Annotated in this window: 52 protein-coding genes and 1 tRNA gene (2 of these 53 only partly in view); 17 read left to right on the top strand and 36 right to left on the bottom strand. The window is 74.9% G+C overall.

The window, feature by feature from the left end:
- The 19 genes from trpB to ACFU9A_RS11945 all read right to left on the bottom strand — a co-directional run.
- Positions 1-7, bottom strand: partial view of a tryptophan synthase subunit beta gene (gene trpB, locus ACFU9A_RS12035; RefSeq protein ID WP_430575520.1) — the start only. The gene continues 1301 nt to the left of window position 1, outside the view; only the first 7 of its 1308 coding nucleotides appear in the window; the start codon lies at positions 5-7; its stop codon lies beyond the left edge, outside the window.
- Positions 8-156: 149 nt separating this feature from the next.
- A complete protein-coding gene (trpC, locus tag ACFU9A_RS12030) occupies positions 157-981 on the bottom strand; it encodes an indole-3-glycerol phosphate synthase TrpC (RefSeq protein WP_430575519.1) in 825 nt (274 codons plus the stop codon).
- Between the two features lie 157 nt (positions 982-1138).
- The gene (locus tag ACFU9A_RS12025; protein ID WP_430575518.1) at positions 1139-1417 is read right to left on the bottom strand and encodes an HGxxPAAW family protein; all 279 of its coding nucleotides are present in this window, start codon (positions 1415-1417) and stop codon (positions 1139-1141) included.
- 41 nt (positions 1418-1458) lie between these two features.
- The gene (locus ACFU9A_RS12020) at positions 1459-2169 is read right to left on the bottom strand and encodes a Trp biosynthesis-associated membrane protein (RefSeq protein WP_430575517.1); all 711 of its coding nucleotides are present in this window, start codon (positions 2167-2169) and stop codon (positions 1459-1461) included.
- A gap of 93 nt (positions 2170-2262) precedes the next feature.
- Positions 2263-3792 carry an anthranilate synthase component I gene (locus tag ACFU9A_RS12015; protein ID WP_430576457.1) on the bottom strand — a complete coding sequence of 510 codons (1530 nt, stop codon included), beginning with the start codon at positions 3790-3792 and terminating at the stop codon, positions 2263-2265.
- 89 nt (positions 3793-3881) lie between these two features.
- Positions 3882-4361: a phosphoribosyl-AMP cyclohydrolase gene (gene hisI, locus ACFU9A_RS12010; RefSeq protein ID WP_430575516.1), complete on the bottom strand. Its 480-nt coding sequence runs from the start codon at positions 4359-4361 to the stop codon at positions 3882-3884.
- 104 nt (positions 4362-4465) lie between these two features.
- A complete protein-coding gene (locus ACFU9A_RS12005) occupies positions 4466-6289 on the bottom strand; it encodes an ABC transporter ATP-binding protein (RefSeq protein WP_430575515.1) in 1824 nt (607 codons plus the stop codon).
- Positions 6286-8226, bottom strand: coding sequence for an ABC transporter ATP-binding protein (locus ACFU9A_RS12000; RefSeq protein ID WP_430575514.1), 1941 nt, complete (start codon positions 8224-8226; stop codon positions 6286-6288). The genes ACFU9A_RS12005 and ACFU9A_RS12000 overlap by 4 nt, the downstream gene beginning before the upstream one ends.
- Positions 8227-8236: 10 nt before the next feature.
- Positions 8237-9010, bottom strand: coding sequence for an imidazole glycerol phosphate synthase subunit HisF (gene hisF / locus ACFU9A_RS11995; RefSeq protein ID WP_430575513.1), 774 nt, complete (start codon positions 9008-9010; stop codon positions 8237-8239).
- Positions 9011-9017: 7 nt separating this feature from the next.
- On the bottom strand, positions 9018-10028 hold the full coding sequence (locus tag ACFU9A_RS11990; RefSeq protein ID WP_430575512.1) for an FKBP-type peptidyl-prolyl cis-trans isomerase: 1011 nt from the start codon (positions 10026-10028) through the stop codon (positions 9018-9020).
- A 74-nt stretch (positions 10029-10102) separates the two neighbouring features.
- On the bottom strand, positions 10103-11464 hold the full coding sequence (pafA, locus tag ACFU9A_RS11985) for a Pup--protein ligase (RefSeq protein WP_380316913.1): 1362 nt from the start codon (positions 11462-11464) through the stop codon (positions 10103-10105).
- Between the two features lie 34 nt (positions 11465-11498).
- On the bottom strand, positions 11499-12221 hold the full coding sequence (prcA, locus tag ACFU9A_RS11980; protein ID WP_430575511.1) for a proteasome subunit alpha: 723 nt from the start codon (positions 12219-12221) through the stop codon (positions 11499-11501).
- Complete coding sequence (gene prcB, locus ACFU9A_RS11975; RefSeq protein WP_430575510.1) at positions 12218-13123, bottom strand: proteasome subunit beta; 906 nt, start codon at positions 13121-13123, stop codon at positions 12218-12220. The genes prcA and prcB overlap by 4 nt, the downstream gene beginning before the upstream one ends.
- 6 nt (positions 13124-13129) lie before the next feature.
- On the bottom strand, positions 13130-13327 hold the full coding sequence (locus tag ACFU9A_RS11970; RefSeq protein WP_430575509.1) for a ubiquitin-like protein Pup: 198 nt from the start codon (positions 13325-13327) through the stop codon (positions 13130-13132).
- A 162-nt stretch (positions 13328-13489) separates the two neighbouring features.
- The gene (locus ACFU9A_RS11965; protein WP_430575508.1) at positions 13490-14176 is read right to left on the bottom strand and encodes a DUF3558 family protein; all 687 of its coding nucleotides are present in this window, start codon (positions 14174-14176) and stop codon (positions 13490-13492) included.
- A 65-nt stretch (positions 14177-14241) separates the two neighbouring features.
- Positions 14242-15957 (bottom strand): depupylase/deamidase Dop, encoded by a 1716-nt coding sequence (gene dop, locus ACFU9A_RS11960; protein ID WP_430576456.1) that lies wholly within the window; start codon positions 15955-15957, stop codon positions 14242-14244.
- Positions 15958-16090: 133 nt separating this feature from the next.
- Positions 16091-17746, bottom strand: coding sequence for a proteasome ATPase (gene arc / locus ACFU9A_RS11955; RefSeq protein WP_430575507.1), 1656 nt, complete (start codon positions 17744-17746; stop codon positions 16091-16093).
- A gap of 209 nt (positions 17747-17955) precedes the next feature.
- On the bottom strand, positions 17956-19053 hold the full coding sequence (locus ACFU9A_RS11950) for a tRNA (adenine-N1)-methyltransferase (RefSeq protein ID WP_430575506.1): 1098 nt from the start codon (positions 19051-19053) through the stop codon (positions 17956-17958).
- Between the two features lie 43 nt (positions 19054-19096).
- On the bottom strand, positions 19097-20221 hold the full coding sequence (locus ACFU9A_RS11945) for a site-2 protease family protein (RefSeq protein WP_430575505.1): 1125 nt from the start codon (positions 20219-20221) through the stop codon (positions 19097-19099).
- A 130-nt stretch (positions 20222-20351) separates the two neighbouring features.
- Here ACFU9A_RS11945 and ACFU9A_RS11940 point away from each other — a divergent pair, with 130 nt between their 5' ends.
- The gene (locus tag ACFU9A_RS11940; RefSeq protein WP_430575504.1) at positions 20352-21275 is read left to right on the top strand and encodes a RecB family exonuclease; all 924 of its coding nucleotides are present in this window, start codon (positions 20352-20354) and stop codon (positions 21273-21275) included.
- Here the strand turns inward: ACFU9A_RS11940 and ACFU9A_RS11935 are convergent.
- Positions 21265-21978 (bottom strand): HAD family hydrolase, encoded by a 714-nt coding sequence (locus tag ACFU9A_RS11935; protein WP_430575503.1) that lies wholly within the window; start codon positions 21976-21978, stop codon positions 21265-21267. The two genes, ACFU9A_RS11940 and ACFU9A_RS11935, sit on opposite strands and share 11 nt — an antisense overlap.
- 117 nt (positions 21979-22095) lie before the next feature.
- Here ACFU9A_RS11935 and ACFU9A_RS11930 point away from each other — a divergent pair, with 117 nt between their 5' ends.
- Positions 22096-22986 carry a PAC2 family protein gene (locus tag ACFU9A_RS11930; RefSeq protein ID WP_430575502.1) on the top strand — a complete coding sequence of 297 codons (891 nt, stop codon included), beginning with the start codon at positions 22096-22098 and terminating at the stop codon, positions 22984-22986.
- A 28-nt stretch (positions 22987-23014) separates the two neighbouring features.
- Here the strand turns inward: ACFU9A_RS11930 and mshC are convergent, their stop codons facing one another.
- Both mshC and ACFU9A_RS11920 read right to left on the bottom strand, forming a co-directional pair.
- Positions 23015-24298, bottom strand: coding sequence for a cysteine--1-D-myo-inosityl 2-amino-2-deoxy-alpha-D-glucopyranoside ligase (mshC, locus tag ACFU9A_RS11925; RefSeq protein WP_430575501.1), 1284 nt, complete (start codon positions 24296-24298; stop codon positions 23015-23017).
- A gap of 58 nt (positions 24299-24356) precedes the next feature.
- Positions 24357-25229: an undecaprenyl-diphosphate phosphatase gene (locus ACFU9A_RS11920; protein ID WP_430575500.1), complete on the bottom strand. Its 873-nt coding sequence runs from the start codon at positions 25227-25229 to the stop codon at positions 24357-24359.
- Positions 25230-25280: 51 nt separating this feature from the next.
- Here ACFU9A_RS11920 and ACFU9A_RS11915 point away from each other — a divergent pair, with 51 nt between their 5' ends.
- On the top strand, positions 25281-26246 hold the full coding sequence (locus ACFU9A_RS11915) for an aldo/keto reductase (RefSeq protein ID WP_430575499.1): 966 nt from the start codon (positions 25281-25283) through the stop codon (positions 26244-26246).
- Here the strand turns inward: ACFU9A_RS11915 and ACFU9A_RS11910 are convergent.
- Positions 26228-26599, bottom strand: a complete 372-nt coding sequence (locus ACFU9A_RS11910) for a primosomal protein (protein WP_430575498.1) — start codon at positions 26597-26599, stop codon at positions 26228-26230. The two genes, ACFU9A_RS11915 and ACFU9A_RS11910, sit on opposite strands and share 19 nt — an antisense overlap.
- Before the next feature lie 74 nt (positions 26600-26673).
- Here ACFU9A_RS11910 and ACFU9A_RS11905 point away from each other — a divergent pair, with 74 nt between their 5' ends.
- Positions 26674-26925: a DUF5703 family protein gene (locus ACFU9A_RS11905; protein ID WP_430575497.1), complete on the top strand. Its 252-nt coding sequence runs from the start codon at positions 26674-26676 to the stop codon at positions 26923-26925.
- 30 nt (positions 26926-26955) lie between these two features.
- A complete protein-coding gene (locus ACFU9A_RS11900; RefSeq protein ID WP_430575496.1) occupies positions 26956-27741 on the top strand; it encodes a fructosamine kinase family protein in 786 nt (261 codons plus the stop codon).
- Positions 27742-27774: 33 nt separating this feature from the next.
- Here the strand turns inward: ACFU9A_RS11900 and ACFU9A_RS11895 are convergent, their stop codons facing one another.
- From ACFU9A_RS11895 to ACFU9A_RS11885, 3 genes are read right to left on the bottom strand one after another with little or no spacing between them, the layout of a single operon-like run.
- Positions 27775-29112, bottom strand: coding sequence for a M20/M25/M40 family metallo-hydrolase (locus ACFU9A_RS11895; protein WP_430575495.1), 1338 nt, complete (start codon positions 29110-29112; stop codon positions 27775-27777).
- Between the two features lie 35 nt (positions 29113-29147).
- On the bottom strand, positions 29148-31229 hold the full coding sequence (locus tag ACFU9A_RS11890; protein ID WP_430575494.1) for a M3 family metallopeptidase: 2082 nt from the start codon (positions 31227-31229) through the stop codon (positions 29148-29150).
- Between the two features lie 30 nt (positions 31230-31259).
- A complete protein-coding gene (locus tag ACFU9A_RS11885; protein ID WP_430575493.1) occupies positions 31260-32951 on the bottom strand; it encodes an ABC-F family ATP-binding cassette domain-containing protein in 1692 nt (563 codons plus the stop codon).
- A gap of 262 nt (positions 32952-33213) precedes the next feature.
- Between ACFU9A_RS11885 and ACFU9A_RS11880 the strand changes: the two genes are divergently transcribed.
- The gene (locus tag ACFU9A_RS11880) at positions 33214-33861 is read left to right on the top strand and encodes a hypothetical protein (protein WP_430575492.1); all 648 of its coding nucleotides are present in this window, start codon (positions 33214-33216) and stop codon (positions 33859-33861) included.
- Between the two features lie 15 nt (positions 33862-33876).
- Here the strand turns inward: ACFU9A_RS11880 and ACFU9A_RS11875 are convergent, their stop codons facing one another.
- On the bottom strand, positions 33877-34479 hold the full coding sequence (locus tag ACFU9A_RS11875; RefSeq protein WP_430575491.1) for a GNAT family N-acetyltransferase: 603 nt from the start codon (positions 34477-34479) through the stop codon (positions 33877-33879).
- A gap of 36 nt (positions 34480-34515) precedes the next feature.
- A complete protein-coding gene (locus tag ACFU9A_RS11870) occupies positions 34516-35709 on the bottom strand; it encodes an AI-2E family transporter (protein ID WP_430575490.1) in 1194 nt (397 codons plus the stop codon).
- A gap of 216 nt (positions 35710-35925) precedes the next feature.
- Here ACFU9A_RS11870 and ACFU9A_RS11865 point away from each other — a divergent pair, with 216 nt between their 5' ends.
- Together ACFU9A_RS11865 and ACFU9A_RS11860 are read left to right on the top strand one after the other, a co-directional pair.
- Positions 35926-36726 carry a hypothetical protein gene (locus ACFU9A_RS11865; protein WP_430575489.1) on the top strand — a complete coding sequence of 267 codons (801 nt, stop codon included), beginning with the start codon at positions 35926-35928 and terminating at the stop codon, positions 36724-36726.
- 204 nt (positions 36727-36930) lie between these two features.
- The gene (locus ACFU9A_RS11860; RefSeq protein WP_430575488.1) at positions 36931-38361 is read left to right on the top strand and encodes a DNA polymerase IV; all 1431 of its coding nucleotides are present in this window, start codon (positions 36931-36933) and stop codon (positions 38359-38361) included.
- Positions 38362-39254: 893 nt separating this feature from the next.
- On the opposite strand, the gene ACFU9A_RS11855 is transcribed toward ACFU9A_RS11860, so the two are convergent.
- On the bottom strand, positions 39255-39803 hold the full coding sequence (locus tag ACFU9A_RS11855; protein WP_430575487.1) for a TetR/AcrR family transcriptional regulator: 549 nt from the start codon (positions 39801-39803) through the stop codon (positions 39255-39257).
- 122 nt (positions 39804-39925) lie between these two features.
- On the opposite strand from ACFU9A_RS11855, the gene ACFU9A_RS11850 reads away from it, so the two are divergent.
- The gene (locus tag ACFU9A_RS11850; protein WP_430575486.1) at positions 39926-40660 is read left to right on the top strand and encodes an SDR family oxidoreductase; all 735 of its coding nucleotides are present in this window, start codon (positions 39926-39928) and stop codon (positions 40658-40660) included.
- 213 nt (positions 40661-40873) lie between these two features.
- Here ACFU9A_RS11850 and ACFU9A_RS11845 read toward each other — a convergent pair whose 3' ends face one another.
- A complete protein-coding gene (locus tag ACFU9A_RS11845) occupies positions 40874-41581 on the bottom strand; it encodes a sigma factor (RefSeq protein ID WP_430575485.1) in 708 nt (235 codons plus the stop codon).
- Between the two features lie 136 nt (positions 41582-41717).
- Positions 41718-44510 (bottom strand): AAA family ATPase, encoded by a 2793-nt coding sequence (locus tag ACFU9A_RS11840; RefSeq protein WP_430575484.1) that lies wholly within the window; start codon positions 44508-44510, stop codon positions 41718-41720.
- Positions 44511-44635: 125 nt separating this feature from the next.
- Between ACFU9A_RS11840 and ACFU9A_RS11835 the strand changes: the two genes are divergently transcribed.
- The 3 genes from ACFU9A_RS11835 to ACFU9A_RS11825 all read left to right on the top strand — a co-directional run bounded on the left by ACFU9A_RS11835 (position 44636) and on the right by ACFU9A_RS11825 (position 48225).
- Positions 44636-46366, top strand: coding sequence for an L-aspartate oxidase (locus ACFU9A_RS11835; RefSeq protein WP_430575483.1), 1731 nt, complete (start codon positions 44636-44638; stop codon positions 46364-46366).
- Positions 46367-46509: 143 nt separating this feature from the next.
- Positions 46510-47460 carry an alpha/beta hydrolase gene (locus tag ACFU9A_RS11830; RefSeq protein ID WP_430575482.1) on the top strand — a complete coding sequence of 317 codons (951 nt, stop codon included), beginning with the start codon at positions 46510-46512 and terminating at the stop codon, positions 47458-47460.
- Between the two features lie 30 nt (positions 47461-47490).
- The gene (locus ACFU9A_RS11825) at positions 47491-48225 is read left to right on the top strand and encodes an alpha/beta fold hydrolase (protein WP_430575481.1); all 735 of its coding nucleotides are present in this window, start codon (positions 47491-47493) and stop codon (positions 48223-48225) included.
- Between the two features lie 298 nt (positions 48226-48523).
- On the opposite strand, the gene ACFU9A_RS11820 is transcribed toward ACFU9A_RS11825, so the two are convergent.
- A tRNA-Leu gene (locus ACFU9A_RS11820) sits at positions 48524-48608 on the bottom strand.
- Positions 48609-48913: 305 nt separating this feature from the next.
- Between ACFU9A_RS11820 and ACFU9A_RS11815 the strand changes: the two genes are divergently transcribed.
- Positions 48914-49762 (top strand): metal-dependent hydrolase, encoded by an 849-nt coding sequence (locus tag ACFU9A_RS11815; RefSeq protein ID WP_430575480.1) that lies wholly within the window; start codon positions 48914-48916, stop codon positions 49760-49762.
- Between the two features lie 18 nt (positions 49763-49780).
- Here the strand turns inward: ACFU9A_RS11815 and ACFU9A_RS11810 are convergent, their stop codons facing one another.
- Entirely contained in the window at positions 49781-50644 is an 864-nt protein-coding gene (locus tag ACFU9A_RS11810; protein WP_430575479.1) for an MBL fold metallo-hydrolase, read from the bottom strand.
- 306 nt (positions 50645-50950) lie between these two features.
- Between ACFU9A_RS11810 and ACFU9A_RS11805 the strand changes: the two genes are divergently transcribed.
- Positions 50951-51802 (top strand): serine protein kinase RIO, encoded by an 852-nt coding sequence (locus tag ACFU9A_RS11805; RefSeq protein ID WP_430576455.1) that lies wholly within the window; start codon positions 50951-50953, stop codon positions 51800-51802.
- A gap of 34 nt (positions 51803-51836) precedes the next feature.
- Here the strand turns inward: ACFU9A_RS11805 and ACFU9A_RS11800 are convergent, their stop codons facing one another.
- Positions 51837-52478 carry a hypothetical protein gene (locus tag ACFU9A_RS11800; RefSeq protein WP_430575478.1) on the bottom strand — a complete coding sequence of 214 codons (642 nt, stop codon included), beginning with the start codon at positions 52476-52478 and terminating at the stop codon, positions 51837-51839.
- 35 nt (positions 52479-52513) lie between these two features.
- Here ACFU9A_RS11800 and ACFU9A_RS11795 point away from each other — a divergent pair, with 35 nt between their 5' ends.
- The 3 genes from ACFU9A_RS11795 (at position 52514) to ACFU9A_RS11785 (ending at position 54084) form a co-directional block, all read left to right on the top strand.
- Positions 52514-52909, top strand: coding sequence for a hypothetical protein (locus ACFU9A_RS11795; RefSeq protein WP_430575477.1), 396 nt, complete (start codon positions 52514-52516; stop codon positions 52907-52909).
- An 81-nt stretch (positions 52910-52990) separates the two neighbouring features.
- Entirely contained in the window at positions 52991-53638 is a 648-nt protein-coding gene (locus ACFU9A_RS11790) for an SRPBCC family protein (protein WP_430575476.1), read from the top strand.
- On the top strand, positions 53638-54084 hold the full coding sequence (locus tag ACFU9A_RS11785; RefSeq protein ID WP_430575475.1) for an ArsR/SmtB family transcription factor: 447 nt from the start codon (positions 53638-53640) through the stop codon (positions 54082-54084). The genes ACFU9A_RS11790 and ACFU9A_RS11785 overlap by 1 nt, the downstream gene beginning before the upstream one ends.
- A gap of 1 nt (position 54085) precedes the next feature.
- On the opposite strand, the gene ACFU9A_RS11780 is transcribed toward ACFU9A_RS11785, so the two are convergent.
- Both ACFU9A_RS11780 and ACFU9A_RS11775 read right to left on the bottom strand, forming a co-directional pair.
- Positions 54086-54697 (bottom strand): GNAT family N-acetyltransferase, encoded by a 612-nt coding sequence (locus tag ACFU9A_RS11780; protein WP_430575474.1) that lies wholly within the window; start codon positions 54695-54697, stop codon positions 54086-54088.
- 50 nt (positions 54698-54747) lie between these two features.
- A protein-coding gene (locus ACFU9A_RS11775; protein WP_430575473.1) for a PHP domain-containing protein crosses the window boundary here: on the bottom strand, positions 54748-56479 show its final stretch. 2021 nt of this gene lie beyond the right edge of the window; 1732 of the gene's 3753 nt are visible here — the last part of the coding sequence; its start codon lies beyond the right edge, outside the window; it ends in the stop codon at positions 54748-54750.

Raw genomic sequence — 56479 nt, 5'->3', positions numbered from 1 at the left:
CGGGCACGGGTCCTCCGTCTCTCGTCGTCACCGCTCGGCGGTGCGGCCTGCGGGTCTGCATGAAGGGTCGTCCGAGGGTACCGGTCGTCCGGCCCTCGGCGGTGCGGCGTCCTGCGGCCACCGGCCCGGCCCGCCGCGGGGCCGTCCGGTCGGACGTTACGGCTGGGCCGCCGGGCGGACCGACCACAGGGCCGGGTGCTGCCCGGCCGCGACCAGGTCGGCGACGGAGCGGCGCGGCGCGCCGTCGGTCACGAGCGCCTCCCCGACGAGCACCGCGTGCGCGCCCGAGCGGGCGTAGTCGAGCACGTCGTGCGGGCCGCGCACGCCGGACTCGGCGACGCGCACGACGTCGTCCGGGATGAGGGGGGCGAGCCGCGCGAAGGTCGTGCGGTCCACCTCGAGGGTCTTCAGGTCGCGGGCGTTGACGCCGACGACGCGGGCGCCGGCGTCCAGCGCGCGCCGCACCTCGTCGGCCGTGTGGGCCTCGACCAGCGCCGTCATGCCGAGCGAGTGCACCCGTTCGATGAGGGAGGTCAGCACGGTCTGCTCGAGGGCCGCGACGATGAGCAGGACCAGGTCCGCCCCGTGCGCGCGAGCCTCCCAGACCTGGTACGGCGTGACGACGAAGTCCTTGCGCAGCACCGGCACGTCGACCCTGGCGCGCACGGCGTCCAGGTCCGCGAGGCTGCCGCCGAACCGCCGCTGCTCCGTGAGCACCGAGATCGCGCTCGCGCCTCCGCGGGCGTACTCCTCGGCGAGGGCCGCCGGGTCGGAGATGGGTGCCAGGTCGCCCTTGCTGGGGCTGGAGCGCTTCACCTCGGCGATCACGGCGACGCGATCCTCCGAGAGCAGGCGCCCGCAGCACTCGAGCGCGCCCGGCACGCGGGCCGCACGCTCCTTGAGCTCGTCGAGCGACGTGCGCGCCTGGCGCAGCGCGAGGTCCTCGCGGACCCCCGCGACGATGTCCTCCAGGACCGTCATGGTCTGCCTCCCCCGTGCCCGTGACGCCGCACCGACGCCCTGCCAGCCATCGTAGGCCTGTCCGCGGGACGCCCTTGACACGTCTCCGACCGTGAGACGACGACGGCGCGCCCCTCCCGCAGGAGGGACGCGCCGTCGTGAGGTCGGTGCGCGGGCGTCAGTGGCCCGACGGCGCCTTGCGCGGCGTCACGCCCGGCTTCGCCTGGCCGAAGCCCATGCCGCGCAGCACGGCGCCGAGGACGAGCGAGCCGGCGACGATCACGGCGCCCACCCAGACCACCGCGTCCGGGACGTCGGGGAGCATCCCGACGGCGCCGACGGCCACGCCCAGCATGATGCCGATCATCGCCGTCCACGCGGCGGTCGTGTGGCCGTGGTTCGTGGGCGGGACGGCCGGGGGCAGGTAGGCGACCTCGGCGTTGCGGTTGTCGGTCATTGGAATGTGATGCCCTTTCGTGACGTGGTGCGCGGCCCAGCCTAGCGGTCCGCGGACGGGTCCGTACCCCGGGAGAGCGCGTCCCAGGCGTCGTGCGGGTCGTGCTGACCAGCGTCGTCGGCCTGGGCCGCCGCCGCGGGACGGTCGCCGCCGGCCGGGGCCGGGGAGGCCTCGTCGCCCGTCGACAGGTCGGCGGACGCGCGCTCGTGCCGCCCGGAGGTCGTGCCCCAGCCCGGCGAGCCCGCCGCGGCGAGCACCGCGACGGCCACGGCCAGGACGCCCAGCACCACCGTGAGCCACGGCCACACCGCCACCGCGACCGGCGAGGTGAGGTCCGTCACCCCCGCGGTGTCCGACGCGCCGGACGTCGCCGCCGGCACCGGGTCGAGCAGCACGGCCAGCGCCGACGCGGCCGCCAGCGCGCCCGCGAGCGCCACCACGACCAGCGCGACCCATCGCGCCACCCGGCCCGCGATGGCCAGCGCGACGCCGCCGGCGACCACGACGAGCGCCGCGGCGGCGACCGCGGGCGCGGCGGTGGTGCCCGGCACCGCGACGTCCACCGTCGGCTCGAGCGCCGTCGAGACCGTCGTGCTCACCCAGGTGGGCGACGCCGTCGCGAGCGTGAGCCCGCCCACCGCGACCACCGACCACACGGCGCGCGAGCGCGCGCGCAGGGGCCCGCGGCCCGGCCCGCGGTCCGGCGCCCGCCCGGCGTCGCCGTCGTGCGTGATCCCCGCTGCCTCGTCCATCAGTCCTGCCCGTCCGTCCTGCCCGTCGGTGCCCGCGGCACCGGTCGTCCCCACGGCCCTGCTCGAACCCGCTGCCCTGCTCGAACCCACTGCTCAGAGCGCCCGGAACCGCGCGGCCAGCTGCACCGCGCGCACCGCCGCGGCCGCCTTGTTGCGCGACTCCTCGTACTCGAGCGCGGGCACGGAGTCGGCGACGATCCCGCCGCCGGCCTGCACCCACGCCCGGCCGTCGCGGATGCACGCCGTGCGGATCGCGATGGCCATGTCCATGTTCCCGCCGAAGTCGAAGTAGCCGACCGTGCCGCCGTAGATCCCGCGCGACGCCGGCTCGAGCTCGTCGATGAGGGCGATCGCCCGCGGCTTCGGCGCCCCGGAGAGGGTGCCGGCCGGGAAGGTCGCGCGCAGCGTGTCGAGCGCCGTCGCGCCCGCCCGCAGGCGGCCGACCACGGTGGAGCACAGGTGCATGATGTGGCTGAAGCGGCGGGTGGCCATGAACTCGACCACCTCGACCGACGTCGGCTCGCAGACCTTGACCAGGTCGTTGCGCGAGAGGTCGACGAGCATGAGGTGCTCGGCGCGCTCCTTGGGGTCGGCGAGCAGCTCCTCCCCGAGGGCGACGTCCTCCTCCACGGTGGCCCCCCGCGGGCGCGAGCCCGCGATGGGGTAGGTCGTGACGTGGCCGTCGGTCACCTTCACGAGCGTCTCGGGGCTGGAGCCGACGACGGAGAACTCCCGCCCGTCGGGCCCGGTGAGGCGGAAGTAGTACATGTACGGGCTCGGGTTGATGGTGCGCAGCGCCCGGTAGACGTCCAGCGGCGCGGCGGGGCAGTCCAGGCCGAGGCGCTGGGACAGCACCACCTGGAACACCTCGCCGTCGCGGATCGCCTCCTGGCCGGCCCGCACGGCGGACTCGAACTCGTCGCGCGTGGAGCGGAACTCCAGCGCCGGCTCGGTCACCTCGTCCGGCCCGCGCAGCACGGTGGGCACCGCGGGGGCCGGCGCGGCGAGGCGCGCCTGCATCGCGTCCAGGCGGGCGACGGCGTCGGCGTGCGCCTCGTCGACGCGCTCGTCGGTGCCGTCCCCGTTGATCGCGTTGGCGATGAGCCAGGCCGTGCCGGAGTGGTGGTCGATCGCCACGAGGTCGGTCGCGAGGCTCAGCGCCACCTCCGGCACCCCGAGCTCGTCCGGGGCGGTCGCCGGCAGCGTCGGCTCCCAGTGCCGCACGACGTCCCACCCGAGGGCACCCGTCAGCCCGCCGGTCAGGGGCGGCAGCCCCTCGACGGGGGGCGTGCGCAGCGCCTCGAGCGCGGCGCCGAGCACGTCGACGACGTCGCCCTCGACGGGGATGCCGGCCGGCACGTCACCGTGCCACACGGCCCGCCCGCCGTCGGACGTCAGGGTGGCGCGCGAGTCGACGCCGACGAACGACCACTGCGACCAGCCGCCCGCCGACTCGGCGGACTCGAGCACGAACGTGCCGGGGCGGTCCTGCGCCAGGGTGCGGTACACGCCGACCGGGGTGACGTCGTCGGCCAGCACGCGGCGCACCACGGGGACGACGCGGCGGTCGGCGGCCAGGACCCGGAACGTCTCGAGACCCGGCCACGTCGTGCCCCACGCCAGGTCCTCCGCCGAGGGGCCCGCGACCGGGCTCCGGGTCGGCGCCGGCCGGGAGGCGGGCGCGGGGGCGGGGGGTGTGACGGCGGGGGTGGTCACCGGTCCTCCTGCGTGTCGTCGGGACGGGTCGTGGTGTCGGTCGTGGTGGTGGTCGTGGTGGTGGTCGTGGAAGCCTGCGTGACGGCGTCGGGGCCGACCACGGCGCCCAGGTCGCCGCCCGCCTCGAAGCAGGTGCGGGCGCCGGTGTGGCACGCGGCGCCGATCTGGTGCACGCGCACGAGCAGGGCGTCGCCGTCGCAGTCCAGCGCGACGGAGCGCACCAGCTGGGCGTGCCCGGACGTGTCTCCCTTGCGCCAGTACTCCTGGCGTGACCTGCTCCAGAACGTCACCCGGCCCTCGGTGAGGGTGCGGCGCACGGCCTCGTCGTCCATCCAGCCGAGCATGAGCACCTCGCCCGAGTCGTGCTGCTGCACGATCGCGGCGACGAGGCCGTGCTCGTCGCGCTTGAGCCGGGCCGCGATCGCGGGGTCGAGGGAGGCGTCGAGGGGTGCACCGGGGAGTGCGGGCGTGGTCACCCGAGCATCTTGACACGTCCGCGGGGCCCCTCGGAGCGGGGTCCGTGCGCGGGCGGGGCCGAGCGGGGCCGGGCGGCTCCCGGCGCGGGCCGGGGGCCGCCTCCTCAGCGCGTCTGCGCCACCCAGCTCGCGTGCATCCGGGCGTACACGCCGCCGGCCGCGGCGAGCTCGGCGTGCCCGCCCACCTCGACCACCCGGCCCTCGTCGACCACGACGACGACGTCGCTCGCCTCCGCCGTCGAGAGGCGGTGCGCGATCGTCAGCGTGGAACGGCCCGAGGTGAGCGAGTCGAGCGCCCGGGCGATCCGGACCTCGGCGGCCGGGTCGACGGCCGACGTCGCCTCGTCCAGCACCAGCAGGTCCGGCGCCGCGAGGTAGGCCCGGGCGATCGCGACCAGCTGCCGCTCCCCCGCGCTGAGCGCCTCGCCGCGCTGCCCGACCGGCGTCGCCAGGCCCTGCGGCAGGCCCGCCACCCAGTCCGCGAGGCCGAGGGCGCCGACCGCCTCGGCGACGCGGGCCGCCACGGCGTCCTCGTGCGCGCCCGTCCCGGCGCCCCCGGCCCCGCCGTCGTCGTCCCGCAGCCCGTAGGCGACGTTCTCGGCGACCGTGCCGTCGAAGAGGAAGCCCTCCTGCGGCACCAGGACCACCCGCTCGCGCAGGGACCCGAGGGTGAGGCGACGCAGGTCGACGCCGTCGAGCAGCACCTGGCCCTCGGTGGGGTCCATGAGCCGGGTGACGAGCTTGGCGACGGTCGTCTTGCCCGAGCCCGTCTTGCCGACGACGGCGACCTTGCGCCGTGCGGGGAGCTCGAGGTCCACCCCGTGCAGCACGTCCGGGCCGTCCGGGTAGGCGAAGCGCACCCCGCGCAGCGTGACGGCCGCCGGGCCCCGCGGGCTGGGCACCGCGTCGGCGGACTCGGCCACGTCGACCGGCGTCTCCAGCACGGCGAGCACGCGCCGCCATCCGGCCACCGCGTTCTGCAGCTCGTTGAGGATCTCGGTGGCCTGCTGCACGGGCCCGGTGAACAGCTGCACCAGGAACAGGAACGCGACCACCTGGCCCGCCGTGAGGCCGCCGCCCACTCCGAGGAGGGTGCCGACCACGACCACGACGGCAAGCACCAGGTTGGCGACCAGGACGCCGCTGGAGAACACGGACGACACCAGGAGCTGCGCGCGCGCCTGCGTGGCCCGGGTCTCCTCGATCGCCGCGTCCACGCGCCGACCCGTGCGCCGGGCGACGCCGTAGGCGCGCACCGTCTCGGCGCCCACGACCGCCTCCGAGATCGCCCCGAGCATCGCCCCGACGGCCTGGCGCACCGCCGCGTAGGCCCGGTTGACGGACCCCTGCGCGCGGCGCAGCACGAGGAACAGCGGCACGAAGCACGCCCACACGACGAGGGTGAGCTGCCAGGAGTACACGGCCATGAGCGCCGTGGCGACCAGCACCTGCAGCGTGGAGACGAGGAGCTGGATGCCGCCCCACTGGACGAACAGGGAGATCGTGTCGACGTCGGACGTCACCCGGGACACCAGCGCCCCGCGCCGCTCGGTGCCCTGCGCCAGCGTGGACAGGTCGTGCACGTGCCGGAACGCCTGTACCCGCAGCGCGGCCAGGCCGGCCTCCGTGCGGCGGAACAGCCGCACGTTCACCACGGCGGTGCACAGGCCCGCCACCACGACGGCGCCCGCGGCCAGCCCCGTGAGCAGCGCGACGCGGCCGGCGTCGGGGCCGCCGGCGGCGAGGATGCCGTCGTCGATCGTGCGCTGGACCGCGACGGGCACGACCACGCGCCCCGCGGCGGCGAGCACCGCGAGCGCCAGCGTGACCCACAGGCCGTCGACGATCTGCGGCGAGATCTGCACGCCCCGGCGCAGGGTGGCGAGCACCCCCAGCTCGCTGGCGGCGGCGATGCGCGACTCGCTCACGCGGCCCCCTCCTCGGTCGGGTCGGTGCCGTCCACGGACTCCCCGGCGGCACGCTCGTCGGCGACCTCCCGGGCCCGCCGCGCGGTCTCGCGCTCGTACGCGGTGGCCAGCGCGCGGTAGCCCGGGTCGCGGGCCAGCAGCGCGTCGTGGGGGCCGACGTCGACGACGCGCCCGCCCTCCACGTGCACCACGACGTCGGCCAGCGCGACCGACGACATCCGGTAGGCGACCATCACGACGGTCGTGGCCCGCGTGCCGCCGCCGGCGCGCGCGGCCGACAGGGAACCGAGGATCTCGGACTCGACGCGCGGGTCGACGGCGGAGGTGGCGTCGTCGAGCACGAGCAGCCGCGGCCGGCGCACGAGGGCGCGGGCGATGGCGAGCCGCTGCCGCTGGCCGCCGGACAGGTTGGCGCCGCGCTCCCCGAGGGTCGCGTCGAGGCCGCCCGGGAGGGCGCGCACGACGTCGTCCACCCGGGCGGTCCGCAGCGCGTCCCAGACCGCCGCGTCGTCGGGCGCACCGGCGTCACCGGGGTCGGCGAGCGTGACGTTCGCGCGCACGGTGTCCTCGAAGACGAAGGTCTGCTGCGTCACGAGGGCGACCTGCGCGGGGACCTCCCCCGGCGCCAGGTCGCGCAGGTCGGCGCCGTCGAGCAGCACCCGGCCGCGCGTGGGGTCGCTGAGGCGGGCCAGCAGCGAGACCAGCGTCGTCTTGCCCGCGCCCGTGCTGCCCACCAGCGCGACGGTGGCGCCCGGCGCGACCTCCAGGTCGACGCCGTCGAGCAGGGTGGCCGTGGTCCCCGCCGCGGGGACGTCCACGCCCACGCCGTCGAGCCGCACCCCGAGGCCGCCGGCCGCCCGGTGCAGGGCGCGCTCCCCCGCCACGAGGGTGACCGGGGCGTCGAGCACGCCGGCGATCCGGTCGTAGCCCACCAGCGCGCGCGGCAGCTCGCCGAGCACCCAGCCGAACGCGCGCACCGGCACCGCCATGACGGTCAGCAGGTAGGCGGCCGTGACGACGTCGCCGGTGTCGACGGCCCCGACGGACGCGCGCCACGTGCCGACGCCGAGCACCACGAGCGTGCCGAGGGACGGCAGCAGCTCGATGGCCGGGTCGAACACCGCGCGCACCGTGCCCACGCGCACGTTGGCGGCCCGCAGCGCGTCGGTGCGCTCCGCGAACCGGGCCTCCTCGCGGTCGGCGGTGCCGAGCGACTTGACCAGGAGCGCGCCCTCGAACGACTCGTGCGCGACGTCGGCCACCTCGGCGCGCAGCTGCTGCGCGCGGGTCACGGCCGGCGTCATGTGCCGCTGGAACACGACGTTCGCCGCGACCGCGGCGGGGACCACCAGGAGCGCCGCGACCGCCAGCCACACGTCCACCGCCAGGAGCATCCCCGTGGCGACGGCGATCATGACCACGACGCCGAGCGCGAAGGGCAGCGGGTTGAACACGCCGGTCGCGGCCTCGACGTCGGCGCTCGCCGCCGACAGCAGGCGGCCCGCCGGGTGCGACCGGTGCCAGGACACGGGCAGCCGCAGGTACTGGCCGGACAGCCCACGCCGGTGGTGCGCCTGGATCGCCGCGAACCCGTAGCCCGCCCAGATGCGGCGCCCCGCCACGCCGAGGGCGAGGGTCAGCGCGACGGCCGCGAGCACGAGCCCGGCCACCCAGATCCGCCCCTGCGCGGCCTGGTCCCCCGCGATGGCGGGCACCACGACCGCGTCGGTGGCCCAGCCGACCGCGCGGCTGACCGCCACGGTCGCCGCGCCGAACACCGCGGAGGCGCCCACGGCCAGGACGTACAGGCGCGGCTCGGAGCGCATGCCCCGCCAGACGAGGGTCGCCGAGCGGCGCAGCCGGGACCCGGAGAGCGTGAGCCCCGCGGCGCGGCCCGCGCCGGCGGCCCCGCCCCCCGGGGTGGGACTGCCGCTCATCGACAGCCTCTCATCGACGGACCTCGATGCCCGCGGCCGCCAGGGCGTCCTTGACCTGCCCGATCGTCAGCGCGCCGAAGTGGAAGACGCTGGCGGCGAGCACCGCGTCCGCGCCCGCGCGGGCGGCGGCCACGAAGTGCTCCGGCTCCCCGGCGCCGCCCGACGCCACGAGGGGAACGTCCACCTGCTCGCGCACGGCGGCGAGCATCTCGAGGTCGAAGCCCGCGGTGGTGCCGTCCGCGTCCATGGAGTTCAGCAGGATCTCGCCGGCGCCCAGGTGCGCCGCCCGCGCGGCCCACTCGACCGCGTCGATGCCGGTGCCGCGGCGCCCGCCGTGGGTGGTCACCTCGAAGCCCGACGGCGTGACCGTCCCGCCGGTGACGCGGCGCGCGTCCACCGACAGCGTCAGCACCTGGCGCCCGAAGCGCGCGGCGATCTCCGCGACCAGCTCGGGGCGCGCGATGGCGGCGGTGTTCACGCCGACCTTGTCCGCGCCGGCGCGCAGGAGCCGGTCGACGTCGTCCGTCGACCGCACGCCGCCGCCCACCGTGAGCGGGACGAAGACCTGGTCGGCGGTACGGCGCACCACGTCGACCATGGTGGCCCGGTCGCCCGACGACGCGGACACGTCGAGGAACGTCACCTCGTCCGCGCCCTCGCGGTCGTAGCGCGCCGCGAGCTCGACGGGATCGCCCGCGTCGCGCAGGTTGGTGAAGTTCACGCCCTTGACGACCCGTCCGTCGTCGACGTCGAGGCACGGGATCACGCGGACGGCCACGGACATGCGGGACTCACCCTTCCTTGCTGTCGGTGCCGGCGGGCTGGTCGCCGGACTTCTTGCCGGGCTTCGATCCCGGCTCGCCGCCGTCGTCGCCCTGGCCCTTGCCGGTGGACTCGGCCTCCGTCACCTGGAAGTGCGCGTCCAGGATGTCCACGACGTAGACCAGGGTCTCGTCGGCGAGGTCGCTGCTGGTGCCACCGTAGCCGAGGCCCGGGGGCACGACGAGCAGCACCTGGGACCCCACGGTCTGCTCCACGAGGCCCTGGTCGAGGCCGTCGACGAGCTGCCCGATGCCGATCGTCGCGGACTGCGGCCGCGTGCCGGCCGACCACGTCGTGTCGAACTGCTTGCCGTCGCTCCACCGCACGGCGGTGAACCGCATCGTGACGACCTGGCCGACCTGCACCTGCGGGCCGCTGCCGCGCAGCAGCGGCTGCACCTGCAGGTCCTCCGGCGGGTCCGCCTTCTTCGGCACCGTGACCTTCGGGGCGCCGCCGGCACCGCGCGCGACGGTCGGCAGGCCGTCCGCGACGGGCACCTCGGCGCCGGAGGCGTGGGTCGGCAGCACGTCGACCACGAGGATCACGGGGACGTCCTGGTCCTCCTCGACGAGCAGCATGCGCGCCCCGACCTTCTGGCCGCGCAGGGTGTCGTAGAGGTTGGAGCCGAGCGACGCCGGCGACATCGTGTACCAGGCCGGCGCGTCGATGTACGTGCTGGAGATGACGGTGCCGTCGCGGCCGTCCTCGGCGTACATGTTCAGCAGCACCGGCTCGCCGTCGACGACCGCGTCGCCCGAGCCCGGCCACACCGTCCGCGCGCCGGGGCGCGTCACGTCGTACGGCTGCTCGTACTCCAGGGCGGGCGGCTCGCCCACCGCGCCCGACACCTGCACGGGCGACGCCGACGGACCCGACGACGGCGCGTCGGCCAGCCCGTCGAGCAGCGACGAGCTGCACCCGCCGAGGACGAGGGAGCCGCCGAGCAGCAGGGCCAGCAGGAGCGTCAGTCGGCGGAGCACCGCGACAGTCTGCCACGATCGACAGTGCCCCGGAGCGACGGTCCGCACGGTCCGGCGTCGAACCGCGCCACCGGCTACATGGACTCGATGAGCCGGTCCACGCGCTCGTCGACGGACCGGAACGGGTCCTTGCACAGCACGGTGCGCTGCGCCTGGTCGTTCAGCTTCAGGTGCACCCAGTCCACGGTGTAGTCGCGGCGCGCCTCCTGCGCGGCGCGGACGAAGTCGCCGCGGAGCTTGGCGCGGGTCGTGGGCGGCGGGACGGCGGTCGACTCGAACACCTCGAGGTCGGTGACCACGCGCTCGACCATCCCGCGGGCGGCGAGCAGGTTGTAGAGCCCCTCGGTGCGGGAGATGTCGTGGTACGCCAGGTCGAGGCGCGCGATGCGCGGGTCGTCCAGCGCCAGGTCGTGCTTGGCCTGGTACCGCTCGATCAGCTTGAGCTTGATCACCCAGTCGAGCTCGCGGTCGACGAGCGACAGGTCGCCCGACTCGAGCGCGCGCAGCCCTCGCTCCCAGAGGTCGAGCACCTGCTTGACGACGGGCGTCGCGCCGGCGTGGCTGTCGACGTGCTCCCGCACGCGGTGGAAGTACTCCCACTGGATGTCGACGGCGGTGGCGGTGCGGCCGTTGGCGAGCTGCACCGGGTGCAGGCCGGTGCGGTCGTGGCTGATCTCGCGGATCGCGCGGATGGGGTTCTCGAGGGACAGGTCGCGCATCGGGACGCCCGCCTCGACGAGGCGCAGCACGAGGTCGGTCGCGCCGACCTTGAGCATCGTCGTGGGCTCCGCCATCGAGGAGTCGCCCACGATGACGTGCAGGCGCCGGTACATCTCGGCGTCCGCGTGCGGCTCGTCGCGCGTGTTGATGATCGGGCGCGATCGCGTGGTGGCGCTGGAGACCGCCTCCCAGATGTGGTCGGCGCGCTGGGAGAGGCAGTAGACGGCACCACGCGGCGTGGCCAGCACCTTGCCGGCGCCCGTGAGCACCTGCCGCGTGATGAGGAACGGCACCAGCACCTCGGACAGGCGGGAGAAGTCGCCCTGCCGGCGCACGAGGTAGTTCTCGTGGCACCCGTAGGAGTTGCCGGCCGAGTCGGTGTTGTTCTTGAACAGGTGCACCTTGCCGGACAGGCCCTCGTGCTCCAGCCGCTCCTGCGCGTCGGCCACGAGGCCCTCGAGGATGCGCTCGCCGCCCCGGTCGTAGGCGACCAGCTGGTGCACGTCGTCGCACTCGGCCGTCGCGTACTCGGGGTGCGACCCGACGTCGAGGTAGAGGCGGGAGCCGTTGCGCAGGAAGACGTTCGACGACCTCCCCCACGCCACGACCTTGCGGAACAGGTAGCGCGCGACCTCGTCCGCGGACAGGCCGCGCCCGTCGTCCGCCGCGCACGTCACCCCGTACTCGGTCTCCAGACCGAAGATCCTGCGGTCCACGACGTTCCCCTCTCCTCGGCCCCGCTCGCCCGTCTCAGTCGCCCGGCTGCTCGAGCAGCCCGGCCAGCGCCGCGCCCTGCAGCCGGCGGAACGCCCGGCGCCGGCCCTCGCGCTCCAGCACCGCCACCTCGAGGCCCGCGGGCGCGATCTCCCGCTCCTCGCCCGGCGCGGAGACGGAGCCGTCGGTCCCGACCGCGCCGAGGGTGCGCACGGCGAGCGCGAGCACCTCCGGCAGCGTCATCCCCTCGTGCCAGGCCTCGCCCACCCGTGCGTTGAGCTGTTCGGCCTGCCCGCCCATGACGACGTGGCCGTGCTCGTCGGCGACGGAGCCGTCGTAGGAGAGCCGGTAGATCTGGTCGGCGGCCGGGGTGGCCCCCACCTCGGCGACGACCAGCTCGACCTCGAGCGGCTTGGACTCCGTGGTGAACACCGTGCCGAGCGTCTGCGCGTACGCGTTGGCGAGGCCGCGCGCGGTGACGTCGGTGCGGTCGTAGGAGTACCCGCGCAGGTCCGCGTAGCGCACGCCGGCGACGCGCAGGTTCTCGAACTCGTTGTACTTGCCGACCGCGGCGAACGCGATGCGGTCGTAGATCTCGGAGATCTTGTGCAGCGCGCGCGACGGGTTCTCCGTGGCGAACGCGATGCCGCCGGAGTAGGCGAGCACGACGACGGACCGGCCTCGGGCGATGCCCTTGCGGGCGAAGTCGGCCCGGTCCTTCATGAGCTGCTCGGGCGAGACGTAGAACGGCATGTTCATGCGCGTGCACCTCCGTGCGCCCCGGGCCGGCCGCCGCCGCCCGCGGGGCGGTCGCCGTGGGCCGCGCGGTGCGCCGCCCCTCGCTCGGCGACGATCCGCTCGACCGTCGCCGCCAGCTCGTCGTCGCCGACCCGGCGCACGCCGTCGGCCGTCACCACGGTCACGACCGGCCAGATCTGTCGCACGGGGTCCGGGCCGCCGGTCGCGCTGTCGTCGTCCGCCGCGTCGTAGAGGGCCTCCACGGCCACCCCGACGGCCGCGTCGGCGTCGAGCCCGGGGTGCCACAGCTTCTTCAGCGCGCCGCGCGCGAAGACCGAGCCCGAGCCCACCGTGTGATGGTCGTGCTCCTCGTACCGGCCGCCGGTGACGTCGTAGCTGAACAGGCGCCCGTACCCGCGGTCGAGGTCGTAGCCGGCGAACAGCGGCACCACCGCGAGGCCCTGCAGGGCCAGGGGCAGGTTGCCGCGGATCATCGTCGACAGGCGGTTGGCCTTGCCGTCGAGGGACAGCAGCGAGCCCTCGATCTTCTCGTAGTGCTCCAGCTCGAGCTGGAAGAGCCGCACGAGCTCGATCGCCACGCCCGCCGAGCCCGCGATCCCGACCACCGAGTAGGCGTCGGCCGCGAAGACCTTCTCCATCTCCCGGCTGGCGATGAGGTTGCCCGCGGTGGCGCGGCGGTCGCCCGCCATGATCACGCCGCGGCCGCCGTCGTCGGTCCCGAAGGTGAGCGCGACGATCGTCGTCGCGTGCGGCGCGAGGCCGTCGGCGGGCGCGCCGCCGGTGCCGGGCCGCCGGCCGGGCAGCAGGTCGGGCGCGTGCCCGGCGAGGAAGTCCACGAACGAGGACGAGCCGGGGCGCAGGAACGCGTCCGGCAGGCGTCCCGAGGTGTCAGCGCTGGTCATGGGCGATCACTGACCGCCCTTCTGGACGAAGCCGCGGACGAACGACTCGGCGTTCGTCTCCAGGACCTCGTCGATCTCCTCGAGGAGGGCGTCCACCTCGGCGTCCCGCTCGGTCGCCGCCGGGGCCACCGGCGCGGGGGCGTCCGCGTCGTCGTCGGGCGTGCGGTCCTCGTGCTGCGGGTTGATCCGTTCCTGACCGGCCATGGTCCGCCTCCTTCGCTGCTGCGGAGCTCCCGACAAGGGCTCCGGGAGAGTCTCGCGACGCCAGCCTATGCGTTGCGGGCGACACTGCGCGGCGACGTCCACGCAGGTTGCGCCCAGGGCGGAACGACTCCACCCGCGCAGGTCGGGACCACCCCGGGCGCGTCAGGCCTCGGAGAGGTCCGCGAGGGCCTCGACGAGGCGCGCCTCGGTCGCCGCCGAGACCTCCACCTGCGAGGAGATGACGAGAAGCGACAGGTAGCGGCCGTCGACGCAGGCCTGCGCCGAGACCGCGATCGGGTCGTCGAGGTCCGGGACGTAGCTCACCGAGTAGTCGCTGCCCGGCGCCTGCCCGGTCAGCTCCGCCATCGTCGAGAAGATGTCGCAGGCCTCGCCGGCGGAGAGCAGCTCGCCCTGCTCGACCATCCCCTGCGCCTTCTCCAGACGCTCCATGCTCTCCTCGTCGAGGAGAGCCCCGCCGGTCTCGAGGAGCTGGTCGAGGATCTCCGGGACGGACGCGCCCCAGACCTCCGCCGGCACGCTCGCGACCCGGAGACCAGGCCCGTTCATGCTGCCCCACACGCAGCCCGGGATCTTCCCGACGGCCCCCTCCTGGTGCTCCCGGAGCTCCTCCCCGACGAGGCGTGCCACGGTCGTCTCGTCGACCAGCTCGCACGGTGCGTCGACACCGACGTCGCCGACGTCCGCCGGCGCTGCCTCCACCGCCGTCGGGGCCGACGCCGACCCTGTGGGGTGCTCCGGCACGTCAGGAGAGACCTGGTCGGAGCATGCGGAGAGGACGAGGACAGCGGCCAGGGCCAGGGGCGCCGCGGCGGTGCGGATCGGTGACACGCGGTGATCCAACCACAGCCGGACCGCACGGCGGAACGGGTCCACCGCCACGCTCGAGGACGGCCTCAGCCCTCGCCGCGCAGGCCCTTCAGCAGGGCGGCCGCGTCGGGGCTCGCGTCGAGCAGGGCGCCGATGTGCGCCCGCGTCCCCCGCGCGGGGTCGAGCATCGGCACCCGCTGCAGCGCGGCCGCGCCGGGGACGTCGAAGATCACGGAGTCCCAGCTGGCCGCCGACACCTGGTCGGCGTAGCGCGCCATCACCTCGCCGCGGAACCACGCGCGGGTGTCGGCCGGCGCATGGTGCACGGCGTCGGCCACGCACTCGTCGTCGACGAGCCGCTCGACGGCGCCGGACGCGACGAGCCGGTGGTAGATGCCCCGCTCGGGGCGCACGTCGGTCCACTGCAGGTCGAGCGCGTGCAGCCGCGGGTGGTCCCAGCTGATCCCGTCGCGCGAACGCATCCCCTCCAGGAGCCGGCGCTTGGCGACCCACTCCACCTCGCGCGCACAGGTCGCCGGGTCGGTGGCCAGCCGGCTCAGCACCGACCGCCAGCGGTCCAGCACGTCCGCCGTCTCGGCGTCCGGCCCGCCCTCGCCGGCCGCCAGCGCCGCGACCGCGCGCGCCACGACGTCGGCGTACGCCTCCTGGACCTGCAGGGCCGTGAGCCGCCGGCCGTCCGCGAGCTCGAGCGCCTCCGTCAGGCTCAGGTCGCGCGAGACCCGCTGCACGTCCGCCACCGGGTCCGCGAGGCGCAGGGCGGCGAGCTCGGCCCGCGCCGGCACGCCCGCCTCCGCGAGCTCGTCCAGGTGCTCCAGCACCCACAGCACGAGGGACGTGGTGCCGAGCTTGAGGAACGTCGCCACCTCGAACAGGTTGGCGTCGCCGATGATGAGGTGCAGGCGGCGCCAGCGGGTGCGGTCGGCGTGCGGCTCGTCGCGGGTGTTCACGATGGGCCGGCGCAGGGTGGTCTCCAGCCCCACCTCGGCCTCGATGTAGTCCGCCCGCTGCGAGATCTGGAAGCCCGCCTCGGCCCCGGTCGGGCCGATGCCCACGCGGCCGGAGCCGGAGAACACCTGGCGGGTCACGAGGAAGGGCGTGAGCAGCTCGACGAGCGTGCCGAACGGCAGCGCCCGGTCCACCAGGAAGTTCTCGTGCGTGCCGTAGCTGGCGCCCTTGCCGTCCACGTTGTTCTTGTAGAGCACGACCTCGCCGCCGGGCACCTCCGCGAGGGAGCGCACCGACGCGAGCATGACCCGCTCCCCCGCCACGTCCCACAGCACGCCGTCGCGCGGCCCCGTGACCTCCGGGGAGGAGTACTCCGGGTGCGCGTGGTCCACGTACAGGCGGGCGCCGTTGGTGAGGATGCAGTTCGCCGCGCTCGGGTCGTCGTAGTCCTCGACGGACGGGCGCTCGACCTCCTCCGGCTGCTGCCGGGCCGCGCGGCCCGCGGACCGGCCCCGCGCCGAGGCGCCGGGCGTGCCGGCCGCGGAGGCGACCTGGGCGGAGGCGGGCGTGCCGCCCCCGGTGCCGACCGGGCCGGACGGCGCGGGGCGGGACGGGTCGTCGGTGAGGAGCGACGGGTGCGCGGACGCGCGCTGCAGGTGGAACCCGCGGGCGTCCTGCAGGGGGTCCTCGTCGTCGTAGTCCCAGCGCGCCGGCGGCCGCGCGCCCGCGCTCGCCACGAGGGCGCGGTACGTCATGACCACCTGCGAGCTCATGAGCATCGGGTTGGCCATCGGCCGCCCCGGTGCCAGCACGCCGTACTCGGTCTCGATCCCCATCACGCGACGAACGCTCACGCCACCACCCTAGGTGGCCCCGGACGAGATCGAGGTACCCGTCCCGAAGTCGACCGCGGCGGGTCGACCTCGGGACGGGTACCTCGATCACGCGGTCCGTCGGGTCGGGGCCGGGCTACAGGTACTGCCCCGTGCTGGTCACCGTGTCGATGGTGCGGGGAGCCCCGTCGCCGCCCTTCTTCTGGACGATCGTGCGGATGAAGACGATGCGCTCGCCCTTCTTCCCGCTGATCCGCGCCCAGTCGTCGGGGTTGGTGGTGTTCGGCAGGTCCTCGTTCTCCTTGAACTCGTCGACGCACGCCGACAGCAGGTGCTCCACCCGGATGCCCCGCTGCCCGGTGGCGAGGAGGTCCTTGATCGCCGACTTCTTGGCGCGGTCCACGACGTTCTGGATCATCGCGCCGGAGTTGAAGTCCTTGAAGTACAGGGTCTCCTTGTCCCCGGACGCGTACGTGACCTCGAGGAACTGGTTCTCCTCGTCCTCGGAGTACATGCGCTCGACGACGCTGCGGATCATGGCGCCGATCGCCTCGGTCTGGCTGCCGCCGTGCTCGGCGAGGTCGTCGGGGTGGATCGGCAGCGCCGGGGTGAGGTACTTGCCGAAGATCTCGGTGGCGCCCTCGGCGTCGGGCCGCTCGATCTTGATCTTCACGTCCAGGCGGCCGGGCCGCAGGATCGCGGGGTCGATCATGTCCTCGCGGTTCGAGGCGCCGATGACGATGACGTTGTCGAGGCGCTCGACGCCGTCGATCTCGGCGAGCAGCTGCGGCACGATCGTCGTCTCGACGTCCGAGGAGAGGCCGGTGCCGCGGGTGCGGAACAGGGACTCCATCTCGTCGAAGAACACGACGACGGGGGCGCCCTGGGTCGCCTTCTCGCGGGCGCGGGCGAAGATCAGGCGGATGTGCCGCTCGGTCTCGCCGACGTACTTGTTGAGCAGCTCGGGGCCCTTGACGTTGAGGAAGTAGCTCTTCGCGGCCGGGTCCCCGCCCCGCGTGGACGCGACCATCCCCGCGAGCGAGCTCGCCACGGCCTTGGCGATGAGCGTCTTGCCGCACCCGGGCGGGCCGTACAGCAGCACGCCCTTGGGCGGGCGCAACCCGTGCTCGCGGAACAGGTCGGGGTGGCTGAACGGCAGCTCGACGGCGTCGCGGATCTGCTCGATCTGCGGCCCGAGGCCCCCGATGTCCTCGTAGGCGATGTCCGGGACCTCCTCGAGGACGAGCTCCTCGACCTCGGACTTGGGCACCACCTCGTAGACGAACCCGCTGCGCACGTCGACGGTCAGCGCGTCGCCGACGCGCAGCGCCGCGTCGGCGACCGACCCGGCGAGACGCACGACGCGCTCCTCGTCGGCGCGGCCGACCACCAGCACGCGCTCGGTGTCGAGGACCTCCTTGACGGTGACCAGCTCGCCGGTGCGCTCGTAGCCGCCGGCCTCGACCACCGTCATGGCCTCGTTGAGCTTGACCTCCTGGCCGGGGCGCAGCGCCTCGACGTCGAGCCCCGGGCTCGACTGGACGTGCATCTTGCGGCCGGCGGACGAGATGTCGACCGAGCCGTCGTCGTGCGCGGCGAGGAACGTGGCGTACGTCCCCGGCGGCTTGGCGAGCTCGTCGATCTGGCCCTTGAGCTCGACGATCTGGTCGCGCGCGGCGCGGAGCGCCTCGGCGAGCCGCTCGTTCTTCGCGGCGAGGAGGGCGAGCTGGGCGTCGTGGCTCGGTCCGGTCGGCAGCCCCGACGAGTCCGGGCGGACAGGGTTGTCGGTCATCGCATCCCCTCTCGTGCGGCCCGGGTGGTCACCTGCCCGGGCGGGAAGACGCCCCCGGAGTACAGCACCCTAGACATCAACGCCGACGTCCGGGGGTTCATTTCACGGAGCGGTCGCGACGTCGCCCGACCGAGACCTGACGGTGACCGGGCCGTGACCCGCCGCGCCCCTCGACGGGGGCACGGCGGGTCGTGCCGGTCCGACGGGGCTCAGCCCTCGGCGGGCGCGTCGCCGGCGGGAGCCGCCGCCTCGGGAGCGACGGCGTCGGGGGCGACGCCGAGGTCGCGGCGCACGCGCCGGATCTTCTTGTCCGACACGGCGCGCTCGCCCAGCTCCTCCTCGGACCACTCGGCGTCGGGCGCGGGGTACGAGCCCTTGGCCGGCCGGCGGGTGCGCTCCGGCGGGACGACGCCGTCGGCGAGCCGCCGGGCCGTGATGAGGAAGCCCGTGTGTCCGATCATCCGGTGCTGCGGGCGCACCGCGAGGCCTTCCAGGTGCCAGCCGCGCACCATCGACTCCCACGCCTGCGGCTCGGCGAACCGGCCGTCGGCGCGCAGGTCCTCCGCGGTCCGCGAGAGCTGGGTGGCGGTCGCGACGTAGCAGATCAGCACGCCGCCGGGCACGAGCGCCTGCGCGACCGGGTCGACGTTCTCCCACGGCGCGAGCATGTCGAGCACCACGCGGTCCACGGTGCCGGGCTCGGCGACGGTGGGCAGCACGTCGGCCAGGTCGCCGATCGACAGGCGCCAGGCCGGGTGCTCGCCGCCGAAGAACGACTCGACGTTGCCGCGCGCGATCGCGGCGAAGTCCTCGCGCCGCTCGATGGAGTGCAGCTCGCCGGCGTCGCCGACGGCGCGCAGCAGGGACATCGTCAGCGCGCCCGAGCCGACGCCCGCCTCGACCACGCGCGCGCCCGGGAAGATGTCGGCCATCTGCACGATCTGGCCGGCGTCCTTCGGGTAGACGACGGCGGCGCCGCGCGGCATCGACAGGACGTAGTCGCTCAGCAGGGGCCGCAGCGCCAGGTACTCGATGCCCGCCGTGTTGGTCACGACCCACCCCTCGGGGCGGCCGATGAGGTCCTCGTGGCGGAAGTAGCCCTTGTGCGTGTGGAACGTGCCGCCGGGCTTCAGCGTGATGGTGTGCAGGCGACCCTTGGGGTCGGTCAGCTGGACCCGGTCCCCCTCGCGCAGCGGGCCGCGGCGCAGGTCGGCGCCGGTGGCCGTCGGCGCGGAGCCGCCGGTCGGCGTGGCGGTCGGCTCGGCGGTCGGGCGGGTCTCGGGCGCGGCAGGATCGGCGGGAGTCACGACGCGCGAGTCTACCGGCCGCCCTCCCGCGCCCTCCCCCGCGCTACCGGCGCAGCGCGGCGGCGACGCGCGCGACGTCGAGCACCCCGGTGACGCGGCCGCCCTCGACCACGGGCACGACGCGCGCCCCCGACGACCCGCGCGCCAGGCGGTCGAGCAGGGCGTCCCCCTCGAGGTCGGGCGTGACCGCCGAGCCCGGCGGGAACGGCACGACGACGGCCTCCACCGGGGTCAGGTCCGCACGGGCGGCGGGGACGTTCGCGACGGCGGCCGGGTCCACCCAGCCGACCGGCTCGCCGGCCGGGCCGACGACCGCCACGACGACGCCCGGGTTCCGGGCCGCGGCCGCGGACACGCCCGCGACCGTGGTGGCGACGGGCACCGCGACGGCCGGCACCGCGAGGCCGCGCGCGGAGAGCGTCGCGACCCGGGCGCGGGCCTGCGCGCCCTTGATCGCGTCGCCCGCGCCGGACCACAGGAACGCGCCGATCAGCGCTCCCCACACGACCATCACCCAGGAGGGCCGCCGGCCCTCGAGCAGGGGCCACAGGAGCGCCCACGCGAGCACGGCGACGGCGACGGCGCGCCCGACCCAGCCCGCGGCGAGCGTGCCCCGGGACCGGGAGCCGGTCGCGCCCCACACGATCGACTCGAGGATCTGGCCGCCGTCCAGCGGCAGCCCGGGCAGGAGGTTGAAGAACCCGACGAACGCGTTGGAGAACGCCCCGGCGAGCAGCAGCGCGGCCGGCACGGTCCCCGCGGTCGGCTGCAGCTGGAAGGCGACCCAGAACGCCCCCGCCAGGACGAGGTTGGTCAGCGGGCCGACGACGGCCACCAGCGCCCCGTCGAGCGGGCGGGCCCCCGCCCCGGTGTACGCCGTGTGGCCGCCCCAGAGCGTCAGGGCGAGCTCCGTGACCTGGTGCCCGCGCCGGCGGGCGACGAGCGCGTGCGCCACCTCGTGCAGGAAGACGGACGCGAACAGCAGCAGCACGAACGAGAACGCGACGACGAGGACGCCCGTCGTCGGCATGTGCGGCGCGAACCACGTCCGGACCGAGGGCGCGAACACCAGGGTGAGGACGACGGCGCCGAGGAACCACGAGGGGGTGACGAGGACCGGCGCGCCCGCGATGCGGCCGACCACCCATCCCCGGGAGCGAGAGGTCACCCCGCCAGGCTATCCGGCGTCGGCCGCCGCCCGGGTCGCCGGCCACGGCTCCGCGCCCCTCGTGCCGCTCGGGACCCGTCGGGTCCCTGCGGACCCCGTCGTGTCCCCGGCCGACCGTAGGGTGGCGCGCATGATTACGACCGCCGCCCCCGACGTGCCCGACGCGTCGCCGGCGGCCGAGGTCCGGACGCCGGCGCTGTCGCCGTCGCGCGCGAGCGACTTCATGCGCTGCCCCCTGCTGTTCCGGCTGCGCGTGGTCGACCGGCTGCCCGAGCCGCCGTCGTCGGCGGCCGCGCGCGGCACGCTCGTGCACGCGGTGCTCGAGCGCCTGTACGACGCGCCGGTCGGCGAGCGCACGCCGGAGGCGGCCGAGGCGCTGCTGCCCGTGGAGTGGGACCGCCTCGTCGAGGCGGAGCCGCGGTACGCCACCCTGTTCGACGCCGACGGGGACGCCGCGGGGACCACGCCCGAGCAGTGGATCGCCCGCGCCCGCCGGCTGGTGGGCACCTACTTCACCCTGGAGGACCCGAACCGGCTGGAGCCCGAGGCACGCGAGCTGCGGGTGGAGACCGCCCTCGACGGCGGCCCGCTGCTGCGCGGGATCGTGGACCGCCTCGACGTCGCCCCCGGCGGCGCCATGCGGGTGGTCGACTACAAGACCGGGCGCGCGCCCGGGCCCGGCTTCGAGGCCGGCGCCCTGTTCCAGATGCGGTTCTACGGGCTGGTGCTCTGGCGCGAGCGCGGCGTGCTGCCGCGAATGCTGCAGCTGCTGTACCTGGGCGACGGGCAGGTGCTGCGCGCGCAGCCGGACGAGCACGAGCTCGAGGCCACGGAGACCAAGGTGCGCGCCCTCTGGACGGCCGTCCAGGACGCCGCGCGCACCGGCGACTGGCGCCCGCGCCGCAGCCGGCTGTGCGGCTGGTGCGCGCACCGGTCGGTGTGCCCGGAGTTCGGCGGCACGCCGCCGGTGATCCCGGCGGGCGCGCTGCGCGCCCGCCTCGGGGTCGAGCCCGAGGCGGGCGCCCGGCCCGACGAGGAGTCCGTCAGCGGCTGAGGTCGAGGACCTCGCCGGCGCCGATGCGCGCGATGGTGGCCACGTCGACGGCCTCCAGCGACGACGCCCGGCTGAGCCCGTCCAGCTGCGGCACGGGCACCACGGCCTCGACGCCGAGGGTCGTCACACCGGCCGCGCGGGCCGACGCGATCCCGGTGGGCGAGTCCTCGATGGCGACGCACGCGGCCGGGTCGACGCCCAGGCGCTCGGCGGCGACCAGGTAGGGCTCGGGGTCCGGCTTGCCGCGCTCCACCTGGTCGCCCGTGACGAGGGTGACGAACGCGCCCGCGGGCCCGCGCGAGACGACCTCCTCGGCCAGCTCCGCGTAGCTCATCGTCACCAGCGCGCAGGGCACGCCGGCCTCGGCGAGACCCGTGAGCAGCCCGAGCGCCCCCGGCTGCCACGGCACCCGCACCCGCACCTGCTCGACGACGCGGCCCAGGAGCCGCCGGACGATCGCGTCGACCGGGAGGTCGACGCCACCCTGGTCCCGCAGGATCTGGGCGGAGACCGTCAGCGCGTTGCCGACGAGCTGCAGCGCCTGCTCGTGGCTCCACGTGCCGCCGTGCTCGGCCACGAGCTCGTGCTCGGCCTCGATCCAGTACGGCTCGGTGTCGACGAGGGTCCCGTCCATGTCCCACAGGACGGCCGCGGGGAGGGTCTGCTCGGGGGTCTGGGGGGCGGGGGCGAGGGTCTCGGGCACCCGTCCATCGTACGGACCGTGGGCCGCGCGCCGGCCGTCGGGGTCCCGTGAGCCCGGCCACGCGACCCGACCGCCGGCGCAGCCCCGTGCCGTGGACGTGCTGTATACGCTGGACGAATGACGACCGAGCCGGAGCCCACCGGGCGCCACGCCGCACGGCAGACCGTGATGATCGCCGCGTTCGAGGGGTGGAACGACGCCGGGAACGCCGCCACGGCGGCGCTCGGGCACCTGGCCGAGGTCTGGGACGCCCACGAGGTGCGCGAGCTCGACCCCGAGGACTACCACGACTTCCAGGTGAACCGGCCGGTCATGGAGACGGGGCCCGACGGCGAGCGGACCATCATCTGGCCCAGCACCACCGTCTCGGTCGCGGAGCTGCCCGACCGCACGGTGGTGCTGGTGCACGGCATCGAGCCGTCGTTCCGGTGGCGGTCGTACTGCGCGGAGCTGCTGGACCTCGCGGCGGAGCTCGGCGTGCGCACGGTCGTGACGCTGGGCGCCCTGCTGGCGGACGTCCCGCACACGCGCCCCATCCCGATGACGGCGACCACGGAGAGCGACGGCATGCAGGCCGTGCTCGACGTCGAGCCGAGCACGTACGAGGGCCCGACGGGCATCGTGGGCGTGCTGCAGCACGAGGCCGACCGCCGCGGCTTCCAGGCCGTGTCCCTGTGGGCCGCGGTGCCGCACTACGTGGCGAACCCGCCGTCGCCCAAGGCCACGCTCGCGATCCTCACCCGGGTGGAGGAGCTGATCGCCGCGACCGTCCCCCTGGGCGACCTGCCCGAGGACGCCGAGGCGTGGCAGCACGGCGTCGACGAGCTGGCCTCGGACGACGCCGAGATCGCCGAGTACGTGCAGCAGCTGGAGGAGGCGAAGGACACCGCCGACCTGCCGGAGGCGACCGGGGAGGCGATCGCCCGGGAGTTCGAGCGCTACCTGCGCCGGCGGGACGTCGGCGGGGACAAGGGCGACCGCGGCGACCGGGGCGGCGACAAGGGCTGACGCCGGCCCCCGGCCTTCGCCGCGGACGTCAGAGGCGGACGCCGAGCAGGGCGTTGACCGCGCGGGCGAGCACGCCCGGCGCACCCTCCTGGTCGGCGGAGGTGTCCCGGCCGGGCGCGAGCGCGAGGTCGGCCCACGCGTCGACGGCCGCGAGCGCGGCCGGCCCGTCCAGGTCCTGGGCGAGAGCGGCACGCAGGGCGGCGAGGGTGGCGGTCGCGTCGGGGCCGCCGTTGCCGGACACGGCCGTGCGCCACCGCTCGAGGCGCGCGACGCCGGCGGCCAGGTCGGCGTCCGTCCACTCCCACTCGGTGCGGTAGTGGTGGGCGAGCAGGGCCAGACGGATCGCCATCGGGTCGACGCCGTCACGCCGCAGCGCGGAGACGAACACCAGGTTGCCCCGCGACTTGCTCATCTTCTCGCCCTGGTAGGCCACCAGCCCGGCGTGCACGTGCACGCGTGCCCCGCCGCCGCCCAGCAGGCGGTCGTGGGACGTCGACATCTCGTGGTGCGGGAACAGCAGGTCCGCTCCCCCGCCCTGCAGGTCGAACGGCAGGCCGAGGCCGTCGCGGGCGATGACCGCGCACTCGATGTGCCAGCCCGGCCGCCCCGTGCCCAGGGACGCGCCGTCCCAGGCGGGCTCGCCCGGGCGCTCGCGCCGCCACAGCAGCGGGTCGAGCGGGTCCTTCTTGCCCTCGCGCCGCGGGTCGCCCCCGCGCTCGGCGAACAGGGCCGTCCTCGCCTCCGGGGCGAGGCGGGCGACCGCGCCGAAGTCGGGGTCGGCGGACAGGTCCGCGTACACGTCGCCCAGGCCGGGGTCGTCCCCGCCCGCGCCGGGCTCGTTCGGGACGCGGTAGGCCGCGCCGTCCGCCAGCAGCCGCTCGACCGCCTCGACCACGGCGGGGACGGACTCGACCGCGCCGGTCCAGGTCGCGGGCGGCACCATGCCGAGCGCGGTCATGTCCTCGCGGAAGAGCGCCACCTGGTCGGCGGCCAGGTCCTGCCAGTCCACGCCGGTGGCGGTGGCCCGCTCCAGCAGCGGGTCGTCGACGTCGGTGACGTTCGAGACGAAGGTCACGGCCTTCCCGGCGTCGAGCCACGCGCGGTGCAGCAGGTCGAACGCCAGGTACGTGTTCGCGTGCCCGAGGTGGGTCGCGTCGTAGGGCGTGATGCCGCAGACGTAGTAGCGGGCGGTGTCGCCGGGCGCCGGGTCCACGAGCCGGCCCGTGGTGCTGTCGTGCACCCGGACGAGGGTGCGGCGGCCGTCGGCCGGGGCGGGGAGCTCAGGGATCTGGGGGGCGGGCCAGGAACGCACGGGCCCAGGCTACCGGGCGTCTCACCCGGTCAGGTCACCCCGTCCGCCGGGGCAGCCGTCAGACGGCGGTGCCGCCCATGGGCGTGAGGACGCCGGTCAGCAGGAGCAGGACCACCACGGCCGCGAGCCCGAGGCGGTACCAGACGAACGGCATGAACGAGTGCGTGGTGATGAGCTTGAGGAAGCCGATGATCACGATGTACCCGACGACGAACGCCACCAGCGTCGCGATGAGCGTCGCGCCCGCCCCGGGCGCCCCGGGCGCCGGGGTCTCGCCGACGGACTTGCCGAGCTGGTAGAAGCCGGACAGCAGCACGGCGGGCACGGCCAGCAGGAACGAGTAGTCCGCGGCGGCCTTCCGGGTGAAGCCCATGAGGAGCCCGGCCGTGATGGTGCCGCCCGAGCGCGACACGCCCGGGATGAGCGCGAGCGCCTGGGCGAAGCCGAAGCCGATCGCCCGCTTCGGGGTGAGCTCGTCGAGCCGGCGGGTGCGGCGGCCGATCTTGTCGGCCCAGCCGAGCAGCAGGCCGAAGACGACCAGCGTCGTGACGGTGATCCAGAGGTTGCGCAGGTACGTCTCGATCGCGTCCTGGAAGAGCAGGCCGAGCACGCCGATCGGGATGGAGCCCAGCGCGATGAACCAGGCCATGCGCGCCTGGGAGTCGTGCGCGCCGAACCGCGCGGCCCAGTCGCGGCCGTGGGCGCCCACGAGGGACCTCCACCACGCGACGCAGATGTCCCGGATGGTCCGGCGGTAGTAGAGCAGCACCGCGGCCTCGGTACCGATCTGGGTGATGGCGGTGAACGCCGCGCCGGGGTCGTCGCCGCCGAGCAGCTCACCGACGATGCGCAGGTGCGCGCTCGAGGAGATCGGCAGGAACTCGGTCAGGCCCTGGACCAGGCCCAGCAGGATCGCTTCCCAGGCATTCACGGGCGGTCACACTACCCGGACCAGCGGTGTTTCCCGGTAGCGTGACCCGCCATGGAGCGTCGTCAGGTGGGCCGTACGGGTCTGCGCGTGTCCGAGCTCGGCCTGGGGACGATGACCTGGGGTCGGGACACCGACGACCTGGACGCGGCGGAACAGCTCCGCGACTTCGTCGACGCCGGCGGGAGCCTCGTCGACACGGCCGCGACGTACGGCGACGGCGACGCGGAGCGCCTCATCGGGTCGCTGCTCGACGGCAAGGTCTCGCGCGACGAGCTGGTGCTGTGCACCAAGGGCGGCGTACGGGCCGGCCGGTCGGGCGCCCGGGTCGACGCCTCCCGCGCGGGCCTCCTCGCGGACCTGGACGCGTCCCTGGAGCGCCTCGGCACCGACCACGTGGACCTGTTCCTCGTCGCCTGCCCCGACCCGGCGACGCCGCTGGCCGAGACGGTGTCCGCGCTGCGCCTGGCGGTGTCGTCGGGGCGGGCGCGCTACGTCGGCCTCGCCAACCACCCCGCCTGGGCCGCCGCCCGCGCCGCGACGCTCCTGGAGCCCGACGGCACCGGCCTGAGCGCCCTGGAGCTCGAGTACTCGCTGCTGCAGCGCGGCGCCGAACGGGACGTGGCCCCCGCCGCCGACGCCCTCGGCCTGGGGCTGCTCGCGTGGTCGCCCCTCGGGCGAGGCGTGCTCACCGGCAAGTACCGGCGGGCCATCCCGGCGGACTCCCGCGCGGCGTCCGCGCACCTGGCCGCCTTCGTCGACCCGTACCTCGACGGGGCGGCGTCGTCCGTCGTGGAGGCCGTGGCCACCGCCGCCGACGGTCTGGGACGGGCCCCCCTCGAGGTCGCGCTGGCCTGGCTGCTCGCCCGCGACACCGTCGCGAGCGCGATCGTCGGTGCCCGCACACCCGCCCAGCTCAGGGCGTCCCTGTCGGCCCTCGACCTCGACCTTCCGGGCGAGGTGCACGCCGCGCTCGACGACGTCTCCGCCCCGGAGATCGGCTACCCCGAACGCTGGTAGGCCTGCCCGGGCGGCTCCGTCCCGACGGACCCGCCCGCCGTCGACCCGGTCAGCCCCGGGCCCTCCAGGTCCGTGTCGAGGTCCGCGTCGAGATCGGCGTCCAGGTCTTCCTCGCCGTCCTCGTCGTCGTCCTCGTCGTCGCCGTCGTCGTCGCCGTCGTCCAGGAAGAACGGCGTCACCTCCGAGTACACCTGCGCCAGGGCGTCCTCGTAGACCTCGAACGCGTCGGCCAGGACCTCGTAGGCGTCGTCGACCGCCGGGTCGTCGTCACCCCTGCGGGTCGACACCGCGTGGTAGTGCGCCTCCAGTGCGGCGACGAAGCGGTCCAGCGCGGCACGCGGGTCAGCGGTCATGCTCTGACGGTAGCGCCCCGAGGGGCACAATGGGCAGACGAATACCGCCCGCGAGCACTTCGGGAGGACGACGGATGGCTTCGACCTCGTCGACCACGCAGGAAGGCGGACGCCGCGACGCGACGTCCGCCTGGCGCAAGCACGGACAGTACGAGTTCCGCGTGCTGACGATCGACCGGGACACCAGCGTCCCGGACGCGCGCAAGATGCTCACCGACGAGGCCGAGTACGGCCGGTGGGAGCTGGCGCGCACCCGCCTCTACATCGGCGGCGAGCGCCGGGTGTGGCTGCGCCGCAAGATCATCAAGGTGACGCCGACGTACTGACCCGGCCGCGCACCGGCCGAGGGAGTGCCCATGGTCGCCACGTTCCGCAAGTCGCGCCCGCACGCGCCGCCCGGGTTCTTCGCCACCGAGGCGGCCGGGCTGCGCTGGCTCGCCGTGCCGGGAGGCCCGCGCGTCGCCCGGGTCCTGGACCTCGGCCCGGACCACCTCGACCTCGAGCAGGTCCCGGCGGCCCACCCGACCCCCGACGCGGCGCGCGACCTCGGCCGCCGCCTCGCGGTGCTCCACCGCACCGGCGCCGCCGGGTTCGGGGTGCTGCCGCCGGGCGCCGACGCGGGCTGGTTCGGTCCGCTCGGCGACCCCCTGCCCCTGGTCGCCGGCACGTGGGGCGACTGGCCCGCGTTCTACGCCCACGCCCGGCTGCGGCCCGTCGTCGCGCAGGGCCGCGAGCGCGGCGTGCTCGACGCCGACGACGCCGCCGCCGTCGAGCGGGTGTGCGGGCGCCTCGGCGCCCTCGCCGGCCCCGCCGCCCGGGAGGGTCCCGCGCGGGTGCACGGAGACCTGTGGTCCGGGAACGTGCTGTGGGCCCCCGGCCCCGCGGGCACGGCCGAGGCCGTGCTCATCGACCCCGCGGCGCACGGCGGGCACCGCGAGGCCGACCTGGCGATGCTCGCGCTCTTCGGGGCGCCGCACCTGGGCCAGGTCGTCGCCGGGTACGACGCGGCGAGCCCCCTGGCGCCGGGGTGGCAGGGCCGGGTGGCCCTGCACCAGCTCTACCCGCTCGCCGTGCACGCCGTGCTCTTCGGCGGCGCGTACGTGGACCGCACGCGGCAGCTGCTGGCCCGGCTCGGCGGGTGAGGCGCCGGGCCGGCCCGCAGGCCGCGCGCCGCCTCAGCAGGTGCGCAGCAGGCGGTCCAGCACGCGGGTGCCGAAGCGCAGCGACTCGGTGGGCACGCGCTCGTCGACGCCGTGGAACATGCCGGAGAAGTCGAGGTCCGCGGGCAGGCGCAGGGGCGCGAACCCGTAACCGGTGATGCCGAGGCGCGAGAGGGACTTGTTGTCCGTGCCGCCCGAGAGCGTGTAGGGCAGCACCGCCGCGCCCGGGTCCTCGGCGAGCAGCGAGGCGACCATCGTGTCGACGAGGTCGCCGGAGAACGGCACCTCGAGCGCCGTGTCCTGGTGGATGGGCTCCACCCGGACGGTGGGCCCGGCCAGCTCGCGCAGCGTGGCCATGCCCTCCTCCTCGTGCCCGGGGAGCAGACGCACGTCCACGGTGGCCTCGGCCCGGCCCGGGATGACGTTGGCCTTGTAGCCCGCCTCGAGCTGGGTCGGGTTGGACGTGTGGCGCACGGTGGCGCCGACGAACCGGGCCGCCGGGCCCAGCGCCGCCACCAGGGCGTCGATCGCGGCCGGGTCCTCGCCGTCGTACCGCAGGCCCGTGAGGTCGGCCACGCCGCGCAGCAGGCGCTCGACCGTCGGGGTGAGCGTGTACGGCCACCGGTGCTGACCGATCCGCGCGACGGCCGCGGCGAGCTCGGTGACCGCGTTCTCCTCGTTCACCTGGGAGCCGTGCCCGGCGCGACCGTCGGCGACGAGCCGCAGCCACGCGAGCCCCTTCTCCGCCGTCTGCAGCAGGTACGCCCGGCGGCCGCCCACCTCCACCGAGAAGCCGCCCACCTCGCTGATCGCCTCGGTGGCGCCCTCGAAGAGCTCCGGGCGGTGCCGCACGGCCCACTGCGCGCCCTGCACGCCACCGGCCTCCTCGTCGGCGAAGAGGGCGACGACGACGTCACGAGCCGGGCGGCGGCCCTCCCGGGCCATCTGCCGCACGACCGACAGGATCATGGCGTCCATGTCCTTCATGTCGACGGCGCCGCGGCCCCACAGGAGCCCGTCGATCTCCTCGCCGCCGAACGGGTCGACCGTCCAGTCGTCGGCCGCCGCGGGGACGACGTCGGTGTGCCCGTGCAGCACCAGCGCCGGCCGCGTCGGGTCGGTGCCCTCGAGCCGGGTCACGACCGACGTGCGGCCGGGGGCGGCCTCGAACACGTCCACCTCGAGGCCCACCTCCGTGAGCAGGGCGGCGACGTGCTCGGCGGCCCGCCGCTCCCCCGGGCCCTCGCCGTTGCCGTAGTTGGAGGTGTCGATGCGCAGCAGGTCCTGGCAGATCCGCACCACCTCGTCCTCGGCGGCGGGCACGGGCTGGAGGCTCAGGGGCTCAGTGGTCACGGGCACACCGTACCCAGCCCGCCGCCGACGCGGGCTCAGCCGGCCAGGCCCCGGCGCGCCAGCAGCGGGTCGATCCGCGGGTCGCGTCCGCGCAGCTCGCGGAACGACGTCAGCGGGTCCTGGGACCCGCCGCGGGCGAGCAGGCGACGGCGGAAGGCCTCGCCGTTCTCCCGCGTCAGCCCGCCGTTATCGCGGTACCACTCGACGGTGTCGGCGTCGAGCACCTCCGACCAGATGTACGAGTAGTAGCCCGCCGCGTAGCCGCCGCCGAACACGTGGTTGAAGTAGGTCGTGCGGTACCGCGGCGGGACGGCCGGGAGCGCGACCCCCGCGTCCGCGAGCGCCTTCGCCTCGAAGTCGAGCACCTCGTCGACCGACTTCGGGACCTCCTCGGGGGTCAGCAGGTGCCACGCCTGGTCGAGCAGCGCGGCGGCGAGGTACTCCGTCGTGGCGAACCCCTCGCCCCACTGCCGCGACGCGAGCATGGTCTCGACCCACGCGGCCGGCAGCGGCTCGCCGGTGGCGTGGTGCACGGCGTAGGAGCGCAGCACCTCGGGCTCCCACGCCCACATCTCGTTGACCTGCGACGGGTACTCCACGAAGTCCCGCGGCACCTCGGTGCCGGACTGCGAGGGGTAGCGCACGTCGGACAGCAGGCCGTGCAGGGCGTGACCGAACTCGTGGAACAGGGTGACGACCTGGTCCCAGAGCAGCAGCGTCGGTTCGCCCGCCGGCGGCTTGACGATGTTGAGGTTGTTGACCACCACGGGGCGCTGCCCGAGCAGGTGGCTCTGGTCGACGAGGTTGTTCATCCAGGCCCCACCGCGCTTCGAGGCCCGCGTGTACCAGTCGGCGAGGAACAGCCCCAGCCCCGTGCCCGGCTCGCCGGGCTCCTCGGAGTCGAAGACCTCGAAGACCCGCACGTCCGGGTGGTAGCCGACGAGGTCGGTGCGCTCGGCGAAGCTCAGGCCGAACAGGAGGCCCGCGGCGCGGAAGACGCCGTCGTGCACGACGCGCTCCAGCTCCAGGTAGGGCCGCAGCAGGGCGTCGTCCAGCGCGTACCGCTCCTGGCGCACGCCCTCGGCGAGCCGCGCCCAGTCCGACGCCTGCAGCCCGGCGCCGGGGTCGGTCCGGTGGAGCAGGGCGGTCAGCTCCGCCTCCTCGGCGCGCGCGTTCGCGACGGCCGGCGGGGCGAGCCGTCCCAGCATCGCGCTGATCGCCTCGGTGGTGCGGGCGGTGGCGTCCTCCGCGACGTAGGCCGCGTGGTGCGCGTAGCCCAGCAGCCGCGCGCGCTCGGCGCGGAGCCGGGCGATCTCGAGCAGCGTCTCCCGGGTGTCGTGGGCGTCGCCGCGGGCGCCTCGGGACTCGCTGGCGGCCTGCACCCGCTCCCGCACGTCCCGGCGCGCGAGGGAAGCCACGACGTCCTGCCGGGTCGGCAGCTGGAGGTCGAGCAGCCACGCGCCCTCGTGCCCCCGCGACGCCGCGGACGCCGCCGCCGCGTCGATCGCGTCGGCGGGCAGCCCCTCGAGCTCCGCGACGTCGGTGACGAGCACCGCCGAGGCCTTCTCCCCCGCGAGCAGCTTGCGGCCGAAGACCGCCTCGAGCTCGGTGAGCCGCCCGTTGAGGCGGCGCAGCTCGTCCTGCTCCCCCGGGCCCAGGTCGATGCCCGAGCGCCGGAAGTCCTTCAGCAGCGTGCGCACCAGCCACGCGGAGTCGTCCTCGAGCTCGACGTCGCCCGACGCGGCCGCGTCCGCGAGCGCCCGCACCCGCGCGTGCAGCCGCACGTCCATGCCGATCGCGTCGCGGTGGGCGGCGAGCGCCGGCGACAGCCGCTCGTGCAGGTCCTCGAGCCCCGGCGTCGCGTCCGCGCTGACCTGGTTGAAGAAGGCCGTCAGGGCGCGGTGCAGGGTCCGGCCCGAGCGCTCGAGGGCCTGCAGGGTGTTCGCCACGCTCGCCGGGGCCGGGTCGGTCACGATCGCCTCGACCTCGGCGAGCTGCTCGGCCATGCCCGCCCGGATCGCGGGCTCGTAGTGCTCCTCGCGGAGCACGCGGAAGTCGGGCAGCTCGTACGGCAGGGAGGACGGTGCGGCGAACGGGTTCGCGGGGTCGAGGCTCATCACCCCATCCAACCGCACCGGCGCCCTCGCTCAGCCGGCGACGCGGCTCGTCCCCCGCTCCTCGCGCAGCGTCCCGTCGGCGGCCAGCACGAGCTCGGCGTCCAGCCCGAGCCGGTCGAGGAACGCCCGGTCGTGGCTCACGACGACCAGCGCGCCCCGGTACGCCGCCAGCGCCTGCACCAGCTGGTCGGTGCTGGCGATGTCGAGGTTGTTGGTGGGCTCGTCGAGCACCAGCAGCTGCGCGGGCGGGTCGGACAGCAGCAGCCGCGCCAGGGTGACGCGGAACCGCTCGCCGCCCGAGAGCGTCGCCACGGGACGGCCGGTCTGGTCGCCGCGGACCAGGAAGCGCGCGAGCCGGTTGCGCAGCTCGCCGGGCGCGACGTGCGGTGCGCCGGCGCGGACGGCGTCGAGCACGGTCTGGTCGTCGTCGAGCACGTCGAGCCGCTGCGGCAGGTAGCCGACCCGGTCGGTGAGCGCCTGGGCCCGGGCGCCGGTGCCGACGCCGTCGGCGAACCCGGCCGCGGTCGCGCCCGGGGCCCCGTCCACGGAGCCGTCGAGGGCCGACCCGACGAGCCGCTCCAGCAGCGTCGTCTTCCCGACGCCGTTGGGCCCGGTGAGGGCCACGCGCTCGGGGCCGGCGAGGACGACCTCGCGCCCGTCCGTGCCGCGCAGCACCGCGAGCCGTCGCCCGGCGGGCACGCCCGGGTCCGGCAGGTCGACGACGATGCGGTCGTCGTCCCGCACCGAGAGCTCGGCCGCCTCGACCGCCGCGCGCGCCGCGGCCTCCTTGTCGGCGGCCGCCCCGCGCCGTGCCCCCTGCGACTTCTGCGCGGAGTTGCGTCGGTCGTTGACCACGGCCTTGACGTAGCGGGAGTTCGCGACGTCCTTGCGCCCCTGGCGCTCGGAGTGCGCGATCTTCTCCTCCGCCTCGATCCGCTGACGCTTCTCGCGGCGCAGGGACTGCTCGGCGTCCCGCAGCGCGGCGCGCGCCGCCTCCTGCTGGGTGGCCAGGTACTCCTCGTACCGGGAGTACGTGCCGCCGAAGGTGGTCAGCCCGCCGGTGCGCAGCTCCGCGGTCTCGTCGACGAGCTCGAGCAGCTCGCGGTCGTGGGAGACGACGACGAGGGTGCCGCGCCAGGTGCGGACGATCTCGTGCAGCCGCTCGCGGGCGTCGCCGTCCAGGTTGTTCGTCGGCTCGTCGAGCAGGGCGACGTCCGCGCCGCGCAGCCGCACGCCGGTGACGGCGACCAGCATCGCCTCGCCGCCGGACAGCGTGCCCACCGGGCGGTCGAGCACGCCGTCGCCCGAGGGCAGCCCGGCTCCGGCGAGCTCGGCGAGGGCACGCTCCTCGACGTCCCACGCGTCGCCGACGACGTCGAACAGCGCGGCGAGGCCGTCCTCGGGCGCGGTGCCGTCCGTGATGGCACGCACGGCGTCGACGACCTCGCGCACGCCCAGCAGGTCGGCCACGGTGGCGCCGGTGTCGAGGGTGAGGCGCTGCGGCAGGTAGTCGGCCACGCCCGACACGGTGATCGTGCCGGACGTCGGGCGCAGGCGGCCCGCGACGAGCCGCAGCAGCGTGGACTTCCCCGCGCCGTTCAGGCCGACGAGGCCGGTCCGGCCGCGGGAGAACGCGCCGGAGACGCCGGCGATCGGGGTGGCCCCGTCGGGCCAGGAGAAGGTGACGTCGTGCAGGACGACGGAGGTGTGGGTGAGAGGCACTCAGGGGCTCCAGCGGGTGCGGGGTGCGGCGGACGGCGGGTGCGTCGACGCCGCTCCCCCGGGCCGTTCGTGCGGCCGGCGGGGAGCCTCGGGTCGACGCGGTCAGGCGGTCCGGGTGCCCGTCATCGCTCGGTGTCTGCCTCTCGTCCTGGAGCCGTCCCCTCTCACGCGCGGCGGAGGCCGCGGGGACGGCGTCGAGATTCGCACACCGTCGCCCGGGGCGCAACCTCGTTTCCCCCACGTCGCGGCCTAGGCTGTCCGGATGCCTGCCGAGCCCCTGAGCGACGCCGAGTTCGACCGCTGGTACGGCCCGTGGGCGCCGCGCACACCGCGGGACGTCGCTGCCCTCTTCGTCGGCTACCCGGGGACGTGGTGGGTCGCCGGCGGCTGGGCCCTGGAGGCCTTCTCCGGCGTCCGGCGGCACCACGAGGACATCGACCCCGGCGTGCTGCGCCAGGACCTCCCCGCGCTGCGGCGCCACCTCGCGCCTTCCCTGCACACGTGGGCCGCGTCGTCGGGCACGCTGACCCCCGTGCGTCCCGACGTCGACCCCGACGCCCCGGCCGACGACGTCCTGCCCGACGGCTGCGGGCAGCTGTGGACCCGCCGCGACGCCACGTCGCCCTGGGAGTTCGACATCCTGCTCGGCCCCGGGACGCCGGAGACCTGGGTGTACAAGCGAGACCCGGGGATCACGATGCCGATGGCGGACGCCCTGTGGTCCGCGGACGGCATCACCTACCTGCAGCCGGAGATCCAGCTGCTGTACAAGGCGCGCGGCCTGCGCCCCAAGGACCGCCGCGACTTCGACGCGACCGTGCCGGCGCTCGGCCGGGACCGCCGTGCGTGGCTCGCCGACGCGCTCGCGCGCACCCTGTCGGGGCACCCCTGGCTGGAGGCGCTGCGCTGAGCGCCGGACGGTCGCTCAGGCGGCCGCCGGCGCCTCGGCGGGCCACGGCTCGTTCGGCTCGCGCGGGTCCCCCGGCACGTACGACGCGACCCACGAGTCCTGGAGCACGCCGCGCTGCGCGCCGAAGCGGCGCAGCAGACCCTCGTACGTGAAGCCGAGCTTCCAGGCCACCCGGCGGGAGGCCCAGTTGCCCACGTTCGCCCGCCACCGCACGACGCCGAGGCCCAGGCCCTCGGGGTCGACCGCCCAGTCCACGACGAGGCGCGCCGCCTCCGTCGTCAGGCCGCGGCCGCGGGCGTCGGGGGCGCACCAGAAGCCCAGCTCACCCGCGGGCTGGACACCGGGCGCTCCCTCTCGCGACATTCCGACCATCGCCAGGACCGGGCCGTCGACGTCGCCGGGCGCGCGCACCGCCCAGGTGAAGTCCTTCTCCTGCGCCCAGCCGTCCGCGACGAACTGGTCGACGAACCCCTCGGCGTCCGCCCGCGTGTACGGGGACGGCACGGTGGTCCACCGCGCGACGGCGGGGTCCGCGCAGATCTCGGCGATGCGGTCGACGTCCGCGGCCGTCGGGACGGAGAGGCGGACGCGGTCGGAGGTGAGGACGAACGGTTCCATCCGCGCATGGTGGCACGGGGCCCGGACGGCTTCACGCTATTTGTCCGGTGTCTCCTCGGTCGCTCCGGCGGCATCGTCGTCGGCCCGGGCCGGGCCGCCCTCGGGCGCCGGGAGGACCGGGGCGACGGCGAGCGGCCCGTCGCGCAGCCCGGCGGGCTCGTCCAGCTCGGGGTGCGGCCGGTCGCCGCGCAGGGTGGAGAAGACCGTCCACGCGACGGCCATGAGCGGCACCGCGATGATCGCGCCGAGGATGCCGGCGAGCACCGTGCCCGCCGTGACGCCGAGGCCGATGACGAGCGGGTGCAGCGCGACCTGCTTGCCCATGATGAGCGGCTGCAGGACGTGCCCCTCGAGCTGCCCGATGAGCGCGATGCCGATCGTCACGATGAGCGCGGTGACGAACCCGTTGGCGGCGAGCGCGACGACGGCCGCGATGATCATGGCCAGCGGGGCACCGATGAGGGGGATGAAGGCGCCGATGAACACGAGGACGGCCAGCGGGGCCGCGAGCGGCACCCCGAGGATGCTCAGCAGGATGAACGCCAGGACGCCGTCGGTGAACGCGATGATCACCGTGCCGCGCGCGTAGCCCGAGAAGCTGTACCAGCCCGCTCCCGCGGCGGCCTGCCACCGGGTGCGGTGCTCCTCCGGGATCTGGCCCAGGAACCAGCGCCACATCTTGCCGCCCGACGCGACGAAGAAGACCGTGCAGAAGATCGACAGGGCGAAGATCGCGAAGCCCTCGAAGACCGAGCCCGCGCTCTGCGCCGCCTGGCTGACCAGCGAGTCGGCGTTGTCGGCGACCCACTGCCGGCCCTGGTCGATCCACTCGTTGATCTGGTCGCCGGTCACCGACAGCCCGAACGGCCCGCTCTCCACGTACTTGAGGATCTGCTGCACGCCGGTGTCGAACTGGCCGGCGAGGTTCTCCCACTGGCCCGCCACCGACGCCACCACGTAGGTGATGAGCCCGCCCAGCACGAGGAACGCGCTGAGGATGGCGAGCGCGGTGGCCAGGGCTCGAGGCATGGCCTTCGCGTAGAAGTCCGCGACCGGGTTGAGCACGGACGCGAACACGAGGCCGAGGAACACCGCGATGAAGACGAGCTGCACCTGCACCGTCGCCCAGAACACCAGCGCCACCGCCGCGGTGAGGGCGATGAGCCGCCACGACCACCCGGCCGACGTCCGCAGCCACGCCGGGACGTTCTCGTTCGCACGCTTCGCCACCCGTGCACCCCTCTCGCGATCGTCCGCCCAGTCTGCCGCACCGTGCCGCCCGACGAGGGAGGACGTCCCCGGGCGTCGCCGTTCCGCACCTCGGGCGCGCGTGCCCGGCCCGGGTGAACTTCGACGGCGCGGCCCCGGGCACGGTGCGCGACGGCCGACGCCGCACGACCATGGGGTGACGTCCGGGGCGCGGGCGTCCGGCGAGAGGAGCGCACCATGTCCGTGGCACCGCCGAAGCCCACCGACCGCGCGCGCGAGGTCCCGTCCTACGACGCGGAGTCGCTCGCCGGCCTCCTGGCCCTCCTGCCCGACGTCGACGCCGTCGAGCTCAAGCTCACCGTGCCCGGCGCCGACCACCGCCGCGTGCTCGAGCGGCTCGGCATCGATGCCCTGGACGCGACGATCCGCCAGGTCGCGTTCGTGGACACCCCCGGCCTGGACCTGTCCGCGGCGGGGCTCGTCGTGCGTGCCCGGCGCACGGCGCGCAAGGACGGCGACGTCACCGTGAAGCTGCGGCCGATGCTGCCGACGGAGGTCCCCGAGCGGGTGCGCCGGGCCGACGGCTTCAAGGTCGAGGTGGACGCCTCCCCTGCCGGCTTCACGTGCTCGTGCTCGCTGACCCGGCGCGTGCCCGACGGCGACGTGCGCGCCCTGCTGGCCGACGTGGGTCGGCTGCCCGACCTGCTCGACCCGGTGCAGCGCTCGCTGCTGTCCGACCGGCTCCCCGCGGGCACCGCCCTCGGCGACCTGCGCGTGCTCGGGCCGCTCACCCTGCTCAAGGCGCGGTTCGCGCCGCCCGAGCTCCCGCGGCGGATGGTCGCCGAGCTGTGGTTCCTGCCCGACGGCGGCCGGGTCCTGGAGCTGTCGAGCAAGGCGACGCCCGGCGCGGCGTTCCAGGCCGCGGCGGAGACCAAGGTGTTCCTCGCCCGGCGCGGCGTCGACCTCGGCGCCCCGCAGGAGACGAAGACGCGGACGGCCCTGGGAGCGCTCGTCGCCCGGCTCGACGTCCCGGGGTGACGTCCCGGGGCGACGAGGCCTTTCCCGGACGCATCCGTGGCCAGGTAGGATGACGTCCAGACTTCCGGCGCGAGAGCGTCGGCGGGATCCGAATGAGACAGCGGATCGAGACGCCCTCGTCGCTCCACACGACGGGGGCGTCTTGCTGTCCGTGCGGCCACCGACCGGCGTCCCCGTGTCGGCGGGTCGCGGCAGAGTAGGACGGTGAGACCCGACCCCGCGCTGCACGCCCCGGTGCTGCGCGCCCGCCCGACGATCGCGCACCTGGACGCCGACGCGTTCTTCGCGGCCGTCGAGCAGCACCAGCGGCCGTCGTTGCGCGGGCGCCCCGTGCTGGTCGGCGGCGTCGGGCCGCGCAGCGTCGTGGCCACGGCGTCGTACGAGGCCCGGCAGCACGGCGCGCGCTCCGCGATGCCGATGGAGCAGGCCCGGCGGCTGTGCCCGCCCTCGACGATCGTCCTCGTGCCACGGTTCGCCGCGTACTCGGCCTTCTCGGCCCGGATCATGACCGCGCTGCGCGAGGTCACCGACGTCGTCGAGCCCGTGAGCATCGACGAGGCCTTCGCCGACCTCACCGCCGCCACCGGGCCGCAGACCGACCTCGACGAGCTCGCGCACACGATCCGCGAGCGGGCGCGCGAGCTGAGCGGGCTGCCGGTCTCGATCGGCCTCGGTCGCTCCAAGCTCGTCGCCAAGCTCGCCTCGGAGGCCGCGAAGCCCGGCGGGGTCCGGGTCATCGGCGCGGACGAGGAGGACGCGTTCCTGCTCGACCTGCCCGTGCGGGCGCTGTGGGGCGTGGGCCCGGTCTCGGCAGCGCGCCTGGACGGTCTGGGAGTGCGCACGGTCGCCGACCTGCGCCGCCAACCGCTCGACACTCTCCTCATGGTCGCCGGCGAGGCGGGCGGGACCAACCTGTACCGGATCGCGCGCGGCTGGGACGACCGCCCCCTCACGACCGTGCGCGAACGCAAGTCCGCCGGCGCCGAGCACACCTTCGACACCGACCTGCACGGCCGCGCCGCGACCGCCGCGGCCCTCGACCCCGTCATCGACGCCGCGCTCGCACGCCTCGGGCGGCACGCCGCGGCGGCCCGCACCGTGGTCGTCAAGGTGCGCCTCGCGTCGTTCACGACCCTGACCCGCTCGGTCACCCTGCCCCGCCCCACCATCGAGGAGGCCGCCCTGCGCGACGCGGCCCACCGCGCGCTGCAGCTCGCCGAGGTCACCGAGCCCGTCCGCCTCCTCGGCGTCGCTTTCCACGCCCTGTCCGAGCACGCACAGCTCATGCTGCCCCTCGGGCCGGAGCTGCCGGAGGTGGCGGAGGTGGCGGTGACCCCCGACCAGGCCGACGGCCCGGGCGGCGGCGAGGCCGTGCCCGCGCCGCCGCCGGTGACGGGCCCCGTCCGGGCGACGGCCGCCACCGTCGCCCCCGGCCTGGACGTCGAGACCGCCGCCGACGGACGCGGATGGGTCGTGCGCGTGGGCGACGACGGACGCATCGCGGTGCGCTTCGAGACCGCACGGACCGGACCCGGCTACCAGCGCTGGATCGACCCCGACGCCGAGGACCTCACCCTCGTCGAGCCCCTCGGCCCGGACGGTGAGCCGCTCCCGGGCGCGACCAGGGAGGACTAGGAGGCCGACCGCATCGACCGCATCGGTCGTGCCCGCACCTCGCGGTCGCCTCCGCCTTCGACACCGAAGGTGTGGCACCTCACACCGCGGAGACGACCTGGCCCCCGCACACAAAACAGCCCCTCACCCGCAGGCGAGAGGCTGTTCCAGGTCGAACTTCGGTGTCCGGAGGGGTACTTGTCCATTATCCTCACGCCACTTCATTGTCCCGCATGCCGCCTGACCTGCGGAAACATCGTCGACCCGCTTGCCCGGTCGCATCCATTGCAGCGTTGCAGATCGGCCTCCGACTGTCCGGCCTTCACACTCGCCGTGGACCCCGACGATCAGGCGGTGATCGACGCGCTCCACGAGCTCCAGGCGCGAGCCGCACGGCTTCCCACGGCGACCCACGAGGAACTGCGCGAGCTCTACTCCTACCTCCACCTCGCGATCCGCTACGGCGGACAGTCCCGACTCGCCCAATGCTCGATCGAGCCACTCGCCCACCTGGTCGGACCCACCGGACGCCAGAGATGCCCACGACTACGCCTCGCCTTCTCCCTCGACGTCCCCGGCCAGGCCCGCGGAGCGCGCCACACCCGCCGACCACCCCGCACCCTTCCCGACTAGCGCCCCCGAACGGAGTGCTTGGTCGGGACGCCTGACAGTAGCGAAACCCCCGTCGATCCTTCTGGGCGGCGGGGGTTCGGCAGTGTGTTCTGAACCGCTCGTCCTCGGCGCATCGGCCCCAAGCAGACCGTCAGAAGCGGTCAGCTTGAGGAGGCATGGACCTTGTCGGAATTCCTGACTCTCGACCAGTCGCGGTCTGGAGCCGTTTGATTGATTCGTGCGGTTGGTCGGTTGACGAGCGACGCGAGTCCAGGTGCGGCGGATCCCAGCCATGCCAGAACTCAGTCATCGACCGTGCTTAGCCCGTCGAGAAGGAGCGAGTGGAAGTATGGCCACCGCCCAGGGTCTCCTGCCGCGCAAGCGCCCTGGTAGGCGGCGGTCATCAGTCCGATCACGTCCCGCCCGGTGAGCCCCGCGCGCACCTGACCGGACTCCTGAGCACGCCGGGCGAGGAGGTCGGCGATCTCCTCGAGCCGTTCGCGCCGCTCGGCCAGGCCTGGCGTGGCCAGCTCGGCCGACGCTGCCATCTCGCAGAAGGCGCGGTCGCGTGCTTGCAGGTCCGTCCCGGCGGCGACGAACTCGCTGAGCGCCGCCATCGGGTCGGGCGCCACCAGCAGCTCCTCGGCCCGCTCAGCGAGGGCCTCGACGAGCCGGGCGACGACGGTCGCGACGAGCTCTTCCTTGGACGCGAAGTGCCGGAACACGGTGCCCTTGGCGACACCCGCGCGCGCGGCGATCTCCGCCACCGACGCGTCGAGACCGGAGTCGGCCAGCACGGCAGCCGCAGCCGACACGAGTGATTCGCGGTTGCGGATGGCGTCTGCGCGCATGTCCACCTCCTCCGTCCGGCCAGACGCTAGCACGAAGATGACCGATCGGTCATCTTCCATGGTACGGTCGACAACATGACCATGCGGTCATCTTGACGGACATGAGGAGCACGGACATGGACATGACAGGTCGCAGGGCCCTGATCGTCGGGGCGTCGTCGGGGATCGGCGCCGCGGTCACCGAGGTGTTCGCCGGCGCCGGCGCGGACGTCGTCGCTGCCGGCCGACGCATCCACCGGCTCGAGGGGGTGGCAGCGGGCGCCGCGGGGCTCCCCGGGAACGTCACCCCGATGGAGCTCGACGTCGCCGACGAAGCGTCCGCGCGGGTCGGAGTTGCCGCGGCCGCCGAGATCCTCGGAGGGCTCGACGTCGTCGTCAACAACGCCGGCGTCATGCTGTCCGCCACCGTGCAGACCTCCGACCCTGCCGAGTGGGAGCGCATGGTGCGCACGAACCTGCTGGGCACCCTGCACGTCTCGCACGCGGCTCTGCCCCACCTCGTGGCCAGCAAAGGGACCCTCGTGCAGACGTCGTCGACCTCGGGTCGGACCGCGTCGGCGGGATCAGGCGTCTACGCGGCGACGAAGCACGGCGTCAACGCGTTCTCCGAGGCGCTGCGGCAGGAGGTCGCGGCGCAGGGGGTGCGCGTGGTCGTCGTCGAGCCGGGCATGGTCGACACCGAGCTCGCCGATCACCTCTCCGATCCCACGATGCGCACACTGGCCGCACAGATGGCCGGTGAGATCCGTGTTCTCGATCCGAAGGACGTGGCCGAGACCGTGCTCTTCGCGGTGACCCGCCCGCCGCACGTGTCCCTCAACGAGATCCTCCTGCGCCCCACGGAGCAGGTGCGCTGAGATGGCAGCGCGACGGCGTGACAGGCAGGGGTGACGAGGGGGTCCAGTCGCTCTCTGCTTCCGGCGTGGCGACGCACCGGCCGCCCCGGTGAAACCCGGTGAGTCTCGTCCTTACCTGCGACTCGACCCTCCGCCTGTCCCCGTTCGACCGTGCTCGAGCCCCTCCTGTGACACGTGCCGCCGCCCGACGGAAGCCGTGGTCCGGCAGTCCGGTCACGTCGACATCGCCGGCCGGGCTCCCCGCAGCACCAGGAAGCGCTCCAGGGGACGGATCTCGCCCTCCCGGGCGGCGGTGAGGAAGGCGGCCAGAAGGTGCCGGTGGTCGGCGGCCTCGACCGGCACCCGCGACGGGCCGCGCACGATCCGGGGAGCTGCCCGACGGACGAGCTGCCGGGCGTTGACGACGCTCGTGCGCAGGAGGCGCGCGATCTCGTCATAGGGATAGTCGAAGACCTTCCGCAGCAGGTAGGCGGCCAGCTCGCCGCCCGACAGCCGGGACAGGAGCAGGGCGAGCGCCTCGGAGAGGGCAGCGGTCTGGTCCACCCGGGCGGCAGGGTCCGTGCTCCCCGTGTCGCCCGTGCAGTCGTGACCCGGCCGGGAGGGCTGGGCGTCCACCGGGTACTCGCGGCGGCGGCTGGCCGACTGCACGACGTTGATCGCCAACCGCGTCGTCGCCGTCGTGAGGAACGCCTCGGGGTTCCGCACCTCGGCCCTCTCGGTGCGCTGCCACCGCAACCAGGTCTCCTGGACGATGTCCTCCGCGCTGGAGGCGTCGCCGCCGGTCACCCGGCACGCGATCCGGAACAGCCGTGCGCGCTGCGAGGCGAAGAACATGCTCGCGCGCTCCACGTCGTCGTCGAGGAGGTCCGCCACCCCGCCCAGGTCGATCGTGCGGGTGGGCTCGGTCGTCGACACGTCCATGGCGGCTCCTTCGGTCCGGGCCGCCCGGGAGGACGACATGCCCAGCCTTCAGCCGCACCGGGGCCGGGCGCGCCACGCAGTCCCGTGGTCGGGTGCGTGGTGCTGCGTGGGTGCCGGAGGTCGCAGGGAGCCGCGCTCACGCGGGAGAGGGCGCACCGCCGACTGTGGCTCCGAGGCGCCCCAGGGCGTGCGAGAGCTCGCGCCGCGAGGCGATCCCGAGCTTCGTGTACACCTTGCGCAGGTGCCACTCGACGGTGTGCGGGCTGAGGAACAGCTCCGCCCCGATCCTCGGGTTCGTCATCCCGTCCGCCGCCAGCGCCGCGATCTGGGCCTCCTGCGCGGTGAGGCGCGTGGCCGCGGTCGCGTCGTGCGCCCTGACCCGGGCGCCCGTGGCGAGCAGCTCTCGGCGTGCCCGCTCCGCGAATGCGAGCGCAGGCATCGCCGCGAACAGGTCGTGGGCCACGCGCAGGTGCTCCCGCGCGGCAGCCCGCCGGCCCTCTCGGCGCAGCCACTCCCCGTAGAGCAGATGGGTGCGGGCCACCTCCGCGGTGACGCCATCATCATCGAGGTGCTCGAGCGCCTCACGGTACAGCGCGTCCGCCTCGTCGCCCGTGCTCAGCAGCGCCGAGCACCGCGCCCTGAGCCCGCGGGCCCATCCGGTGTCAGCCACGCCGATCAGCGCGTCCAAGCGGGTGAACGCGGCCGCGGCCTGGTCGGGCTCACCGCAGCGGACGGCCGCCTCCACATGCTCGACCAGCGCCAGCCCGACGAAGTTGAACCCGTCGTGGTCGATCACCGTGCGCGACGCGGCGAGGGCCCGGTCGTACTGCGCCAGGCCGTTGTACAGCACACCCTGGACATAGCCGGTCACGGCGAGCAGCGACGCCTCGCCTCCCTCGGTGGCCCGGGTGAGCGCGCCGTCGAAAAGAGGTGCGGCCGCCGCCTCTTCGCCACGCCACGCGGTCAGGACGAGGGAGGCGTAGGCGAACGGAGCGTTGCCGGTGGCGGCGGCGATCGCGTCAGCCTCGTCGATCTTCCGGGCCGCCCCGGCGAAGTCGCCGTGGAACACGTCGACGCCCGCTGTGTAGACGAGCGACGGGGGCAGGACGCCCAGCGCGCCGATGTCCCGGGCCAGGCGCACCGCGCGCGCCGAGATCTGGTCCCAGGCGGCGAAGTCCCACGCGTGGTGGAAGAACGCCTCCATCGCGACCGGCGCCAGCAGGAGCCACCGGGTGGTAGCCCCGGGCCCGACCAGCTCCTCCCGCGCGAACGGGGCGAACGCGGCACCAATGGCGCCGACCCCGTGCCCGGGGCCGTCGTCGAGGAAGGTCGCGATCGCATCCAGCAGGACATCCGAGGGGCTCGTCCCGGGCAGGCGCGTGTCAAGGCCGCGGGCGGCCCGCGCCGCCGCTGCGACTCCCGCGGGGCCATGGACGCGACCCGAGAAGACTGCCGCGCTGATCGCCTCGAGGTAGGTCTCCCGGGCGAGAGGCGAACCGGCCGACGCGAGCCCGGCGGCGGCCTCCAGCAGGAGGGGGGCAGCGTCGTCGCTCCGGCTGCGCGCGAAGAGGACGCGAGCACGGAGCCGGTTCACCCGCGCGCGGCCCGTCGGATCCAGCGGGCAGAGGTCGGCGAGAGTCGCCATCTCCGTCGCGCGGTCGAGCGCCGCCGCCGAGAAGTGCGCCTCGGCCGCGGCAAGGGCGCGGCGTCCGCGCCGGCGTGCATCCGGCGTGAGCTCTGCGGCGCGCTCGAGCAGCACCGCCTCGGCGGCCATGCCGCCGCGCTGCCGGGCCCGGTCCGCAGCCCGCTCCAGGCCTTCGGCGACGTCCTCGTCCGGCCCGTCGCACGCCTGCGCCGCGTGCCACGCGCGGCGGTCGGGCTCGTGGACGGGATCGGTAGCCGCAGCCAGGGCCTGGTGCGCCGCCTGGCGTTCCGCGGCACTCGCCGCGCGGTAGACCGCCGACCGCGCCAAAGGATGGCGGAACCTGACCGACTCTCCGAACTCGACGAGGCCGGCCGCCTTCGCGGGCGCGACGTCGGGGGCGACACCCAGGTGCTCGGCGGCCCTCAGCAGGAGGCGTGTGTCGCCCACGGGCTCGGCCGCGGCGACGAGCAGGAGGGCCCGGGTCGGGGAAGGGAGCGCTCCCAGACGACGGCCGAAGTCCTCCTCCACACGGTCGGGGACCGAACCGGCAGCACCGGCATCAAGTCCGTAGGCAAGCTCTGCGGCCTTGCGCCCTCGATAGAGCTCCAGGAGGGCGAGCGGGTTCCCGTGAGTCTCCGCGACGAGCCGCGCCCGCACCGAGGGCTCCAGCCGCCCGTCGACGGCGGAGTCGAGCAGCTCACCAGCGGACCGCGGGTCGAGACCTTCGATGCGCAGCTCGCCAAGTCCAGCCAGCACCCCCTGCCCCTCGGGGTCACGCACCGCAGCCACCATCGCAACCGATTCGGCCAGGAGGCGCCGGGCGACGAACTCGAGCGTGAGGAGGGACGCCTGGTCCAGCCACTGCGCGTCGTCCACGACGACGAGCACGGGCCGCGCCTCGGACGCACGGGTCAGGAGGGTCAGCACCGCCAGGCCGACGAGGAACCGGGCGGGCGGTTCTCCGACAGCCGTTCCGAAGGCCACGTCCAGGGCGTCGCGCTGCGGGGCGGGGAGCATCCCGACCTCGCTGAGGAACGGGGCGCACAATTGCTGCAGGCCGGCGTAGGCCAGCTCCATGTCCGCCTCGACGCCCAGCGTCCGCGTCACGGTGACCCCCGAGGCCTGGGCGGCCACGTAGTCGAGCAGGACGGACTTGCCCACGCCCGCCCCGCCGCGCACGACGCGGACGGTCGAGCTCCCGTCGCGCAGGCTCGCGAGCACGCCGTCGAGCACGGCGCGCTCGTTCCCGCGGCCGACCAGGTGGGGCAGCGGGTGCGCGCTCATCGGACTCCTCGCCGTCGCGGGGGCCTCGTCGGTGGCGCCCTCGGCGGCAGGCTACCGGTCCCTGTCACAGGTGTCCCCGCAACGCGGTCGATCAAGGACAGCCGACGTCCGCCGCAGGAGGAACCGTGTCCCCACGCATCCATCAGCTCGCCACCTCGGTGCTCGTGATCGGGACAGGCGGCTCTGGCCTGCGCGCCGCGATCGAGCTCGCCGAGACCGGCCTGGCCGTGCTCGCCGTCGGCAAACGCCCGGCCCCCGACGCCCACACCTCGCTCGCGGCCGGAGGCATCAATGCGGCACTGGCCACGACGGACCCCGCGGACACGTGGGAACAGCACGCCGCGGACACGCTCCAGGAGAGCTACCTCCTGGCCGACCCACGGACCGTACAGGTTGTGACACAGGGAGCAGCGCGGGGAATCGACGACCTCGAGCGGTACGGCATGCGCTTCGACCGCCAGCCGGACGGGCGGATCGCGCAACGCTACTTCGGGGCGCACACGTACCGGCGCACCGCCTTCGTGGGCGACTACACAGGGCTGGAGGTCCAGCGCACGCTGGTCCGGCGCGCCACCGAGCTGGACATCCCGGTGCTCTCGACCGTCTACGTGACGCAGCTGCTCGTGAACGACGGCGTGGTGTTCGGCGCGTACGGCTTCGACCTCACCGACGGTTCGCGCTACGTCGTGCACGCCGACGCCGTGATCCTCGCGACCGGTGGCCATACGCGGATCTGGCGGCGCACGTCGTCCCGCCGGGACGAGAACACGGGAGACTCGTTCCGTCTCGCGGCCGAGGCCGGTGCACGGGTGCGCGATGCCGAGCTGGTGCAGTTCCATCCCTCAGGATTGATCGAACCGGAGAACGCAGCCGGCACGCTCGTAAGCGAGGCCGCACGCGGCGAGGGCGGAGTGCTGCTCAACAACCTCGGCGAGCGCTTCATGATCCGGTACGACCCGGAGCGCATGGAGCTCTCCACGCGCGACCGGGTGGCGCTCGCGTCGTTCACGGAGATCAAGGAGGGCCGCGGGACCCGCGCCGGCGGGGTGTGGCTCGATCTGTCGCACCTGCCACGCGAAACGGTTCTCACCCGGCTGCCGCGCGTCTACCAGACCTTGATGGACCTGCAGGTGCTGGACGTCACGCGCGACCCGATCGAGGTCGCGCCCACCGCCCACTATTCGATGGGCGGCGTGTGGGTGCGCCCCGAGGACCACAGCACCGACGTGCTGGGGCTCTTCGCCATCGGCGAGGCATCCAGCGGCCTGCACGGCGCCAACCGGCTCGGAGGGAACTCCCTCATCGAGCTCTTGGTGTACGGGCGGCTCACCGGCCGTGCCGCTGCCGCCTACTCCGCCGGACTGGCGACGCAGCGACGCTCGCTCGGCGCGGTCCGTGACGCCGAGTCGTCCGTCGACCGACTGCTTGCCGCCGACGGCGACCAGAACGTGCGCGCGATGCAGCGCAGCGTCCGTGACCTCATGACCGAGCACGCCGGCGTCGTGCGGGACGAGGCGGGCCTGCGTGCCGGGCTCGGCTCCCTCGACGACGTCGAGGACCGCATGACCCGGGCAGGGATCCACATCGACATCAGCGGGTACCAGGACCTCGCGCACGCCTTCGACCTGAGGTCCGCGGTGCTCGCGTCCCGGGCGACTTTGGAGTGCGCTCTGGAGCGCCGGGAGTCGCGCGGGTGTCACAACAGATCCGACCACCCCGACCTCGACCCGGACCTGCAGGTCAACTTGGTGTGGGCCCCAGGCGTCGGGGTACGCCGCGAGGCGCTGCCGCCGATTCCGACCGACATCGCGGAACGCATGCACGACGTCTCCGCCGACGGAAAGCTCGTCGAGTAGCGCGTCGGTGTCACGCCCGCGCACCGTGCCCGGTCGTTCATGACGACGGCGCCCGCCGTCCACGGGCACCGGACGTCCACCGCGGGAGCGAACGTCCTGGCGACCTTCAGCCGAGCTCCAGCCGATCCAGGAAGGCCATCCCCATGAGCGACCACGTTCTCGAGCCCGAGGCGCAGGCCATGGCCGACGCGACCGCCCAGCCGCCCTACTTCTACGAGATGACGCCGCAGGAGGCGCGCCAGGTCCTTGCCGACGTCCAGGCGCAGCCCACGCACCTGCCGGACGTCGAGGAGGAGTGGGTCGTGGTACCCGCCACCGTCGGCGACGTCCGCGTTCGCGTCGTCCGACCGGTCGGCAGCGAGGCGCCGCTGCCTGCCGTCCTGTACATCCATGGCGGCGGCTGGGTGCTCGGCGACGCCGGCACCCACGACCGTCTGGTCCGCGACCTCGCCACCGGCGCCGGTGTCGGCGTGGCCTTCGTCGAGTACGACCGGTCGCCCGAGGCCCGGTACCCGGTGGCGATCGAGCAGGCGTACGCGACAGCGCAGTGGATCACGGCGCACGGCGCGGACGCCGGCCTCGACCCGTCCCGGATCGCCGTCGCGGGGGACTCCGTGGGCGGCAACATGGCGGCAGCTGTGGCGATCCTGGCCACGCAGCGCGGCGACGTGACGTTCCGCCACCAGTCGCTCTACTACCCCGTGACGGACGCTGGCCAGGACACGGCCAGCTACACCGAATTCGCCGAGGGCCCCTTCCTCCTCGCCAAGTCGATGGCGTGGTTCTGGGACGCGTACCTGCCTGACGTCTCGCGGCGCCAGGAGATCACCGCGTCGCCGCTGCGGGCGTCGACCGAGGACCTCGCCGGGCTGCCGGAGGCGTTCGTCGTCGTCGACGAGAACGACGTGCTGCGCGACGAGGGCGAGGCGTACGCGCGCAAGCTCGTCGAGGCCGGGGTGCGGACCACGGCCGTCCGCTATGACGCGACGATCCACGACTTCATGATGCTCAACCCGCTGCGGCCCTCGGCCGCGTCGTCCGGCGCGATCGCGCAGGCCGTCGACGTCCTCCGCACGGCGCTCCACGCCGGCTGAGGCACCCACCCTTCACGACAGGAGAACCTGATGGACACCCAGTACCCCACCGTCGTCCTCGTGCACGGCGCGTTCGCCGAGTCCGCGAGCTGGAACGGCGTCATCGACCGGCTGCACGAGCAAGGGATCGAGGCCGTCGCGGCCGCGAACCCGCTGCGCGGCGTGGCAGGGGACGCCGCCTACGTGCGTGACGTCGTCGCCGGTATCGGCAGGCCCGTCCTGCTGGTCGGGCACTCCTACGGCGGAATCGTGATCACCGAGGCCGCCTCGCAGAACCCCGACGTCGTCGGCCTCGTCTACGTGGCCGCGTTCGCCCCCGACCGCGGCGAGAGCGCGTTCGAGCTCTCGAGCCGGGCCCCGGGGAGCACCTTGGGCGATGCGCTTGCCGCATACCCCCTGAGCGCAGGGGGCAACGAGCTCGCGATCCGCGTCGACGCGTTCCCCGCGCAGTTCGCCGCCGACGTGCCCCTCGCGGAGGCGGTGCGCCTCGCTCGCACGCAGCGACCGGTCACCGAGACCGCCCTCCGGGACGGGCTCCCCACCGACACTCCCGCCTGGCAGTCCCTGCCGTCGTGGTTCATCTTCGGCGACCAGGACCGGAACATCCCGGCCGCCGAGCTGCGGGCCGAGGCTCAGCGAGCGCGAGCACGCGGCGTGAACGAGGTCCCGGGCGCATCCCACGCGCTCGCCATCTCGCGGCCGTACGAGGTCACGAACACCATCCTCGAGGCCCTCGGCGCGGACGTCACCGAAGAGGTCGCGTGACGTGATCCGGGAGCCCGGGCAACCCGTCGGTCATTGAGCACCCCGGGGGCAGCAGATTCGTCGAGTGGCGGTCTGGCTGGCCCCCTGAACCTACGAGCCAGCTGCCGCGGCGGGGCGTCTACACCCAGACTGGCGACGCGGTTCCTGCCGTTCGACCTGCGTGATCTTCCTCACCGCGGAGGGATCTGCACTGACGGCAGAACGCTGAAGGCGGCCACCCCGTCAGGGGTGGCCGCCTTCAGACTTGCAGTTCGTACGGCAACGTAATAATCTGAAAGGTTATTGAATATTGCCTGCGTGTCCGGAGGGGGACTTGAACCCCCACGCCCGATAAAGGGCACTAGCACCTCAAGCTAGCGCGTCTGCCATTCCGCCACCCGGACGAGTGGACCTCGACCGCGCCTCAGCGCCGTCTCGGTGCGTGGAAAAACATAGCACGACGAGGGAGGGATCCTCCAAACCGCCGGGCCCCTCCCCCGGCCTCGGCGCCACCGTCGACGCCGTCCCCCGGACGACCGCCGAGCGCCCCGGGCCCGTCGGCGCCGCGGGGATCCTCGCGAGCTGCGCGGGCGGGGCGTCCGCGCAGGTCTGAGCGCTGCGCACGACCGTCGGTGGCGACGTGTAGCGTCCTGCCCGCCCGGACCAACCGGTCAAGGGTGAGGAACGGGACGACCGGCGTCGAGCGGTCGTGAGGACGGGAGCACCGCACGTCATGATGGGTGGGCACCACGCCGCGTCGGGAGCGGCCGCCTGGGTCGCGGTCACGTCGACGGCACCGTTCGCGTTCGGCTGGCACCCCGTGTCGGACGTCGGGGTGATGACCGGCGCGCTGGTCTGCGCGGGCGCGGCCCTGCTGCCCGACGCCGACCATCACAGCGGCACCATCGCCCACTCGCTCCCCCCGGTGTCCGAGGGCGTGTCGAAGCTCGTCGCGACCGTCTCGGGCGGGCACCGCAACGGCACCCACTCGATCCTCGGCATCGCCGTCTTCACCGCGATCGCCTGGGTGATGGGCATGCTCTCGATCCGTACGGAGACGTTCGGCGAGGTCCTGATCGGCCCCGGCATCATGGCCGTCCTGCTCATCGCGTTCGCGCTGCGCGCCTGGAAGGTCACCGGCGGCAAGCGCTGGTGGAACTGGACCCTGTCGCTGTTCCTGGCCGCCTGCGTCGCCGTCTTCGCTCCCGAGGAGTGGAACTGGATGCCGATCGCCGTCGCGCTCGGCTGCGCGGTGCACGTGGTCGGCGACCTGCTCACCACCGCCGGCGTGCCGCTCCTGTGGCCGCTGAAGTTCCGCTCCCCGTACTGGGTGCGCCGCTACCGCGTGCTGCCCTTCGACGACGTGTGGCGCGACGGCGGCAACCTGTCCCTGCCGATCCTCGGCGACGCCGGCTCGTGGCGCGAGTGGCTCGTCATGACCCCGGTCAGCCTGTACGCCGTCGTCGGCGTCGCCTGGTCCGCGCTGGGGCAGATGGGCTTCGACACGCAGCCGGTGTGGGACCAGGCGTCCGCCTGGGCCACGGCGCTGGCCGGCTGAGCCCACCTCGGGTCCGGGTCAGCCCCCGCGCCTGTCCGCCTCGACCGCCGCGCGCAGGCCCTGGTCCTCCGCCGCCATCCCCGGCAGCGCCAGGCGCGGGTCGTCGGACGCCCGCCCGGCGAGCACCGCCTCGAGGTAGCGGCGGTCGGCGGCGAGACGCGGCGCCGGGTCCGACGTCGGCGCGCCGTGCCCGGGCACCAGGACGGCGCAGCGGGCGACCAGGGGCGCGAGGCGGTCGAGCCCGGCGAGGTGGTCCTCGACGTCCCGCACCGCTCCCCGCCCGCCGCTGATCTCGTCGCGCGGCAGCGGGAGCTCGACGTCGCTCAGCAGGTCCCCGGCGACCAGCACGCCGTCGCGCGGCAACCACAGCGCGCCGTGCCCGGGGGCGTGCCCGTCGTGCACCACGACCTCGGTGGGCGGCAGCACCCCGCCCGGGTCCGGGACACCGGGCTCCCCCGCCGGGATCGGGTCGACGCGCCCGAGGAGGTCCAGCACCTCGGGCGGGTGACCGGCCCCGCCGTAGCGCGCGGCGTCGGCGCCCGCCTCCGCGAGCAGCCGCTCCCGGTACCGCGCGGCCACGGCGGCGGCCCGAGGCGTCGCCCAGCGCGGGACGCGGCTCCCCAGGCGCGGGTGCCAGAGGAGATGGTCGTGGTGGGCGTGGGTCGCGAACCCCGCGGCCGGCCACCCGCCGAGCGCCCGCACCTCGTCGGCGATCGCCACGAGCTCGTCCGGTTCCCACGCCGGGTCCACGAGGAGCGCGGCCCGTACGCCGCCCGTCGGCGGCGCGAGGACCAGGGTGGTCGTCGTGCGCAGGCGCCGGGCGGTCCGGACCAGCACCGTCTCGACCCCGGGCCGTCCCTCGGCCACCGGCACGAACCCCATCCCCGCACCCTACGAACGCGGGCCGCGCACGGCCCGCGGACCCCGCTCACCCACGGGATCGATAAATACCTGGACCGCCCGGGAGCGCGACTGACATGCTCCCGGCAGAGGGCACGCGATCGACGCTGGCCCGCACGCGAAGGAGGGCAGACCGATGGACGTCGTCGTCATGCGCGCCCTCCCGGAGACGCTCCGGCGGGCGGACACCACCCGATCCTGAGGGGCCGTGCTCGAGCTCCTCGACCTGAGCAGGAGTCTCGCGTGCACCAGCACACCCCTTCCCCTTCCCTCTCCACCTCCTTCCCCCTGACCGCCTTCGGGGCGGAGGCGGGCGGCGACGCCCCCGTGGAGCCCGGCGCCGACCAGCGATGGTCCACCTGGACCTCCGTGACCAAGGGTCAGCGCGGCCCGGAGCCCCGGCCCGACTGGGTCGTCACCGCCGACGCCGCGCTCGACACCGAGCTCGGCGTGCTCAAGACCGGCAAGGAGGCGGACGTCTTCCTCGTCGAGCGCGCGGTGCCCGGCGACCCGGACCGCCGCAGCCTGCTGGCCGCCAAGCGCTACCGGGGCCGCGACCACCGGCAGTTCCACCGCGACGGCGAGTACACCGACGGCCGTCGCGTCCGCCGCACCCGCGACCAGCGGGCGATCGAGGACCGCAAGTCCTCGTGGGGCAAGGCCGTGGCCGCCACCCAGTGGGCCGACGCCGAGTTCCTCGCGCTCTCCCGCCTGTGGGACGCGGGCGCCCCGGTGCCCTACCCCGTGCAGATCGACGGCACGGAGATCCTGCTGGAGTTCGTGGGCCGGGAGTCCGCGGACGGCACGGCGGAAGCCGCCCCGCGCCTCGCCCGCACGCGCCCCGAGGCGGAGCAGCTCGCCGACTGGTTCGACCAGCTGCGGCACGGCATGGGCGTCATCGCCCGGCTCGGCTGGGCGCACGGCGACCTGTCGCCGTACAACATCCTCGTGGACGACACCGACGACGGCGGGCGGCTCGTGATCATCGACCTGCCGCAGGTCGTCGACCTCGTCGCGAACCCGTTCGGCGCGGACCTGCTGCACCGCGACTGCCGCAACGTGTGCACCTGGTTCGCCTCGCGCGGCCTCGACGTCGACCCCGACGAGCTGTTCGCGGACGTCTTCGCCCAGGCCTGGTGAGGCCCCCGGCGGGACAGCAGCGCGGGCGCGGGCGTCAGCCGCCCGCGCCCACGCTGTTGTCCGGGGCGCCGTCACCCGGGGGCAGGTCGCCGCGCTCCAGGGGGTTCCCGCCTCCGGGAGTCCCCGCGGTCAGGGCCGCGAGCTCGTCGTGCGAGGGGACGCGGACGTTCCGGGCCGCCTCCTTGAGCGCGTCGCCGTCGGCGGCCTCTCCGGAGAGGCGCACCGTGGCGTCCTCACGCTGCACGACGTACTCCAGCGCGTCGCCGGCCGCGCGCTCCAGGAGGTCGCCGTCGTCCGTGCAGGTGACGGGGCCGGCGACCTCGTCGCCCGTGACGGAGAGGAGTGGCACGCGCGGGCAGTCGTCCGCGGTCATCGCGTTGCCCGTCGCGCTGAGCAGGAACGCGCCCGCCGTCGCCGGGTCGCTGAAGACCAGCGAGAACCCGTCCGCGCCGTAGACGCCCGCGGCCGTCGCCACGGCCGCGAACGGCTCGGCCGACGTGGTCAGCACGTACTGCGGCGCGGCACCCCACCCGGCCGCCGCCGCGGCGACCTCGTCGGGGTCGGCCGGCGGGGCCGTGGAGGACGACCCGCCCGGGCCGCCCGAGGGCGAACCACAGGCGCCCAGGGCCAGCAGCGCGACGACGGCGGGCAGGGTCCGTGCGCGGCGCAGGCTCATGAGCGCTGATGATGCCACGGGACTACCGTGGACGGATGGGTGCACCGGCGGCGTACGACGACGAGGCGCTGGCGACCTTCTTCGCGGGCCTCGGCCTGGCGCTGGGCGCCCGAGACCTCGAGGACCTGTCCGAGCGGTTCGACCTCCCGGTGCTGCACGTCGGCCAGTCCGTCTCCACGGTCGTGACGTCGCCCGAGCAGGTGCTGGCGCTCCACCGGGAGCGGCCCGCGGCCGTGACCGCCGCTGACGCCGTGGCCGCCGTCCCCGAGGTCCGCGCCGTCGACGAGGCGGGCTGGGGCCTGCTCTGGGTGGACGTGCGATGGAGCTACCGGGACGAGCTCGCCGCCGAGCGGGCCGGCGAGGAGGTCCGCTACCTGCTGCGGCGCGGGCGGGCCACCTTCGTCGTGTGCGTCGTCGCGCCCGTCGACTGAGCCGCCCCCTCTTCCCCCGGGCCGCGATCCGTGATTCTCTATAAGTGTCAACTTATAGAGAACCGAGACCGAGGAGCCGACATGACCATCACCATCGACCCGGTCGCCACCGCCGGCCTGGTGGCGAGGGAGATCCGCACCGGCGAGCGCGACGGCGCGCCGACCAAGATCGCCGTCGCCCGCCGCGCCTACGCCACCGACCGCGACGACCTGTGGGACGCCGTCACCTCCCCCGAGCGCATCCGGCGCTGGTTCCTGCCCGTCACGGGCGACCTCGCCGTCGGCGGCCGCTACCAGCTCGAGGGCAACGCCGGGGGCACCGTCGAGCGCTGCGCGGCACCCGAGGGATTCGCCGTGACCTGGGAGTTCGCCGGGTCCGTGTCGTGGCTGACCGTGTCGCTGGCGCCCGCCGTCGACGGCACCGTGCTGGAGCTCGTGCACGAGGCGTCCGTGCCGCAGGAGCTGTGGGACCAGTACGGGCCGGGCGCCACCGGCGTCGGCTGGGACCTGGGGCTCATGGGCCTCGGCCTGCACGTCGCCGACCCGTCGACCCCGATCGACCCGCAGGTCGCCGAGGCGTGGTCCCTCTCCCCCGACGGCGTCGCGTTCGCCCGCCTCGCCGCGACGGGATGGGCCGACGCCGCCGTCGCCGACGGGGACGCCCCCGAGGCCGCCCGCGCGGCCGCCGAGCGCACCGTCGCCTTCTACACCACGGCGCCGGAGGCCTGATGACCCAGGCCGCGGGCGACGGACCGGCAGCGGCCCGGCGCGGAGTCTTCGAGGCGCTGGGCGACCCGGTCCGGCGCCGGCTCCTGGAGCTGCTCGCCGCCGGTGAGCAGCCCGCCGGGGCTCTGGTCGAGACCCTGCGGGCCGAGGCGCGCATCTCCCAGCCCGCGGTCTCCCAGCACCTGCGCGTGCTGCGGGACGCCCGCCTCGTCACCGTGCGCGCGGAGGGCACCCGCCGCCACTACGCCGTCGACGACGCCGGGCTCGACGTCGCACGCCTCTGGCTCGCCCGCTTCGGCGAGCCCTTCGCCCAGCCGCTCGACGCCCTCGAGACCGAGCTGGCCCGTGGCCGGCGGGCACGACGACAGGGATCGGGCCGCGGCACGGGCGCCGGCGCCGAGGGCACCGGGAAGGGCATCGCGGAGGGCACCGCGGACCGGGCGGGCTGACTCAGGGCAAGAGCTCGCGGCGCAGGACCCACCGCGGCAGGCGACCGCTCGTCGCGGACGTCTCGTCGACCCGGTCGAAGCCCACCGACTCGAACAGGTCGACGGTGCCCACGAACGCCGCGCTGACGGGGACGCGCCGTCCCGGCTCCGGCTCGACCGGGTAGCCCTGCACGGCGTGCGCCCCGTGCTCGCGGGCGTAGTCCACGGACGCGGCGAGCAGGGCGCGGGCGACGCCGCGGCGGCGGTACCCCGGCCGGACGACGAAGCACATGACGGCCCACGTCGTCGGCCAGTCGTCCGGGTCGACCCGCGGCAGCACCCGCGAGCGCTGGAGCGACGACGCCGCGGACACCGGCGCGAGGCCCACCCAGCCGACCACCGTCTCGCCCTCCTCCCCGTGCTCCGGGTCGGGGAGGTAGGCGAGGAGCCCCGGTGCCGGGGTGCGGCCCGACAGGTCGCGCAGGTGCTCACGACGGCCGTCGACGGGCATCCCGCGCGGCTGGCGCCAGTGCAGGCACCAGCACGCCTGCGGCCGGCCGCGCGGGTTGAGCATCGTCACCACGTCGTCGAACCGGTCGGCGCTCGCCGGGGCGATCCGGAGCCCGGAGGTCATGCCCGCCAGGCTAGGGGGCGGTCCTGACCTCCGCCCACGCGAAGCCGCCGTCACCGGAAGTCCCGCGACCGGGTGGCCACCGGCAGCCGCAGCGGCGCGAGGTGCTCCGCGAGCAGGTTGACCGCGCCGTCGGCGCTCTCGATCCGGCCCCGGACCACCATGGCCGGGGCGCTGCGCGCCACGGTGCGGAAGCGCCGCCACAGCCCGGCGGTGCAGATCACGTTGAGCAGCCCGGTCTCGTCCTCGAGCGACAGGAACGTCACGCCGCCGGCCGTGCCCGGGCGCTGCCGGTGCGTCACGACGCCGCCCACCGCCGCCCGCCGGCCGGGCTCCGTGGCGCACGCCTGCGCGACGGTGAGCACCCCCGCGCGCTCCAGGCCCTCGCGCACGTGCTCCAGCGGCGACGTCGAGCCCGGCGTGATGCCGGTGGCCCAGGCGTCCGCGACGTCCACCTCGAGCTCCGTCATGCCCGGCAGCGTCGGCGCGTCCACCCCGACCGACACGCCCGGCAGGGTGCCCGGCCCCTCCTGGCCGAGGGCCCCCGCGGCCCAGAGCGCCTCGCGGCGCCCCGCGCCGAGGCCCTCGGTGGCGCCGGCCGTCGCGAGCGCCTCCAGCTGGGCGGTGCTGAGCCCCACCCGGCGAGCCAGGTCGCGCAGGTCGCGGAACGGCCCGCGCTCCGTGCGCTCGGCGACCATCTGCTCCGCCAGGTCGTCCCCGACGCCCCGCACGGCGGACAGCCCGAGGCGCACCGCGAGCGCCGGGTCCGGCGGCGGGCCGAACTCCCCCGCGGGCGGCGCGGCCGGGCCGGCCGGCGCGTCCGCCGGGTCGTGCCCGGGCAGCCGCTCGACGCCCGCGAGCGCCCCCGACGCGTTGACGTCCGGGCGCAGCACCTGCACGCCGTGGCGGCGGGCGTCCGCGGCCAGCGACTGCGGCGAGTAGAAGCCCATCGGCTGCGCGGCCAGCAGCCCGGCGTAGAACGCGGCCGGATGGTGCACCTTGAGCCACGAGCTCGCGTACACGAGGTACGCGAACGAGTAGGCGTGCGACTCGGGGAACCCGAAGTCCGCGAACGCCTTGAGCTTGTCGTAGATCGCCTCCCGCACGACCGGGTCGTCGACCCCCTTCATCCGCATCCCCTCCAGGAGCCGGCCGTGCAGCGCCTCCATCCGCTCGACCGACCGCTTGGAGCCCATCGCGCGCCGCAGCTGGTCCGACTCGGAGGGGGTGAAGCCCGCGACGTCGATCGCCATCTGCATGAGCTGCTCCTGGAACAGCGGCACGCCCTTCGTCTTGCGCAGGGAGCTCTCGAGCAGCGGGTGCAGGTACGTCACGGGCTCCCGGCCGCGCGCCCGCTCGATGTACGGGTGCACCGACCCGCCCTGGATGGGCCCGGGGCGGATGAGCGCCACCTCCACGACGATGTCGTAGAACTCCCGCGGCTGCAGGCGCGGCAGGGTGGCCATCTGGGCGCGCGACTCCACCTGGAACACCCCGACGGTGTCGGCGGCGCACAGCAGGTCGTACACCGCCGGGTCGTCGTCGGGCAGGCCGTGCAGCGTGAGCTGCTCGCCCGTGCGCGCGGCCACCGAGTCGAACGCGTACCGGATCGCGGTGAGCATGCCGAGGCCGAGCAAGTCGAACTTCACCAGCCCCGCGTCCGCGCAGTCCTCCTTGTCCCACTGCAGCACCGTGCGCCCCTCCATGCGGGCCCACTCCACGGGGCAGACCTCGATCACCGGGCGGTCGCACATGACCATCCCGCCGGAGTGGATGCCCAGGTGC

Origin of the sequence: Isoptericola sp. NPDC057653, assembly GCF_042799955.1 — a bacterium.
Classification (GTDB): domain Bacteria; phylum Actinomycetota; class Actinomycetes; order Actinomycetales; family Cellulomonadaceae; genus Isoptericola.
This window is presented reverse-complemented; position numbering and strand designations above follow the sequence as displayed.

Coding starts and splice junctions, on each gene's coding strand:
- trpC (WP_430575519.1), bottom strand. CDS start 981: ATGACGGTCCTGGAGGACATCGTCGCGGGGGTCCGCGAGGACCTCGCG.
- ACFU9A_RS12025 (WP_430575518.1), bottom strand. CDS start 1,417: ATGACCGACAACCGCAACGCCGAGGTCGCCTACCTGCCCCCGGCCGTC.
- ACFU9A_RS12020 (WP_430575517.1), bottom strand. CDS start 2,169: ATGGACGAGGCAGCGGGGATCACGCACGACGGCGACGCCGGGCGGGCG.
- ACFU9A_RS12000 (WP_430575514.1), bottom strand. CDS start 8,226: ATGAGCGGCAGTCCCACCCCGGGGGGCGGGGCCGCCGGCGCGGGCCGC.
- hisF (WP_430575513.1), bottom strand. CDS start 9,010: ATGTCCGTGGCCGTCCGCGTGATCCCGTGCCTCGACGTCGACGACGGA.
- prcA (WP_430575511.1), bottom strand. CDS start 12,221: ATGAACATGCCGTTCTACGTCTCGCCCGAGCAGCTCATGAAGGACCGG.
- prcB (WP_430575510.1), bottom strand. CDS start 13,123: ATGACCAGCGCTGACACCTCGGGACGCCTGCCGGACGCGTTCCTGCGC.
- ACFU9A_RS11970 (WP_430575509.1), bottom strand. CDS start 13,327: ATGGCCGGTCAGGAACGGATCAACCCGCAGCACGAGGACCGCACGCCC.
- dop (WP_430576456.1), bottom strand. CDS start 15,957: ATGGGGATCGAGACCGAGTACGGCGTGCTGGCACCGGGGCGGCCGATG.
- arc (WP_430575507.1), bottom strand. CDS start 17,746: ATGACCGACAACCCTGTCCGCCCGGACTCGTCGGGGCTGCCGACCGGA.
- ACFU9A_RS11940 (WP_430575504.1), top strand. CDS start 20,352: ATGATTACGACCGCCGCCCCCGACGTGCCCGACGCGTCGCCGGCGGCC.
- ACFU9A_RS11930 (WP_430575502.1), top strand. CDS start 22,096: ATGACGACCGAGCCGGAGCCCACCGGGCGCCACGCCGCACGGCAGACC.
- ACFU9A_RS11915 (WP_430575499.1), top strand. CDS start 25,281: ATGGAGCGTCGTCAGGTGGGCCGTACGGGTCTGCGCGTGTCCGAGCTC.
- ACFU9A_RS11910 (WP_430575498.1), bottom strand. CDS start 26,599: ATGACCGCTGACCCGCGTGCCGCGCTGGACCGCTTCGTCGCCGCACTG.
- ACFU9A_RS11905 (WP_430575497.1), top strand. CDS start 26,674: ATGGCTTCGACCTCGTCGACCACGCAGGAAGGCGGACGCCGCGACGCG.
- ACFU9A_RS11900 (WP_430575496.1), top strand. CDS start 26,956: ATGGTCGCCACGTTCCGCAAGTCGCGCCCGCACGCGCCGCCCGGGTTC.
- ACFU9A_RS11890 (WP_430575494.1), bottom strand. CDS start 31,229: ATGAGCCTCGACCCCGCGAACCCGTTCGCCGCACCGTCCTCCCTGCCG.
- ACFU9A_RS11880 (WP_430575492.1), top strand. CDS start 33,214: ATGCCTGCCGAGCCCCTGAGCGACGCCGAGTTCGACCGCTGGTACGGC.
- ACFU9A_RS11875 (WP_430575491.1), bottom strand. CDS start 34,479: ATGGAACCGTTCGTCCTCACCTCCGACCGCGTCCGCCTCTCCGTCCCG.
- ACFU9A_RS11865 (WP_430575489.1), top strand. CDS start 35,926: ATGTCCGTGGCACCGCCGAAGCCCACCGACCGCGCGCGCGAGGTCCCG.
- ACFU9A_RS11855 (WP_430575487.1), bottom strand. CDS start 39,803: ATGCGCGCAGACGCCATCCGCAACCGCGAATCACTCGTGTCGGCTGCG.
- ACFU9A_RS11850 (WP_430575486.1), top strand. CDS start 39,926: ATGACAGGTCGCAGGGCCCTGATCGTCGGGGCGTCGTCGGGGATCGGC.
- ACFU9A_RS11845 (WP_430575485.1), bottom strand. CDS start 41,581: ATGGACGTGTCGACGACCGAGCCCACCCGCACGATCGACCTGGGCGGG.
- ACFU9A_RS11840 (WP_430575484.1), bottom strand. CDS start 44,510: ATGAGCGCGCACCCGCTGCCCCACCTGGTCGGCCGCGGGAACGAGCGC.
- ACFU9A_RS11830 (WP_430575482.1), top strand. CDS start 46,510: ATGAGCGACCACGTTCTCGAGCCCGAGGCGCAGGCCATGGCCGACGCG.
- ACFU9A_RS11825 (WP_430575481.1), top strand. CDS start 47,491: ATGGACACCCAGTACCCCACCGTCGTCCTCGTGCACGGCGCGTTCGCC.
- ACFU9A_RS11810 (WP_430575479.1), bottom strand. CDS start 50,644: ATGGGGTTCGTGCCGGTGGCCGAGGGACGGCCCGGGGTCGAGACGGTG.
- ACFU9A_RS11800 (WP_430575478.1), bottom strand. CDS start 52,478: ATGAGCCTGCGCCGCGCACGGACCCTGCCCGCCGTCGTCGCGCTGCTG.
- ACFU9A_RS11795 (WP_430575477.1), top strand. CDS start 52,514: ATGGGTGCACCGGCGGCGTACGACGACGAGGCGCTGGCGACCTTCTTC.
- ACFU9A_RS11790 (WP_430575476.1), top strand. CDS start 52,991: ATGACCATCACCATCGACCCGGTCGCCACCGCCGGCCTGGTGGCGAGG.
- ACFU9A_RS11785 (WP_430575475.1), top strand. CDS start 53,638: ATGACCCAGGCCGCGGGCGACGGACCGGCAGCGGCCCGGCGCGGAGTC.
- ACFU9A_RS11780 (WP_430575474.1), bottom strand. CDS start 54,697: ATGACCTCCGGGCTCCGGATCGCCCCGGCGAGCGCCGACCGGTTCGAC.